The sequence below is a fragment of the Aeromonas sp. Y318-3 genome, assembly GCF_027706185.1.
Classification (GTDB): domain Bacteria; phylum Pseudomonadota; class Gammaproteobacteria; order Enterobacterales; family Aeromonadaceae; genus Aeromonas; species Aeromonas veronii.
Genome location: NZ_JAPDCN010000007.1, coordinates 218,589 through 266,896, shown reverse-complemented (window position 1 = coordinate 266,896; position 48,308 = coordinate 218,589). Strand labels below are relative to the sequence as shown.

The following is a 48,308-nucleotide window of genomic DNA, read 5'->3' as shown; positions in this document are numbered from 1 at the left end:
CAAGCTGGCTTTCTGCCTTCATTACTTACGGGAACTATTGGTGGACAGAAAACCAGCATTTTGAGAACACAGCCTAGCTCCATTCAAGCCACATCGATTTGGTCAACGCCCCTAGCCACCTAAGGCTAGGGGAATCCATTATCTCAGTTGCGGACCAATATCAGCCAATCGTTTCTTAGCCTTCACGTACTGGAACAGCCTACGGCTAGTACGGAACGCCTCCGGGTATCGCAGCGGATAGCTTTTGATGGCAGGTAGGAGAGCAGGAATAGCCAAGACAACCCGCTGACCCAGGAGCATTTTTTCTCTGCGAGTCGCCTTGCGGTCTTTGAGTGAGTAGGCATAGAACCGGCGTTTCACAACAACACGCTGTAGGTCAAAACCAAAGACAGCCTGTAGCGCAAGTTCCAGCGCTCGGCGATAGGCTCGTAAGTCAATCTGGTCACGGTGCGAAGCACTGACCAGTTCGTTGATTTGATAGTTACGGAAGTGAGGCATGATGAGTCCTTATTCATCGGATTAGGGTTACAGGGCATAAAGAATTGCCCCCTATATATACTGTTGTGAGAAAAATCCCCTTCATCTGACAGGCCTTTTTCAAAACCACCGTTCACCCGCTATCAATTGCTGCTCATTCTGATTGCCTGCTCTCCCCTTCCCGTAAAAGCCCAATCCTCAAACATATATGAATCCCTGGATAACCCATGACCATTCCGGTCCGGGATCATCCAAGGAGAACATCCATGTCTGAACTTTCATTGTTTGATGCCATTGGCGAGGGCAAAAACGCGACTCAGGATTATCTGGATACCCTGTCGCGGGCTTTGCTGCGCCATCATCAACTGGTCAAAGCCATCCGCATCCACGGTCGTTATGTACCGGAATCCCTGCCAATGCCCGGTCTGCCGGTATTGGTTGCCATCTTCAGTCACACCGACATCTACACCTTGCACCAACTGCCCTCGACTCAGATAGGGCAGTTGGTGCTGTCGATTGCTCGCTTCTCCGGTCAGGCAACCCACGACCTGGACAACGGTATCTTCGAAGAGGTGTGGGACATGGGGGACAGCAGCTTCACCACGGACAGCGCCGAGCAGGCCGTCTACTGGTTGCCGTTACCTGAGCGCTGGATCGCTCTGGAGGGCACACAAGTGACGCTGCATGATAAAGACCATCCGGTGTTCAAGTTGCTCAACGTCACCGCCCGGAACGCGGGTCCGGTCCTGGATATCTGCGATGGTGTGGTCAGTCTGGCGCTGGCGTCATACTGGGATGGGGAGTGGGCCGCATGACCGAGATCAACCGCTCCTCGCTACTCGCCAAGCTAAAACACATCAAGGGCATGAAGCTGCTGGTTGAGCAGGCCGTCTTGCTCTACCTGTTGATGGCCGACGAGCAGACGCCTTTGTGGGTCAAGACCATCGTGGTCAGCGCCCTCGCCTATCTGCTCTGTCCGGTCGATGCCGTACCGGACTTCATTCCCGGCGTCGGACTCACCGATGACCTGGGGGTCATTAGCGGCGCCATTGCCTCGTTAGGCAGTCATATCCATCAAGGTCATCGCAGCAAAGCGGCTGACTTCTTCAAGTAATCCCTTCAGAAGGAATTTCATCATGGCTAAAGCCACACAACCGGCAGCCTCGGCTGCTCCGGTCTGGACTGTTATTAAATCTGCCAAGGCCCCGAAGATAAGCGCTCGGGCCAGTGGTTTGCTGCACTACGACGTGGGCAAGAACGATGAAGGTCGCTATGCCCTTCGCATTACCGCCAACGACACGGGCGGCCTGTTCAGCAAGCACTGGTTATCGCTCGATGACATCCTGGCACTGCTGGACATCCTCAAGGATGCGCCATTCAAATCGGTGGCGCTCAAGGCGCTGTTTGTTAGGGGCAGTGCCAATAACCACGGCTTCCTCGCCGCCATCCTGCGGGCTGAAAAGTTACTGGCCGCCGCCGAGCCCAACTCGCCGTTCCACCGGGTCGGCCTATCCCTCAGCGACTGGTCTACTCAGCTGGATGAACCGGCCAATATGGATAAACAGGTTCGCAAGGGAAAAGCCAAGGGGCAGAAGGAGCAAGATGACACGATCGATGAGATAACCATCGAGAAAGGCAATGAGCCCCCGTTTTTGGAAACAGCCAACGACCAGGCCGGTTTGTCAGACAAGATGGATGAGGCCGGGGCCGAAACGGGATCCGAGACCGGCGACGAGGTAGCCGGGCAGGAGACCCAACAATGAGCAACCGTGACATAGCACTGAACTGGCAGGGACTCCCCCTGCCGGTTTCATCCCGGCTCGCCGTATGTCTGACCGACCTGCTGAACAGACACCATCCCAGATGGCAACAAGCCCGAGCTGTCACGATGAACTTTCGTGATCCGGGTTATGGCCCGGAAACCGGCGGCTTTCATCCGGTGGAGATCCGTCTACAACGACGAGGAAATCTATGGTCCTTGGTCTATATCACGGACTTTTCCTATGTCGGCATGGGCGATTATGCCGAATTGGCGAAGGAGGTCGATTTTGACTTCTCAAGCCAGGAAGGGCTGATTGCCTATGCGCATGTGGTGCCGTTGTCTGAGCTGGGTGAGTTCTATGAATTATGGGAGGGCAATTTCCTCACCTATCTGTCGCTGGGTATCTATGCGATCACGGTAGCCAGTGAATAATTCCCCCCTGTTACTGCGCAAATTTCACGGGGTTACGGGGTTGGCGTCGATTTACCCAATCTCTCCAAGGGAAAAACGCGCCCCGTTTCCCTCCATTCGTGCGGGGCGGGCACGGGGCTCGCCGTGACATTGCGGGGCAACCCGACCTATTCATTAACTCACCCATTATTTCCGCAAATTTCGCGGGTTTACGGGGTTGAGATGAAAAAGCTCAATCCCTCAAAGGGAAAAACCAGCCCCGCCCCCCCCCCGTTCGTGCGGGGCGGACACGGGGCTCGGTAGCATTTTTACGGGATCGGACCGGGTAGCGACCGGGGCGGCCATCTGCTCACTCACCTTTCCCGCGTTGTCATCGTGCCGGGCCAGTCAGGCCAAGGCGCGATGAGCAACGACCATTTTGATCGCCAAGCCAGAGACGGGGATTAGACCTCCTTTCCACTGTGAAGGGAGCCTATACCCTGTTGCACCAGCTCACATGTTGAGGAGCGAACCATGAACGAAACACCTACCCGATTTAAATTCACCAATCGACGGATTGCCGATCTGCCCCCTAACCCCGATGACGCTCGCAGTACCGAAGCGGAGTATTCAGATACCGATGTGACCGGTCTGCGCTGTCTGGTGGGAAAAGGGGAGGGGCGTCGCAAGTTCCTGCTGCGCTATCAAATACATGGGCGCAAACGGGCGATTGCGCTGGGGCACTATCCCACATTGGATGTCAGCGCGGCTCGCAAGCTAGCGCTCGACTACAAACGCAAGATCGCCGAAGGCGTTGACCCGCAACAGGCCAAGGAGGAGAAGCGCAACCAGAAGACCCTGAGCAATTTGTTTCAGGAAGACTATCTGCCCTATCTGCAATCTCGAAATCGCAGTTGGAAGACGGATGAACATCGCTTCCGTAATCACCTACGGCCCATCTTCGGCAATCTGATCCCGGAAGAGATCACCCTCACCCGCATCCAGAACATGCAACAGATGTTACTCAAGCGCCTCACCCCGGCCACCTGCAATCGCGTATTAGCATTGCTCAAGGCCATCATGACCTGGGCCGCCCGTGCCGGGCTGATTAAAGAGAATCCCGCAGCCTTGGTGTCATTGCTGCGAGAAAACAATCGACGCGAACGCTACTTCACCCCAGATGAAATCCGTCGCCTGTTTCGGGCTGCTGATCAGCATGAAAGTTTCTATACCGGTCAGTACGTCAAGATGTTGCTGCTCACCGGCTTGCGCCGGGCCGAGCTGGCAAGGGCCAAATGGCAGCACTACAACAAGGAGGACAAGACCCTATACATTCCCCACACCAAGAACGGCCATAGCCGTGTGTTGCACCTGAACCATATGGCGGTGGAGCTGTTGAACTACTTACCGGTGACAGAGGGAAATCCCTACCTGTTTCCAGGCAAGCGGCAAGGGCAGCCATTGCAAAACCCCACCAAGGGTTTTCAGCGGATGTTGGCGCGAGCTGGTATAGATAAGGAGGGGGTGTGCCTGCACACCTGTCGCCATTCGGTAGCCGCGCTGATTGTCTCCAACGGCGGCACCCTGTTTGATGTGCAATCCCAACTAGGCCACCGGAGCAGTCAGACATCACTGCGTTATGCACACCTGCATAACACTCGGATGCAGCAGACCAGCCAGAAAATAGCCAACTGCATCCATGATGCGCTGACCAGTTCAGTACCATCCAAGCCGCTGCCGCTTCCCGAAGAGGGCGAGTGGGTTCAGGCCAGTTAACAACAACCGGTATCTCGCCTAGGTGTGAGATACCGGTTGTTGTCACTTGCGGACATCAGATGCCGTAATTTGGTTAAAAGAAGAACAAACCTACTTGTTTGGAGCTTTCTTAATGTATTCCGCCACTCCCATCATGGCGGCCCCAGCCAATGCCCCCAAACCAATGAGTGACATTTTTGATATCAGCGAGCTACTGGTCAGCCATTCTTCCTGACGTTCCTTTATTTCTGACTCTGATGGCAACTCGTAAACGACCTTAAAGCCCTGCTCCTCAAGACTTTTAACCCTGTCTTCAACGACTTTTAATAACTGCCAAAGCTCAAAGTGAAATGCTTTAGAAGCCTTTGCTAGATTTTCCAATGTACATGCCCGGCCAAGCTCCATTCGTCCCCATGTTGACTGGGTCAATCCAGCCACATTGGCGGCCATCAGTTGGCTTACGTTCCTCCTCTCCCTTTCTTCTGAAAGAACAGCACCAACTACAGCTGCATAGCTTACTTTTTTCTCTTCCATTCGATGCGTCACACTCTAAGTTTATGAAGTAAAAGGTTTTATACGAAATCTCGACTCACATACTACCCATGATTGGACTGCATTGTCAAAAAAAGCGTAACAACCCACTTTACGGGTTGCAACTCACTTGCTAGTATCTCTTCGTGAGCTAGCGGACAAGACGCGATGCCCAAAAACAGCAGGTTCAAATCAAGCAACTTCTGGTGTGACTTTCGCCTCACTCAACATTAGGCAGTGAGCACGCAGCGCATCCAACAGGGAGATATCGTATGGAAAAAATCTTGGCTAAATGTGAGCACGCAGACCTTGAGTACCTGTCCGGCGTGTTGGATAGCTATGTATCTTTTACTGATGATGCTGCCCGCAAAGAATTACTTCAAAAAAGTCATCACGCGTCTTCAGCCAAAACGGAACTGTGCGCACTAATGGACAAACAGATCAGGTATTACGGATCTTCTGATGTCGCTTATGCAGTTCGCTCAGTGTTTTCATCGAGTCGTGATGGTGGAATCTCATCCCTTGAGTTGATTGAGGATGTCTGCGAAAAGCTCAAAGTCAGAGTCAAACGCGGGGGCTCAGTGGAAAGCCGATTGGAACGGTTAGTGTCTGCTGTTGTTGAGACAGAACTGCTATCAAAAACACCAACTGAACTTGCCGATGCGTTCAAGAAAATGGGTGTAGGTAATGAAGACGCTAATTTAATAAAGGAGCATCTCGCCAAAAACGGTAAGGTGGCCATTCTCCCCTTTATCATCCAGATCCTTGGCCCCAAGGTTGCTCTCGGCCTAATAGAGACCATTATCATTAGCTTAATTACCCAGATCGTCGGGCGTGAAGCCGCCAAAGCTTTGGTCAAGGAAGTCAGTAAGCGAAACCCGATGCTAAATGCGCTCGGCCCTGTGATGTGGGTCCTGTCTGGAGCCTGGCTTATTTATGACTTACAAGGTCCAGCTTTCAGAAAGACGGTCCCGATCTGCCTCTATTTGGGAGTGGTTGCCTTACGGGATGGAGCTGAAGACGCACTTGCAGCGGCATAGTTCTGGAGTCAGCCCCTCCTCAGTTATCAAGGTGAGCAGCAACCCGGTATCTCCCTCAGCGGTGAGATACCGCTATCGCAGTTAAGCGGCTCAATAGCATCAACTCAGCCCCATCTCTGGGCAAGCCGCAACAACCTCACCGAACCGGCCTTCCTGGCCAGCTCAACCGCTTCTCGCCGGTTGATAACAAAACCCCTCCACTGATGACAAAAGCCCATCGCCGATGATGGGTTTTGCGAAAAACTGCCTGCCAGCCAATTCGTCACGCCGTGTCGCGGCCTGTTTGGATAATCCGCGACACGGTTATTCCCCTTCTGTGATGGTATGCACGAACACGACAAGATTGCGCAGCGCCTCGGTATGCTCCTCACCCGCCTGTACAGCGGTGAGAAGCTACACCTGAGTGATCTGGCCACCGAGTACAACGTCACCGTGCGCACCCTGCAGCGGGATTTCAATCAACGCCTCAGCTATCTACCGATAGAGCACCGCAGCCAGCAGTACTGGCTGGATCCTGGGTTCCTCAATCACAAGAACGACGGAAAAGTGCGAAAACTGGCCGACCAGTTGGGTATCACCGACCTATTCCCCCGCGCCAGTGAACATCGTCTGGGTCAGCTGCTGGACAGAGACACCCCAAGCCTCTTCGCCATCAAGGGATTCGATGCCCAGTCCACCGACTCACTGAGTCACCAGCTACCGGTATTAGAGCAGGCAATGACCCAGCATCTGCAATGCTGGCTCATCACCAAAGACCAGCGCAAGCAACTGTTTAGCCCCTATCAGCTTGTCAACTACAAGGGCACCTGGCACTTGGTCGGCGTCAGCGAGGGGAGGTTGCAAGCCTATCCGTTGAGCTCCATCGCGCTGGTTGAGCTATCGCAACAGACCTTTACCCGCGATGCGCTTATTCAGCGGCAAATCGATACCGATCCGACGCTCTGGCGCTCCGGCATGATCGAGGTGCTCCTCAAGGCCAGTGCCGCCATCGCCATCAACTTTCAGCACCGCCCGTTGCTGCCCGAGCAGGAGATTGTCAAAACCTTGGATGACGGTGCGCTGTTATTGAGCAGTCGTGTGCTCGATGCCAATCAAATTCTGCCCGTCATCAAATCCTGGATGCCGGGACTGACGGTGATCTCGCCCGGTTTTATCCATGAGCAAATCGTCCGTGATTTACGCCATTTATTGACCCTGATGAGTCAGGCTCCGCCCTGACCCATTTGTGACAAAGATCCCAGTTTATACATCTGGCGACAGCGCCTGACATGCCACGACACCACCTGTCGCCGCTGTTCTGCATTGTCGTCAACCATCAAGCAGTAGCAATCCAAGGAGTAATACATGAGTAAAATGATCCAGATGAAAGAGTCCACGGCAAAGCGCGAGGTGAAGCAGGAATACGGCCTGACCGAAACCGATGGTCAGACGTTCTGGGATCGGGTTAACCGGGTGATCGGTGAATCCCGAGAGGAAATTGATGAAGGGGACCGCGTTCCCGCTGGATATGAAGTATATTAATCCAGCGAAATAAACTAACTCCTGTTTTATGAAGATGGATTTCTGAGCGATATCTGCCACGAAAGCTCGGAAGTGAAGAGGTCAGGGCCAGTCGGTTCTGGCCTCTTTTTTAACCGTTTGACAATACCTGCTGATGCAGGAGGACTGCTTGGGATCTCGTCACTGAACTGCACCGGTATCTCCCCCCACGGTGAGACACCCGTATCGCGGTTTAGCGACCCAATGAGCTGCTTTGGCCTCACGGCTCTCCAAACCTCCGCAACAAGATCATCCTGGCCTTCTCGGCCTGCTGAAACACTCCTCCCCCTTTTGCCTGCTGCATCGGTCAACCACCCCATAATTGACAAGTATTCGCAGCCCTGAGTAACCGTGTAGAGACCACGGTAATTTGCCACCGGATCCCACAAAGCAAGGGGGCCAGTTCGCACTGGCCCCCCTTCATCTTTTAGAATTTTTCGACATCTGCCGGTATCTCTGACATGTCTGGTGAGGACTCAACCATCACACCCCCCGTCTCGCTCGTCGCGCGGCGGGTGAAACTCGGAGCGGAGGATGGAGACTCTCGGGATGCCCCCTCGTAACCATCTATCTCTTCGATACCACCGGTAAAGCCCATCACCTTGTCGTGATCCAGCGCATAGTAATTACCAGCTCTATACTTGGTATCCCGGCTGGTGTTGCGCAACCGGATGTATTTTTTATCTGGCCCAGGCCGCAGATAACCATGCTTCTCAAGCCATTCAATCACCTGTTTGCCATATTGCGGAACCAACTCATCGAACCATGACAAACGCACCAAGAAATTAGGACCTTGAGTGAACCCCATGTGTTTACTCTCTTTCACCGAGTCAATGTCTGGAAACATCTGGCGGTTTCGGATTAGGGTATTGAGGAGTCCATGCGCGGCCAGAGATACATCATCAGGCTTCTCCCTTAATGAGGATGCCCATCGATTAGCCCCTTCGACTACTGCATCCAAAACCTCACTCTCAGTGAAGGGCAACACACCCAGCTCGATACCATACAAGCCGGTAGCCAGCGTCATGGCAAAGAAATCCAGACCTCTACGAATAAGCGGTGACTCGGTAGCACCATTGACCAAAGACTCCAAACGCCCGGCGCACTCATTAACCCGATCACGAGTCAACTGCTGCAACACCTCAAAGGAAGTGGCCTCCGGCAAGTTCAACAGCCCTTGCGCCAGAGCCGGGAGCGCTGTGCCGTAGTAAGTCCCACAAGCCGCCTTGAGTTGGTCAATCCGGGCTTTGGCTTGGGCCAGTGTTTCACCCGGCAGCCTGGCATCATCCTGCAGGATCTCGATATTAAGCATCCGGACACGAGCGCCTGAGTTTACAGAGTCACGCAATTTGCGCAAAAAATCATCAGAGCTCATCTCGCCCGTCGAGAAAATGCAGAGCGCCGCTGTGTTTTTGGCTTCAATCAGAAGGCTATCTTTGTCACAACGCCCTTTGCTCTGCCCGTTTGTCATCGCATACATGAGCGAGCTGAAATTCCTCCCGGTGAATGAACCCAACTCGTCAAGTACCAACCCCATCCCATGGTGCATTTCAATGAGTGATATCAATGCATTGAAAGTATTGTGCCATTTTCTAATAGCAGACGTGCCATCCTCACTAGGGTCGGTAGCCCGTCCTACTGTACTCTGAGCCAGCATCGCTAGAGTCGTCTTCCCCACGGAGCTCAGGCCATAAACATGAACGATCGTTGAGGGCTTTTGTAGCAGGTTTATCAACACATTGGTCAGCATCGCCAATATCGAAAACACCATTATCGGGAACTGCCGTACTGGCTCCGCGACACTCCGCCTCCAGGCTTCCAGTGAATCCCTTGAGCTCAGTTGCCCAAGCTGCTTGCGAAGTCGATATCGGTACCGCTTTGCTGAGTGACCATCTTCGCGGCTCAGGGTAGCTTCATGAGTCACATAGACCCGTTTTTCAGGCACAAAACCTGCCTGTTCCACTAAGCAAATGGACTTTATCAGCTCCATCTTTGCACAGCCAAGCATAAAGCGTATCAGTTGGTTCTCTGTTCCTTGGTAGTAAGAGAGTCGGTAAGAGCTCAGCGTTGTCTTGACTTTTTTCAGGTCGTTATGAATGTCCTTCAGAGATAACTGGAAGGTAACTACACTGCCATCAGGAGCAAGGCAAGCCAGCTCCACGGCTTCAAGCCGACCGTCTTTGTCCAGGTATGTGGCTATTGGCAATGTGACCCCCGCAAAGACCTCGGAGGGGGGTTTACCAGCCATGAACATGACTTTGCCATCAGGAGTGATCTTGAAATTTTCAGGGATAAATGGTGAGCCCTGCCACTCTGTCAGCTCCTTGATGCAGTGAGGCGACAAGGAGCCATCCCGCAAAACTAGACACTCATCTGGCTCTTTACCCTTATTGAGGGCTTGCCCCTCGTCAGAAGCATAAAAGGCGGCATGCATATGCCTAACACGGAATGCCTCCAGCTCTTGAGCTACCTGCGCTCTTGTACAGTAATCATCATGAGGTTGCTCATCATGCGTTGCCGACACCAGTAATGGCTGCGATCTAGGGGCGACCGTAGGGATCGATTCTGGCGCGGATGCTTCCTGATCCGAGTCAGGTACCGAGTCTGTCGGCGGTACAACCTGATTAGCAATATCGAGGGAACCTAGTGAGCCCCTTCTTTGATGCGTCCTATCAGTAATGAAACGATTCAGTTTACCGTTATTATCTTTTTTGGAACGATGCATAATCATTAATGGGGGAGTCTCCCTCCCCCATCTCCTAAAGTTTGTTAGCAGGTGAGGTTGGGCAGGTCCCATACGGTGTGAAGTACGTCGACGGCCTTGACCAGCGTCTTATCGTGGTGCCTAGCGTACCTTTCAGTCATCCGAGGAGAGCTGTGGCCTAGGACTTTCTGCAATACATCGAGCGAACAGCCCTTGTTCAGCAGTGAGGTCGCGACTGAATGCCTCGCATCATGTATGCGTACCCCCGATAATCCGCAATCATTACAGACGTGGTACCAGTAACGGCGGGGCTCCGATATCGGAGAGACACCATCTTGGCCTCGAAAAAGCAGGCCGGTCGTGCCATGGCGCTGGCGCTGAAGTTGAACCAATTCAAGGGCGAACTGATTAAGCGGTATAAGCCTTTCTCGGCCAGACTTACTCGTCGGTAGAAAAGCGATCTGAGTGGTGAGGTTACAATCCTGCAGCTTTAGAGCTCTGGCCTCTCCCATCCGGGAGCCCGTTGCGAACAGGAACAGCAACAGACGAGCCTTTTCCTCGTCAATGTCTTCCATCAAGCGAGCGACCAGCTTATTGACTGCCTCATCGGGTAAGCCTTTGGGAGGCAGGACAGGCTCGTATTTGGCGGGGATATCTGCTGCGGGAGACGATTTGAGTATGCCGCGCTCCACTGCGAAGGTCGCAATAGCCTTGATCTGCGCTAGGTAGCGATTCACCGTAGCAACAGATTTGGTTTTTGCTTGCTCCGCTTGAAAGCGCTCGATGTCATCACGGTTGACACGGTTCAGTGGCTTGTGCCCTAAGGCTGCCACGATTGGCTTTATACGGGACTTTATAGTCCTGATAGAACGATGAGTTTCCTGCACTGCGGGTAGGTAATCATCATAAATGAAGCGCTCTACCGATAAACTAGCGCGATAGGCTTGCTTGAATCCCTCAGGATCTGTGATGAGCTCCGCCATCAGTTTACGTGCTTTATCGCGTATCACTTTGAGGCTAGCCTCACTGGTGCTCGCGATCTTAAACCGATAACGCTGATTGTTTCTGTGCACATTGAAGTAGCCGACCCTGGCACCAGATGTATATGTGACCCATGCGAGCCAAGGGACGTACTCGTCTTTTACCTCTTTTTGTTTGGAGACGTATTCTCCACACGACTCCTGCCTGCTTTTAGCAGTTGGCGTTGACACTTCGCTGCTCACAACTACCTCTCTAACCATAACCGCCGGATGGCGGTGCTTGCAGAAATTTTGCATACCCCCCCTCAAATCACAACAGCACCAAACGCAGTCATATTATTGATATTTAATGAATTTGTTTGTAGTTGAGGACCCTAAAGGCAGCCATATGAAGGCGATTCGGAGGCGAACATCAGATCGCCTTCTGGAGAGCGACTTTGTGCTTCTAACGACAAATGCTCCTTATCTTCAGGGGGATCTGTGTACGCCCACAAAGCAAAGATCGTCATTTGAGGCTCAAAAAGAGGTGTAATCGAGATTGAATTTTTGTGATTTTCGTCACAATAAATTTGAGTTCCCCCGCCGAAACACCATCACTTCTCTTCTTCACAGGGACGCTGAGGAGCCGACGACCGGAGGTCCTTCGGTATCGACGCACCAAACCCTGTCTGGTCAATTTCTGGTAACTTTTCAGCGCACAAAAAACATGCAGGTTAGTTCATCCGTTTTTTGACAGAAAATGGGCTGACTTGTTGGAGGAACCGAATGCGTGAGAGAGCGAAAAGGTAATTCTATAAAGGGAAAAAACCTCGATAGAAGCACCTGCCGACAACCGGATCCCGGTGTGGAGTCAGGGACTCCTTGCACACTATCTCGCCACTTGGTTCACCCTATGCAAAAACATGCCAGAAACTGGGGCTGCAAGGTTGACACCCCAGTCCAGAAAGGGTTTAATGCGCGCCGTTGCCCAGATAGCTCAGTCGGTAGAGCAGGGGATTGAAAATCCCCGTGTCGGCGGTTCGATTCCGTCTCTGGGCACCAATTACAATTCCTCCTTAGTTCAGTCGGTAGAACGGCGGACTGTTAATCCGTATGTCACTGGTTCAAGTCCAGTAGGAGGAGCCAAATTCGAAAAGCCCGCTCAATCGAGCGGGCTTTTTCATTTCTAGTTGCTGTTGCATGCGGCCAAAAAGAGCGTCGCGCCACAGGTGGCACTGAACAGCAGCATTCCGGTTTGCAACATGCTGGCAGGGCATGGCTTCTTCTCTCTTTTTCTGGCCCTGATCCACTTCGGTTTCATCACATTCCCTTATCCATTTTGTCGGCCTGAATGGCTGCACTCCTGTGCAGGCGAGCCATCTTTGTTGAATGGCGCCATGGCGTCAATCTCCCCTGCAAAACAATTAATTCAGCACCGTTGAAGAGCGGCTTGTCTGGTGATGTTTCGGCCTTTAAGCCATTGTTAACATTTTGGAAAACTGGAGTGACCCTGTGGCTGGGCGGGGCTATGATGGGGTCAATGATGTTCCCATCCTGACGGAGAGATCCCAGATGAACAGCCCCTTGAGCTATGTACTGGACGGCATTCATTGCGAGCCGCACTTTTTTACCGTTCCCCTCGATCATGATGAGCCGGATGGTGACAGCATTACCCTGTTTGCCCGCACTCTCTGCCGCAAAGACAAACTCGATGACAAGCTCCCCTGGCTGCTCTTTTTGCAGGGCGGTCCCGGTTTCGGCGCGCCGCGCCCGACAGCCAACAGTGGCTGGCTCAAGCGGGCGTTGCAGGAGTTCCGAGTGCTGCTGCTGGATCAGCGTGGCACCGGGATGTCGAGCCCCATTCACGGGCAGATTCTGGCCAAAATGACCCCGGCCGAGCAGGCGGAGTATCTCAGCCATTTTCGCGCCGACAGCATAGTGCAAGATGCCGAGTTCATCAGGTTGGAGCTCAGCCCCAAGCATCGCTGGAGCCTGCTGGGGCAAAGCTTTGGTGGCTTTTGCTGCCTGACCTATCTCTCGCTCTTCCCTGATAGCCTGCGGGAGGTCTATATCACCGGCGGTATCGCGCCGATTGGCCGCAGCGCCGAGGAGGTTTACCGCGCCACCTACCAGCGGGTGGCTGACAAGAACCGAGCCTTCTTCGCCCGCTTCCCCCACGTTCAGGGGATTGCCAACCGGCTGGCCAACCATCTGCACCAGCATGATGTGCGACTGCCCAACGGCCAGCGCCTGACGGTGGAGCAGTTCCAGCAGCAAGGGCTGGATCTTGGTGCCACGGGTGCCTTCGAGGAGCTTTATTACCTGCTGGAAGAGGCCTTTATCGGTGACAAGCTGAGCCCGGCCTTTCTCTATCAGGTGCAGAGCATGCAGCCATTCAATACCAACCCGCTGTTTGCCATTCTGCACGAGGCTATCTACGCCGAAGGGGAGGCGACTCGCTGGGCGGCGGATCGGGTCAGAGGGGAGTTTCCTGCGGTGAACTGGGCACTCGGAAAGGATTTCGCCTTCACCGGCGAGATGGTTTACCCCTGGATGTTCGAGCAGTACCGCGAGTTGCTGCCCCTGAAAGAGGCGGCCCATCTGCTGGCCAACAAGGCGGACTGGGGGGCGCTCTATGACCCGGCACAACTGGCCCGCAACCAGGTGCCGGTGGCCTGCGCCGTTTATGCCGAGGATATGTATGTGGAGTTTGACTACAGTCGCGAAACTCTGCGTGGTCTTGGCAACAGTCGCGCCTGGATCTCCAATGAATATGAGCACAACGGTTTGCGCGCCGATGGTGAGGCGATTCTTGATCGTCTGATCGCGTTGAATCGCGACCGTTAATTGCCGTTATCGGCAACTATCGCGGGAGCCCGGACTCCCGCGATGGTTGTGATGGATAGTTGTTATGAAAGCGTGACTCCCTGAACCTTGCCCCGCGCCTGCCAGACGATGAGTGGATAGCTGGCTGATTAATTTCCCCCTCTTTCACTGTCTCTGTCGATCCCTCACCATATACTTTCCAAACGACTCTGTATTGAGCCGCGGTCAAACCGATTGACCAACCCGTGCTCGTTACCATTAGAAAGTCGCTCAGATGCTCTGTATCCCGCGTATCTGATATGCCATCTCTGCATGCCCCGCTATCCGGGGGAGGGGATGGTCGTGCTTTTCAATCAAGATAAGGATGTATGATGAGAAAGTCTCTGTTGGCCTGCTCCCTGTTGCTGTGCCCTGTCGTGTTTGCTGCCACCCCCCATTGGGAATATAGCGGTGAGGCGGGGCCTGCCCACTGGGCCAAGCTGACCCCTGAGTTTGGTCAGTGTGCGGGCAGCAATCAGTCGCCGGTTGACCTGAGCGGATTGGTCGAGGCCAAACTGGCCCCGCTGGTACTCCACTATCAGGCGGGTGGCAACACAGTGGTCAACAACGGTCATACCGTGCAGGTCGGTTATGCCCCGGGCAGCACCTTGCAACTCGATGGCACCAGGTTTGAATTAAAGCAGTTTCACTTCCACGCCCCGAGTGAGAACCTCATCGAGGGCAAATCCTATCCGCTGGAAGGGCATCTGGTGCATGTCAGTGACAAGGGAGAGATCGCCGTGGTGGCGGTGATGTTCGAGGCTGGCAAGGCCAATCCGGTGCTGGCGGCAGCCTGGGGTGAACTACCGGCTAAGGTGGGGGAGATCCACACCCTCAAGACGTCGCTCTCTGCTGAGCAACTGCTGCCCGAAAGCCATGACTACTATCGCTTCAGCGGTTCCCTTACTACGCCCCCCTGCTCGGAAGGAGTGCGCTGGCTGGTGATGAAGCAGCCGGTTGAGGTCAGTCAGGCCCAGATCGACGCCTTCAAGGCGGTGATGCACCACCCCAACAACCGGCCGGTGCAACCGCTCAATGGGCGCGTGGTGCTGCAATAACACAGCGTTGCAATAGCGCTGCAGATAGCAAACACAACAAGAGGGCCGTCAGGCCCTCTTTTACATGGCGAGGTATCGGCGTGCGATCAGAGGCTGGAGGCGATGCGGGCACCGAGGGCCGCGTTGTTCAGTACCAGCTGTATATTGGCCGCCAGCGAGTTGCCGCCAGTCAGCTCGCAGACGCGGGCCAGCAGGAAGGGGGTTGACGCCTTGCCCTTGATCCCCTGCTCGTCCGCTTCATGGAGCGCCTGGGCAATGGCTGCGTCGATATCGGCTTTCGGCATGGCGTGTGCGCTCGGGATGGGGTTGGCCACCACGGCGCCGCCCGCCAGTCCCAGCTCCCACTTGAGGCGCAGCGCCTCGGCGATGGCTGCCGGGGTATCGAGGCGATAATCGACCTTGAAGCCGCTCTCGCGGGTGTAGAAGGCGGGCAGCTCCTCGGTTTGATAGCCGATCACCGGCACGCCCTGGGTCTCCAGATACTCCAAGGTCAGCCCGATATCGAGGATCGACTTGGCACCGGCACAGACTACGGCCACCGGCGTTTGGGCCAGCTCCTGCAGGTCGGCCGAGATATCGAAGGTCTCCTGCGCGCCGCGATGTACCCCGCCGATACCACCGGTGGCAAAGACCCGGATCCCCGCCATGGCGGCGATGATCATGGTGGAGGCGACCGTGGTGGCCCCCATCCCCTTGCGCGCCAGCACGAACGGAATGTCGCGGCGGCTGCACTTGGTCACGTCGTGGCCTGCCCGGCCGAGCGCTTCCAGCGCACTCGCATCGAGACCCACCTTGAGGCGCCCATCGAGGATGGCGATGGTGGCCGGAATGGCGCCGTTATCGCGCACCACCTGCTCCACCTGACGGGCCGTCTCCACGTTCTGTGGATAGGGCATGCCGTGGGAAATGATGGTGGATTCGAGGGCGACGACCGGTTTGCCGGCAGCCAGCGCGGCAGCCACTTCCGGTTGGATATCGAGGTAAGCGTTCAGCATGAGTACTCCTCCAGTATGCGGTCAACGGCGGTCTTGCTCAGACCGGAAAAAACGGTATCGGAACAATTGACGGTGAGTGCGGCGCAGCCCAGGGCAAAGCGGGTGGTTTGGGCAATGTCGAGCTGTTGCAGCCAAGCGTGGGCAAGGCCAGCCATAAAGGCATCCCCGCCGCCGGTGACGTTGAGTACCGGACTACCCAGTACCGGCAGGTGACCCTGCTGCTCGCCATCGCTGTAGAAGATCCCCAGTTCACCCAGACTGAGGAACAGTCGCTTGACCCCGGCGCGGTGGAACCAGGCGGCTACCATGGGCCAGGTTTCGGGCCCGGCGATGGTCATACCGCACAGCTGCTCGGCTTCACTGCGATTGGGTTTGAGGGTGTGGATCTTGCCGAGCCAGGGGCGGATCTTCTCCACCTTGGCCACCGAAACGGTATCGACAAAGATGGCGTGCTCCCCCTGTCGCTCGAACAGCCAGTCGAGGGTGTGGATGGCCAGATTGGTATCGAGCACCCAAAGCCGGGCACCGCCGAGAAAGCCTGCGAGGGGGGTCAGGCGGGCAGGGGTGAGCTGCTCTATGATGGCCATGTCATTGATAGCGCAGCTCATTTCGCCGCTGCCATCATGCAGGCTGAGATAGCAGGAGGTGGCGTGACCATCGAGCACCAGAGTCTGGCGCACATCGACGCCGGCCCGCTGGCTCACCTCCAATAGATGGTGGCCATACTGGTCGTTGCCGACCGCGGTTAGCAGCCGGGTGTCGCTGCCGAGCCGCGCCAGATTCTCGGCGATATTGCGGCCAACACCACCGGCCGAGGTGCGCACCTTGCCCGGGTTGGAGTCGCCGAGCAGCAGGTTGTCGTGGCTGGTGCCGCAAATATCCATATTGGCACCGCCGATCACCACCACGTAGGGGCCCTCTCGCAGTACATAACCTCTGCCTTGCACATATCCCTGCCGGATCAGGCTGGAGATGTGGCTGGCCAGCGCGGAGCGGCTGATGCCAAGGCGATCGGCCAGCTCCTGCTGGGCAATCATGGGATCCTGACGCAGCAGGGCTAGGATCTCTTGTTCACGCTCAGTCATAGACAAATATCCATTTACAAACGTTTGTCTATTATTGCTGGGAAACGTTTGCTGGCTATCGGCTTGTACAAAATTTGTCGGCTTGCGCACAAAAAATCGACATTCAAAGCTGGGTTGGCAAGCGGTTTAGCCGGGGAGGGGACTTTTAATGGGTCGGTGGCCCTGCAACGGCTTATAATGGCCGCCGCAAGATGAGGAGAGATGATGGAAAAGAGTGCATTCTGCTGCGTGGGGTTGGTCAATCCCAAGTCTCCGGAAAATGTCGGCTCAGTGATGCGGGCTGCGGGCTGCTACGGGGTGGATGAGGTCTACTACACCGGCAACCGCTTCGAGCTGGCGCGCCGCTTTGCCACTGATACCAAGCAGATGGTGGAGAAGATCCCGCTGCTCGGGGTGGATGATCTGATGGCGTTTATCCCGCAGGGATGCGTGCCCGTGGTGGTCGATCTGATCGACGGCGCTACGCCGCTCCCCGACTATGTCCACCCTGAGCGCGCCTTTTATATCTTCGGGCCGGAGGATGGCACGCTCGATCCTGCCCTCTATGGCGCGGTGAAAGATGTGGTTTATGTGCCGACTCAGGGCTGCATGAATCTGGCTGCCTCGGTCAATGTGATCCTCTATGACCGATTGGCGAAGGGGTTCCGGCAACCCTGAGTTGTGGCGCGGCTACGGTGACTCAAACCACAATGGAAAGGTATTGCTCATGGGCAGGTTGCTGGCGGTGGCCGCTGTTGACGGGGCTGCGGCATCCTTCTCTTTCCCCTATGGTGGGATCAGTTTTCGCCGGCCTTGACCGCCTGCTCCTCGAGAAAGTCGCGGTAGTAGTCATAGAGGTGATAATTGCGATATATCTCGGCCTGCGTGCCGCGACGGATCAGATTCATCATCTCCTGATCCCACAACTGCAGTAGCCGCTCGCCCTGCTCGGTATCGGCAAAAATGGGGTAAGTCGGTATCCAGCGCAAAATGGTGCGGTACATATTGGCCGGGGTCTCATCGGCTGCATGGAGCACGCCAGCGGTCAGGTAATAGCGATAGCGCCCCTTGCCAATCAGCTGCAGTGCCATCTCATGGTTGTCGATTTCGTGCCACCGCATGGTGACCGGAAGATATTTATCCAGCACCCATCCTCGCCGCCAGAGTACGGTCTCTCCCTCCAGGCTGCGCTCTCCCCGCCATTGTGGCTGCCACTGCTTGAGCATGAAGACAGTCACATCATCGGCGGAGGCTGGCTGACGGGGCTGTTTGACCCCCTTGATCTCGTCCCGATAGACACTCATCGCCATATCCCCCTCTTGCCTGGCTACCATGGCGACGGCGCGTTTGTAGGGCACGATATGGGGCACGATCTGATAGCCGTGGGGTTGGTAGATGGTTCGCACCAGATCGAGATAGATACCGTGGCCATCCGGTTGGCAGAAACCGGGCCAGCCATCGCAATAGACGTGAATATCGGCTGTGCGAGCGTGGGCGATCGCACACAGAGAGCAAAGCAGCAAACAACCGATGCGCAGCATGGTCAGCATTATCCTCGCAGAGGTGAGGAGAGCACGTATCACCTGATTTATACCATGCATTGATCGCGGCAGGCGGAGAAAACATCTCGCATCTCCATTTTGCGACAGGGTCGAGGGTTATTTACGGTCGGATCGTTATGATCGAGTAAAGATTCAATAGCACCCCAATCAGTAGAGGAGACTGCATTATGCCATCGATCAAGACTCTGCTCTGTCCAGTCGATTTTTCCCAAATGTCTCGCGCGGTACTCGACTATGCCGTTTTTATGGCACAGAGCCATCAGGCCCAGCTCAAGCTGATCCACGTGGTTGATCAACTGCACGGTTTTGACAGTTACAAGATCCTTCATATGACGGCCATCGAGATCACCCACGAGATGGAGCGTCAGGCCAGAACCCAGCTCAAAGAGCTGGTTGCCACCCTGCCGATCCCGGCCACCTTTGATATTCGCTTTGGCCGCGCCGCCGATGAAATTGTCATTCAGGCCAAGGAGGATGAGGTTGAGCTGATCGTGATGGGCAGCCACGGTCGCTCCGGTATCAGCCATCTGCTGGTAGGCAGTGTCGCCGAGTCTGTGGTGCGTCATGCACCCTGTCCGGTACTGGTGGTGCGCCAATAACGCGCCACGTTTAGAGTGAAAAGCGTAACAAACAAGGCCAGCGATTGCTGGCCTTGCGTTTTCTGGTGTTGTGCCCGCTAGCCGTGGGCGTAGATGACACTCCCTCCCTTGATGGTATCTATGATGGCTCTGGCCTGCTCTTTGGGCAGGGCGGGGCAACCCCAGCTGCGCCCCAGCTTGTCATATTTGCGCAGATGAGTCGGGCTGGCATAGGCGGCGCCATGTACTACGATGGCACGCTTGCGGGCATTGCTGTTCTTGCCGGGGCTGAGTCCGTCCAGCCGCAGGGAGTAGCCATGCTTGCCCAGATAGGTTTCTGCGGTGCGATAGACGCCGAGGGAACTTTGGCGGGAGTTGAGCTGGTTGGAAAAGTGTTTTGCTGCCAGTTCACCTGAGTTGCGGCCATGACTGACCCAAGTGTGATAGAGCAGCTTGTGGCGTTTCATATCGATGACAAACAGCCTGCGCTGGGTGGATGGCTTGCTGTAATCGATGATGGTGAGAATGGGTTTTCGTTTGTGGCGCACAGTTTGATAACTGTTGAGTGCCTGACGAAAGGTCTGTTTATCCAGCTTGCCGGCCAGACCCAGTTGACGATAGAGGCTCTGATCCCAGCTGGCATCTGCCGTGCTGCTCCAGATGAGCGATATCAACAGCAGTGGCAACAGCAGCCACCCGCGTTGCCAGTCTATGTTCCCGCGCGCTTGTCTCATCCGTGAATATCTCCTTGTCACTCCCTGTCAACGACGCGGATATTGCCATCAATCCGCTCGATAGTTATATGCAAGGTGCTGAAAAGGCGCAATAAAAAACCGGCCGCAGAGCGGCCGGAAGTAATTCAAACAGTAGACATTGGTATCACAGGGTATAACTGACTTCCAATTACTTAGAAGTTGTACTGCAGGGCAACTGCGACTACGTCGTCGGTATTTTTGCCCAGAGAGTTGGTGGACTTGCCATCTACGGAGTCCAGCAGGTTCAGCTTGTAATCAACGTAGGCGTTGAAGTTCTCGGTGAAGTTGTACCAGGCACCGATAGATACGTACTCGGTGTAGGTATCATCGATACCGTGAGCGGAGTCTTTCACGTCAGTGCGCAGGTAGGCCAGAGAAGGCTTGAACTTGCCGATGGTGTACTGGGCAACGGCTTCGTAGCCATCCATCTTCTCGGCGTAGCCGTTGTTGACGAACAGGTGGTCTTCACCGTGGGAGTAGGTTGCAGCCAGGTAGAGGTCGCCAGTTGCATATTTGGCGCCGAAGCCCATCAGCTTGGCATCCTTGTCGCCACCGAAGGCGGCGTAGCGAGCTTGCTCGTCAGTCTTGCCAGCCTGGTTATAGGCAGCACCCAGGCTCAGGCCCATATCGAAATCGTAGTTGGCAGATACTGCGAAGCCTTCTTTGGAACCTTTCTTGTTCCAAGTAGTTTGGCCATTTACATCTTTGAAGTTGGAACGATCTGCATTCTGCGGATCATTGTTACCAGTGAACTGGGCACCCAGAGTCAGACCCTGGTAGTTATAGATGTACTGGGCCAGACCGTTGGTACGGCCGGTACCGAATACTTCAGTATCTTTGCCCAGGCCGTCACCGCCCCACTCAGGCAGAACGTCGGTATAGTTGTTGACGGCCTTGGTGAACAGGCCATCCTGACGACCATAGCTGAATGCGCCGAAACGGTCGTGCTTGATGCCGGCATACGCATAACGCAGCTCGTCGTTGTCAGAACCGGAAGTCGGCAGGTTGTACTCGGCAAAGCCGAACGCCTTCATCTCGGGAGCAATCTTGGTCTCGCCAGCAACGTGCAGACGGAAGTAGCTCTGGTCACCTTCGGAACCGTTGTCGTCAGTACCGTAGTAAGCACCTTGTGCACGGCCGCCGATTTCCAGCTTGGTATCGTTCTGGTTGTAAACGGTAGCAGCATGGGCGCCGCTCGCCAGCAGCAGGCTGGAGATGGCAATAGTCAGTGCAGACTTCTTCATATGCGTTATTCCTCTGATGTAAACACTTCCGAACTTGTTGTCGGTTCTGTGAAATCGGAAATGGTCCGATAGCCACACGGTAGGCGCCCCAACCTTGACTGGGCCTGAATCCATCATTGTTTAATTGAGGTGACGAGGTCGTTATCAAGACTGGGTGTGACGGTTTTTGACAAGATAAAAAGAGATTAAATTCAATGAATTATTTTCTAGTGACTTTTTTGACATCAAGGCTGTTCTGAGCAACAAGGTCGATGGCTCAAGTTGTGAGCTATATCACACAGGGGAGAATGGGGCGGGGCGGGAAAAACGGGGGGGAGCCTTGCAAGGCTCCCCCCAGTGATCAGAGGGGCTTTTGCCACAGGGTCAGCAGCAGATCCTGTTCCAGTTCATTCGGGCCCTGTTGCGCGAAAGCGTGACGCTGCTCACCGGTTGCCCGCCAGCCAAGACGGCTGGTCTCCAGAATAAAGCTGCGCATGGCCTGATCCATGGTGAGGCTGAACTGGCAGCGCTGTTGAGCCATCGGATTGAGGCCGCCGAGGGTTGGCCAGCTGAGAGGGTGTTCCATGCTCACCGGATTGAGGCTGACCCGCAGTTGCCACTGATGGCGCGGGCCCGGCTGCAGATAGAGCAGATAGCCACCGGGGGCCAGCCAGCTGACCAGCTGCTCGGTCTTGACCTTGAGATCGTTGACCAGCAGCACCTGAGCAGAGCCCGGTTGCAACGGCGCGCGAGCGGGATCGGCAATGACAAACTGGCCGTCCGGCTGCGCTTTTTTGGCGGCAAAGATGGTGTTCTTGGCGATATCAACCCCAGCAAACTGCCAGCCGGGCAGGCGCTCTGCCAGCGCGCGGCAGTAGTAGCCTTCACCGCACCCAAGATGGATCAGCTCTTGTGGGGCCAGCGGAGCGAGCAGGCCGGCCATGGCCTCAACCAGCGGCAGTTGGTGGCCGGCTTCCAGGAAATGGTGCTTGGCGCGCATCAGGGCACGGCTGTCGCTGTCTTTGGGGTTTTTCTTGCCGGGGATGAGATCCAGATAACCTTCCGGTGCCGGATCGAAGTGATGCTTGTTGTCGCAATAGCGCCCCTGGGAGGCTTCATGAAGATGGAGCGGACTGCGGCAACGGGGACATTGAAGATGCATAGTAACTCTCTGGGCGAATGCCGGAACAGTGAAGGGCGTTCGGGATTATAGGGGAGAGGATCAAAAAAGGCTGCCGTAGCAGCCTTTTTTATCCCAAGGCCTCAGTCAGGCCTGCGGACGGGTCATCAGCGAGTGCCAAATACCACAATGGTCTTGCCGTGAGCAGAGATGAGCTCCTGCTCTTCCAGCATCTTCAGGATGCGGCCCACGGTTTCACGAGAGCAGCCGACGATTTGGCCGATCTCCTGACGGGTGATCTTGATCTGCATGCCATCCGGGTGGGTCATGGCATCCGGCTGTTTGGCCAGGTTGAGCAGGGTCTGGGCGATCCGGCCGGTCACATCCAGGAAGGCGAGGTTACCCACTTTCTGGCTGGTGTGTTGCAGGCGCTTGGCCATCTGGCCAGAGAGGCGCATCAGAATGTCCGGGTTGACCTGGATCAGCTGGCGGAACTTCTTGTAGGAGATCTCTGCCACTTCGCAAGAGCCTTTGGCGCGAACCCAGGCGGAGCGCTCGGGGTTCTCGTTCTCCTCGAACATCCCCATCTCGCCCAGGAAATCGCCCTGGTTCAGATAGGAGAGGATCATCTCTTTGCCCTCATCGTCCTTGATCAAGACGGCCACAGTGCCCTTGACGATGTAGTAGAGGGTCTCCGCTTTTTCACCCGCATGGATCAGGGTGCTCTTGGCGGGATACTTATGAATGTGGCAGTGCGACAAGAACCATTCCAGGGTGGGATCGCTTTGCGGTTTGCCAATGACCATGAGAATTCCTCTGTAGTGTCTTTTTATGGACTTGTGCGTCCGGGCAAGCTGCCAATCTTGCCATTCCTTGTATTGGTCGCAGTAGGATAAGAGCCTTTGCCTGTGCTGACAAGGCTTTGCGGGCTTTTGACAGAGCCCTTTGAGTAATGCCTGCTGCGCCGCTTCGGCCATTCTAGGGAAGATAGAGGTCGGAGATGTTGATTTTGATCTATTTCCATCCCAACTCCCCCTGTTCGGCAGAGATAAGCGACTGGGTTATGCTAGGGATCCATCATCATGATTAACAGGAGAGAGTGCGAGATGAAAGCCAAGGTCAGCTGGGTGGAAGGGATGAAGTTTGTGGGTGAGAGTGAATCCGGTCACAAGGTGATCCTGGATGGTGCCAACCCCGGTGAGGGGGCCAGCCCGATGGAGATGATCCTGCTGGCGGTCGGTGGCTGCAGCTCCATTGATGTGGTTTCCATCCTCGAAAAAGCGCGCCAGTCGGTGACCGCATGCCATGTCGATGTCAGTGGCGAACGGGTCGATAGCGTGCCCCGGGTTTTCGAGAAGATTAATCTGCACTTCGTGGTGACGGGCAAGGGATTGGCAGAGAAACAGGTGGCCAGAGCGGTCGATCTGTCGATGAAAAAATACTGTTCTGTTTCCCTGATGTTGGAAAAAGCGGTACAAATTACCCATAGTTATCAAATTGTTGAAGCTTGATAACGATAGTTTCGTTGGTACCCTAGCATAAGGCCGTTACGTAAGGCCACTGCACAAGGCCATGACATAAAGCCATTACATAAGGAAAGTGCAATGAAAAAATTGATCGCTCTGCTTCCCCTTTTGGGCCTGGCGGCGTGCAGCAGCCCGCAACCTACCCAGTATCAATACAGCCAATACCAGTGTGGCGAAGAGATGCTGGCCGTTACCTATGATGCTCAGGCTGACATGGTGCAGTTCCCCTATGCCGGGGTTTACCACAAGCTGGCGCGTGTGGAGTCAGAGTCTGGCGCCAAATATTCTGACGGCCTGACCACCTTCTGGAATCAAGAGAAACAAGCTCTCCTCACCCAGAAAGGGGTGACGCTGCTGACCTGTACGCTTAAATAAGTGACCACAGATAGCTGAAGGTGTGCGGCTTTGTGCCCGAGTCTGGCCTAGGCCGGATTGGGTCAAGAGGTTGAGACCACAAAAAACGGCTTGCCGGGAGGCAAGCCGTTTTTCTATCCATCCGTTATCACTAAACAAGCGCTAGTTGGTGGGGACGCGATGGAGCAGCTCGGCCGCGAGCTGCTGGCTGAGAGCCTGGCGCTGGCTATCTGCAATGCTCACGTCGCTGGTCAGCTGGATGATGCTGCTCCAGACCGCTTTCTGGGTTTTGCGATCGAGCAGCACGATGGCCAGCGACCCTTTGCGCTGGTTGGCCGAGGCATATACCCCGGGCGTCATGCCAAGACGGGCGAAAATCTCGCCGTCACTCATATCCTTACCGCCCGCGACGCCGATGGCGACCCACAGATCCGCCTCGTCGAGCGGTGCACTCTGCCACCCCTTGCCATTGAGCTCCCGGCTTACCGCCTGCTGCATTGGCTCCAGCCACCCTTCCGCCAACTCACCGGCAAATTGATACTGTTCGGCCAGGGCGTAGCGCGGGGTTGCACCATAGGTCCAGTTGCCCATCGGGCGAACCAGCATGGTGCCGGACTCCAGCGTGGGGGCCGCCGGCCCGCTGCTGCAACCGCCAAGCAGGGCGAGCAGTGCCACAGAGAGATAAGCAAGCCGCATCGTGAACTCCTTTGAATCAGGTTATTTTGCCGGTTTCGATCAATTGCTGGATGAGCGGGCGCAGGATCAGCTCCATCGCAAAGCCCATCTTGCCACCCGGCACCACTATGGTGTTCATCCGCGACATGAATGAGCCATCGATCATCGACAGCAGGTAGGGGAAATCCACCTGCTTGATACCGCGAAACCGGATCACCAGCATACTCTCGTCCAGACTCGGGATCACCTTGGCGCTGAAGGGGTTGGAGGTATCCACCGTCGGCACCCGTTGGAAGTTGATATGGGTGCGCGAGAACTGCGGGGTGATGAAGTTGATGTAGTCATCCATGGAGCGAACGATGGAGTCGGTCACCGCCTCTCGGGAATGCCCGCGCTCCGAAGTATCGCGAATGAGCTTCTGGATCCACTCCAGGTTGACGATGGGCACTACGCCTATCAGAAAATCCACGTGGCGGGCTACGTTGTGATCCTCAGTGACCACACCACCGTGCAGCCCTTCATAAAACAGCAGGTCTGTGTCGCTCGGCAGATGCTGCCAGGGGGTAAAGGTGCCGGGCATCTGGTTGAAGGGCACCGCCTCATCAAAGCTGTGCAGGTAGCGGCGATACTGGCCATTGCCATCCTGCCCATAGCCTTGGAAAAAGCTCTCCAGCAGCCCGAAGTCATTGGCCTCAGGGCCAAAATAGCTGATATGACGCCCCTGTTCGCGCGCCTTGCGGATCGCTACATCCATTTCCGGTCGGGTGTAGCGGTGAAAACTGTCACCTTCCACCACAGCCGCGGTATATCCCAGTTGATGGAACATGGAGCGAAAGGCGTTGGTGGAGGTGGAGGTGCCGGCACCGGACGAACCGGTAACAGCAATAATGGGGTGCTTGGCCGACATGGGATTCTCTCTTCCTTGGGAATTCCGTTATAAGGTCCGGATTGCGGTTGGGTCAAGACTGCTCGATGAAGCGGTCTTTCATCACGATATTCACCGATTCGTGCAGCTCGCTATAGACGATGACAGCTTTGCCTTGCTGTAATTGTTCTCTCACTGCATCGACTTTGACGCCAAGCGGTACATCCTGCTCTCCATATTCGGTTCCTTCCTGCAACACAAAGTGTTCGATCAGGTTGGTCAGGGTGTCGCCGTCCAGTTCTTGCCAGGGAATGATCATTTAAAGGTCTCACAGCAAAAGAGGTGATCGTCAGGCTATTGTTGTGTTGAATCCCGCGAATGCAATCACTTTTTACCTTTTCACCGGAGTCTGAGAGATGTTGTCTGAAGCGCAGCGCAGCGCGCCGTTAACCCTGACTGAGCATCTGGACAGCGCACGTCGAGAGGCGATTGCCCGAGGCATGGTGTGGTTCTGGTTGTTGAACTGGCTGGTGGTGTTGTTTCTTTCGATACGCTACGAGGTTTACAGTCAGGTCGGGCTCGCCAGTGATGACAGCTTGCCCTGGCGCTTTCAGAGTGAGCTGGCCCTGGTCATGGTGGTGCTATTACTGCTACCTGTTGTCAGCCTGTTTTGTGACCATCTGCAGGATCGCCTCTGGTTACGGATGGCTGCACTGGTGATGGTGCTATGGGGCGGACTCTGGACGCTGCACATCTACACGATTGGTCAGGTAGAGCTGCGGGGAGGGGTCAGCTATGCCAACGGGATCATGCGGCTCAACCTGCTGGCTGCGCTCATCGCGTTTTATCCCGACCGCAAGGTGTTGTATGGCTATCTCTTGGGCCCGATGACGGTGGGTGTAGGGTTGGAGCTCTTTTTGCGCGTCGATTTTCTCCAGATTTACCTGCTTGGCGTGTTGTTTGGCGTGATTGCGCTGGAGGTCGGCCGCCGCATGCTGCACCGCTGGTTTGAGCTTGCGATCATGCGAGAGCATGAAAATCTGATGCTGCTGCGCCAACTTGATCAGCTCGCCAAGCAAGATCCTCTGACCGGTGTCGCCAACCGGCGGCATTTCAATATCGAGTTGGAGCGCGCGTTGGCCCATAGCCAGGAGAGCGGCGCTCCGCTATCGCTCATTCTGATCGATGTGGACTATTTCAAGCGCTTCAACGACCACTACGGCCATCAGGTGGGAGATATGTGCCTCAAAGAGGTGGCACAAGCGCTCAACCGTGCGGTACGCACGCCATCTGATCTGGTTGCCCGCTATGGCGGGGAAGAGTTTGTGCTGCTGCTGCCCAATACCGACCGTCAGGCTGCGGCCAGCGTGGCGCAGCGGCTGCAAGATGGCTTGGCCAGCCTGCAGCTGGAGCATCTGGCGTCCGATGTTGCCCCCTGGGTGACGGTGAGTCAGGGGATTGCCAGCACAGTGTCCGGCGAAGGGGCGAGCCAGCTGCTGGAGCGGGCCGATCAGGCGCTCTATCGGGCCAAGGAGTCGGGACGCAATCAGTTCTGTGTTGCAGAGTGACTCTGTTCGGCAATCCAGCGACTGATCCGTTCATCCAGCCAAAACCGTGGCCGCCAGGGCGTGCCGTGCAGAAAGCCGACATGGCCGCCGCGCTGGCTCAACTCATAGCGCACCGTGGGCGAGAGTTGCTCCGGCCGGGGAATGACCGCGTGTGACATAAAGGGATCGTCGGCGGCGTGCAGGATAAGGGTAGGGATGGGGATTTGAGCCAGCAGCGGTAGCCCCGAGCAGCTCTGGTAGTAGTGGCTGGCGCTGTGAAAGCCGTGCAGCGGCGCGGTGACCAGCTCGTCAAAATCGCGCAGGGTGGCAATCTGCTCCACTTGTCGAGGTTGCCAGCGCTCACTCGCTTTCTGCTGCTGGCTGATCTTGTTGAGCAAATTGCGGCGCATGGTGCGCAGCAGATAGTTCTGATAGACCTTCGAGAAGCCCTGATTGACCCGCTCGGCGCAACTCGCAAGTTGCAGCGGGGCCGAGACCACCACCGCCGCCTTCAGCGCCGCAGGGCAGGCCCGCGCCAGCAGATTGACCAGCATATTGCCACCCAGTGAAAAGCCGATGGCGATCAGCGGTTTGCCCGGGAAGCGCTGGCTCAGCTCGGCAATCAGCTCCTGCGCGTCACCGATGGCGCCGGAGTGATAGGCCTGCAGGTGGCGATTGGGCTCGCCACTGCAACCGCGAAAGTGCATCAGCACGGCCTCTCTGCCCTCTTGCTGCAGATGGGCGAACAATCCCTTGGCATAGTGGGAGTGAATGCTCCCCTCCAGCCCGTGAAACACCACTATCAGCGGCCGTTCATCAAGGCTGACTTCCCCGCTCCAGGCGAGGTCGACAAAGTCCCCATCCTGCAGTTCAAACCGCTCCGCCACAAAACGGGCTGGGGTGCGGCGCAGCCATTTGGGCAATATGGTCTGCAGATGAGGATTGCGTGCCCACCAGGGGGCGTGGAAGTGGCTCTCGGTCAGCATGGGGTCAGTCGGTCTGGGTCGAAGATAAGGAGGACGGGAGGTGTGTTCCTCCCGCCAGTCATTGGCTTATTTCAGCAGGCGATCGTGATGTTCGGCGCCGCGCAGCATGGCCTGGATCAGCTCATTGGCTTCGAACTTGGTCAGCGCCTCATGGGCTCCCACCTGATGGGCCCGCTCCACACTGATCTCGCTGGAGAGGGATGTGTACAGGATGATGTAGGCCCCCGCCAGTTTGCTGTCGCTCTGCACCTCGAAGGCCAGCTCGTAGCCATCAAGCCCGGGCATCTCGATATCGCTCACCAGAATGTCGATCGGGGTCTTCTGGCTCGCCCGCGTCTGCATCAGGGTCAGTGCATCCTTGCCATTGGTGCAGACCTCATAGGGGATATTGATGTAGTCGAGCGCGGCCATCAGCTGACGGCGAGCGACCGAGGAGTCATCGACCAGCAAGATCCGCATCGGCTTGATCCGCTCCCGCTGCACATCGGTCAGCACTGGATAGAGGTGGCTCGGATCGTCCGGATAGACCCGGGAGAGGATCAGCTCCACATCCAGCAGCTGGATCAGCTGGTCATTGACCCGGGTCACGCCGGTTACGAACACATTGTGACCGAGAGAGGCGGGGGGCGATTCGATATCGCGCCAGTTGCACTCGGTGATCTTGTCGATGCCCCGCACCAGAAAGCCCACCAGGGTGCGGCGGCAGTCGGTAATGATGATGAAGCAGTGGGGCATCTCCTCCTTGCTGATGGGGCGATAGCCCACCGCCATCGCCATGTCGATCACCGGAATGGTGGAGCCGCGCATATTGGCGGCCCCCAACACGGTCGGGTGCGAGTGCGGCATTGCCGTCAGCTGGGTGTAGGGCACTATCTCCTTCACCTTGAGGGTACCGATAGCAAAAGATTGCTTGGCAGAGAGATGAAACAGCAACATGCCCTGTGATTGATTGGCTTTGCTCGTCATGGCAGATGTCCTGTTGGTCGAAATGTTGGCAGTCACTTCAGGCCTCTAGCATAAAGGATTACGGGGGGAATGGCCCTTCCTTGTTAACGACCATCTGGCAAAAAACTGGACTCATTCAGCCAATTTCGTTGGCACACTCACATCGGCGTCCGGTTATTGATCGCCATCCTCGCCAACGCCCCACTGCTGGCAGGCCGCTTGCAACGCGGCCTCATCGGCATAACCCAGCTTGCTGGCAACCTGCGCGGGCTTGCTGCCGCCCTTGAGCAATCTGAGCGCCTGCAGCAGTTGCCACTGTTGTTGCAATTCACTCCCTTCCACCGGCGCATCGGCTTGTTGTGCCCACAGTTGCAGAGACTCCGGTTGGCCATTGACCAGCGCTTGCCAGCAGGCTTGCAGCTCACCGTGACCCTGCTGGCTGATGGCGCACTGTTGCAGCTCATCCAGGATCACCTGCAGTCGCTGACCGTAGGCCCCTTGCCACTCTTTCGGACGTTGCCACCGTGCCAGAGAGTCGAGCAGGGCATCGAGCAGCGGGGTGGTCTGCAGCCAGCCTGCCTGCTGCGGCTGAGCCACGCGCAAAGAGACATTCAGCTGATCGTACTCGCAACCGCTGAGGGGGCTGAAGGCCGCGAGGGCATCGGCGCAGAGCCAGAAGCTGCTGCCTGCCGGCAGCAACAGCTCATGTTGGCCCAGTCTCAGCAGCGCGGCGCCCCGGGTGATCCGCAACAGCTGCCCGACCGGAGTTCGTTTGCGGTTGCCAGCGTGCAGGCCCTGGCAGGAAAAATGGTGATACTCGATGGCGTGATGCATGTAAAAACCCTGATATGATGCTGCCTGGAGGTAACAAATATGGAAACCAGACGTAAAAAACGCTTCATTGCCGGTGCTGTCTGTCCGGCGTGCGGCAAGTTGGACAACATGATGCTGTATCTGGAGCATGGAGTCGAGAAGGTGACCTGTGTCGCCTGTGGCGATACCCAGGTACAAACGCCTGCCGAGGTCGACAAGCAGACTCGCGAGGCGGAAGAGGTGATCGGGGTGTTTCGCCCCTGATAAGGGAACGGCGGGTGGAATGCGGGTCTCCTCGCTGACGCTGTTGCCGTTTTTTTCGTCACTCCGAGGCACGGCACGGCATATGCGCGGCCCGCTTTTTAGGGTATTCTGAGCCCGTTTTTTTCTATCCGCAGGATCCTGACATGAAAGTAGCTCCTCTGAGCGTGGTTACGCTGGAATACACAGTCACCGACGAGCACGGTGAAGTCATCGACAGCACTGTCGGCAAAGAGCCGCTGGTCTATCTGCACGGCACCCGTTATCTGGTCTCAGGCCTGGAAGCCGAGTTGGAAGGTCGCGCGGTAGGTGAAGCCTTCGAAGTGACTCTGGCACCGAGCCAGGCCTACGGCGAATATGATGAGACCCTGGTACAAGAAGTGCCGGGCGAGCTGTTCGACGGCATGGAAGTCTCCGAAGGGGATACTTTTGTGGCTGAAACCGACGATGGCCACCGTCCGGTGACCGTGGTTGAAGTGTCCGAAGAGTTCGTCAAGGTAGATGGCAACCATCCGCTGGCTGGTGTGACTCTGGGCTTCAAGGTCGAGATCAAGGACGTGCGTGCTGCCACTGCCGAAGAGCTGGCTCACGGCCACGTTCACGGTGCCGGTGGTTGCGGTCACGATCACGGTCATGACCACGATCACGGCGGCTGCTGTGGCGGTCATGGTCACGACCATGATGAGGAGCACGGCCAGGGCAGTTGCTGCGGCGGTGCTGGCCACGGTCACGGTCACGATCATGGCCACGACCACGGTGACGACCATGGTCACGGCGGCTGCTGCGGTGGCGGCGGTTGTGGTGGCAAGGGCCATCACCACTGATCACGGCCATGCCGATGATAAGAAATCTGCCGTAGGAGTCATACCGAGCAATTAATGCTCATTAATTGCTCCTCCTTGGATGATGAAATCCGAAGCCGGTTGTTCTGGCTTCGGATTTTTTATGTCTGTCAAATAGGCTCGCGGCTTTTCCCAAGCTAACAGGGGCGCTTATTTTTGGTTAATGCTCAACATTATTTCCTTCTCGATTCCGCGATGTATTTTTGGCTCGGTGCGTAAACGGGGTACTAAATCAGTGTCTTCATAAGCACAATATGACCAAGTTACTTCATGTCCCAACAGCTATAACGAGCCAGTGTCAGTCTCTATTTGGTCTCGTTGTGCCCTATAAAAAAAGCCAGTCAGGCTTAACTGACTGGCTATTGTCTAGTGACTAACTGATTAGCGTGAAGCCTTACAGCTGCTCGATACCGACGATATGCCAGGGGGCATTGTTCTTGGCCAGATCGCGTTCGAGGTGCCACACCTCTTTGATGTCTTCTTCGACCTGCTCCTGACGGTCCATGTAGCGGCCGCTGAAGCGCACGCTCACCTGGGCCCAGTCGCTGCCATAGTCAGCACGTACCAGCTGGGTATCGACGTACATCACTTCGGTATGCTGGTCGCCAGTCAGTTCGGCGCGCTCGGCTTTGAGCTGCTCAAACAGCTCGGGGCTGACGTACTCGCGCACCTTTTCCAGATCGTTCTTGTTCCATGCCTCTTGCAGGGTGCGATAGTGATCACGGGCACCGGCCAGGAAGCTGTTCATGTCAAAGCCTGGCGGCAGGCGGAACGGGACGTCGCTGTCGGCAAAGCCAGTGGCTTGCGGTGCGCTGTTGCTCTGCTCAAACTGTTGCGGGGCAGCGGATTGCGGTGGCTGATAGCCCGCATAGGCCGCCTGTTGTGGCTGTGGCGTCGCGACCTTGCCCTTGCGCAGGGTACGGATCAGGAAGACGGCACCCAGCGCCAGCAGGGCGATCAGCAGGAAGTCCATTCCTTGCAGACCTTCAAAGGCACCGCTGCCCAGCAGGTAGGCAAACAGGCCGCCGGCCAGCAGGCCGCCCAGCAGGCCACCCATCATGCCGCTCTTTTTCGGCGGAGTCTGGGCATTCAGTGTCGGATTCTTGTTGTCGACCGGTTTGGCCGCAGGCTGGGCCGGCGCAGTTTTGTAACTTTTACCAAAGGATTTGCCGCCGCCAAATTTCTTGGCTTCGGCGTGAGGTGCCCCCAGGCCAATGGCCAGGATCACGGCAAACAGGGTCAGCATCTTTTTCATTTTGACTCTTTTCACTCTCGTCTGTGGGTGGGGCATGCTCCGCTTTGGCAAGCTCAGCAAGGCGCATGGCAGGCTGCCTGTCCCTAATTGTGTCGCAGCTTGTATTCATCAATATCACCTCTGGCATGAATTATTCATGAACGAGGTTGCCGCGATGCGGCGTCAAACAAGAGGAGTAAACCGGATGAAAAGCAGAAGATTGAGTCGCAAGGAGCGCAAAATGCGAAGCAAAATCAAAATGGTCAAGGTAGAGCAGACTCTGGTTTGGCCCTTTATGATGGTATGAGCCGCCAGATAGGGCTCGCCGTAGTTGGCTTTCTTTTGTAAAATTCCCGTCCCCTTCCCGCTGCGGTTTTTATGTGTATGGCAGAGCAAGTGACGGCGAAAAAAGACGCCAAGACACAACAGCTGAAAGTTCCTCCCCACTCTTTTGAGGCCGAACAGTCCGTACTGGGCGGCCTGATGCTGGATAACGATGCCTGGGATCGGGTTGCCGAACGGGTGATCGATCAGGATTTCTACAGCCGTCCGCACCGGTTGATCTTCCAGGCCATGACCCGCCTCTCCAACGCGGGCAACCCCATCGACCTCATCACCCTGCAGGAGGAGCTGGAACGCTCCGAACAGCTGGAAGAGGCGGGTGGCTTCGCCTATCTGGTGGAGATCGCCAAGAACACCCCGAGTGCCGCCAACATCAACGCCTACGCCGAAATCGTGCGCGAGCGAGCGGTGGTGCGGGAGATGATCTCGGTCGCCAACGAGATCGTCGAAGCGGGTTACGAGCCACAGGGCCGTACCTCTGGCGATCTGCTGGATCTTGCCGAGAGCAAGGTATTCAAGATTGCCGAGCAGCGCACCAGCGCCAACGAGGGGCCCCAGCCCCTGAAGCTCATCCTCGAGCAGACCGTCGACAAGATTGAAGAGCTGTTCAAGACCCCGCACAACGGGGTGACTGGGGTATCGAGCGGTTACAACGATCTCGACAAGATGACCGCCGGTTTGCAGCGTTCGGACTTGATCATCGTGGCGGCCCGCCCCTCCATGGGCAAGACCACCTTTGCCATGAACCTGTGCGAGCATGCGGCCCTCACCGCCGACAAGCCGGTGCTTATCTTCTCGCTGGAGATGCCCTCCGAGCAGATCATCATGCGTATGCTTGCCTCTGTGGGGCGTATCGATCAGACCAAGGTGCGTACCGGTCAGCTCGACGACGAGGATTGGGCGCGCCTCTCCTCCACCATGGGATTGCTGCTGGAGAAGGGCAAGATGTATATCGATGACGCCTCCGGCCTCACTCCGACCGATGTACGCTCCCGTGCCCGTCGGGTGGCACGCGAGCATGGTGGCCTATCCATGATCATGGTGGACTACCTGCAGCTGATGCGGGTGCCGGCGCTCTCTGACAACCGTACCCTGGAGATCGGCGAGATCTCCCGCTCCCTCAAGGCCTTGGCGAAAGAGCTGCAGTGCCCTGTGGTGGCGCTCTCCCAGCTGAACCGAAGTCTGGAACAGCGGGCCGACAAGCGCCCGGTCAACTCGGATCTTCGTGAATCGGGCTCCATCGAGCAGGATGCGGATTTGATCATGTTTATCTATCGTGATGAGGTTTATCACGATGACAGCCCGGACAAGGGGATTGCCGAGATCATCATCGGCAAGCAGCGTAACGGCCCTATCGGAAGAGTGCGCCTCACCTTCCAGGGTCAGTTCTCCCGGTTCGACAACTATGCCGGTCCGGCGTTTGACGACGATTATTGATAAGTAACAATCATGGCAATCCTAGGGTCAGGATTGCCATCACCGCTCTGACCCGCTTGCCATTCACTGCAAGGCAGCCCGTCAGAGCCTGTTTTCCCGGTTCGACAATTATGCCGGTCCGGCCTTCGACGACGATAAGTGAGTGGCGGTCTTCTGCCCGATGAGGGGGAGACCATTTGTGCCCTCGTAAGGGAAAACCATGAAAGCGGCTACTGCCCAAATCAACACTGCGGCCTTGCGCCACAACCTCGCCGTGGTCAAGCGCCACGCTCCCGCTTGCAAGATCATCGCTGTGGTCAAGGCCAACGCCTATGGCCACGGACTGCTGCCGGTCGCCCGCACCCTGGTGGATGCGGATGCCTACGCGGTGGCCCGTATCGAAGAGGCGCTGATGCTGCGCTCCTGCGCCGTGGTCAAGCCCATCGTGCTGCTGGAGGGCTTCTTCTCCGCCGACGATCTGCCGGTGCTGGCGGCCAACAACCTGCAGACGGCGGTTCACACCTGGGAGCAGCTCGAAGCGCTGGAGCAGGTCGAGCTGCCAGCCCCCGTGGTGGCCTGGCTCAAGCTCGACACCGGCATGCACCGCCTCGGGGTGCGTGCCGACGAGATGCCCGCCTTTATCGAACGACTCGGCAAGTGCAAGAACGTGGTGCAGCCGTTCAACATCATGACCCACTTCAGCCGCTCCGATGAGCTGGAGCAGCCCACTACCCGCGAGCAGATCGACTTGTTCAGCAAGTTGACCGCACCGCTGGCGGGCGAGCGGGCCATGGCCAACTCGGCGGGCATTCTGGCCTGGCCAGACTCCCACTGCGACTGGGTTCGCCCCGGTGTCATCCTCTATGGCGTGTCGCCATTCCCCAACACGGTGGCGGCCGATTACGACCTGCAGCCGGTGATGACCTTGAAGACCCAGCTGATTGCGGTGCGGGATCACAAGGCGGGCGAGCCGGTGGGCTATGGCGCCAACTGGGTGTCAGAGCGCGATACCCGGCTCGGGGTGATCGCCATCGGCTACGGTGACGGTTATCCGCGCATGGCGCCCAATGGCACTTCCGTGCTGATCAACGGCCGCATCGTGCCGCTGGTGGGGCGTGTCTCCATGGATATGAGCACGGTAGATCTTGGGCCCGGCGCAACCGACAAGGCCGGTGACGAGGCGGTACTGTGGGGCGAGGGGTTGCCGGTGGAGCGGGTGGCCGATGAGATTGGCACCATCCCCTACGAGCTCATCACCAAGCTCACCTCCCGCGTCTTTATGGAGTACGTCTGATGTGGCAGCAGTGCCTGCTGACGTTGAAGCCCCGTTCGCGGGGCTTTCATCTGGTGACGGACGAGCTGGTGGCCAAACTGCCGATGCTGGCGGATTACCGGATTGGCATGGCGCACCTGCTGCTGCAACACACCTCCGCCTCGCTCACCCTCAACGAGAATTGCGACCCCAGCGTGCGCAGCGATATGGAGGCCCATCTGCACCGGCTGGCGCCGGAAGATGCCCCCTACTATCGCCACACCTATGAGGGGCCGGATGACATGCCTGCCCACATCAAATCCTCCCTGCTCGGGGTGAGCCTGCTACTGCCGATCCGTGACGGTCAGCTGGCACTTGGCACCTGGCAGGGGATCTGGCTTGGCGAACATCGCGTCGATGGTGGCGCCCGTAAGGTGCTGGTGACCCTGCAGGGTGAGTAATCAGACTGCAACCAGCTGAAAGATGAAGATAAAAAAGAGGGATGGCGCCGAGCCATCCCTCTTTTGTTTCTACGTTGCTGTGAGCCATCTGCCTGCAAGTGGTTCGGCGCTCTTCGTGGCTCAGCCGACCTTGAAGGGGGTCAGCTCGGCCAGCGGGGCGGCGTCCATAAAGGCTTGCGGCTCCTGACCCTGTTTGAAGATCTTGAAATCCTGCTCGCGGGCGCTCCAGTACTCAACGGTATCGCCGCTGATCTGCAGCAGGCTCGCTTCGCGCAGGGCCACCACATATTCGCTCGGGTTGATGGCGCAGAACTCGGCCAGACGCTCGTCGCGGGTCTCGCCCATGTGGCCGCTGATGCTGGCGTCCAGATAGTGCGGGTTGATCTGCAGCGGGAACAGGCCCAGCGCGGGCAGCACGGCTGCGTTGCAGACCGGCATGTCGTTGGTGGTGCGGATGCTCGGGGTCGCCACGTTGCAACCGGCGCTCCAGCCCACATAGGGGACGCCCCGTTCGCGCACGGCACGCTGGATCGGCACGATCAGGCCATTTTCATGCAGCAGCTGATTCAGGCGCCAGGTGTTGCCGCCACTGATAAAGATGGCGTCGGCCTGATTGACGGCCGCGACCGGATCATCGAAGTGATGAATGCTGATGGTCTCGATCCCGAGGCTCTCGGTAAGTTCGTTGGCGCGGGCATCCCAGTCGCTGCGGATCACCGCGTAGGGGATGAGCAGGATGCGCTTGACCTGTTTGCGCGCGAGCAGGCTTTGAACCCGATCGCGGGCCCAGCCGAGCAGACCCGGAAATTCGTTGGCTTTACCGTTGCTAAGCAGAAGCAGTTCCATCAAATCGTTCCTCAAAAAGTGAAAGCGGAGGAGGGAGGGCCACCGGATCCGCCGTGCGGCCGGATGGCAAGAGCGGGCATGCTACCACCATTGGCGCGGTGGTTCTGTGATCGCGAGGCCCATTCAACGGCTATGGATGAGTTATGGATTGATAACTCACTGCCAACTGGTGGATTAATAAGCAGCGCTCCGCTCGCTGCCATCGCCAATAAAAGACCCCGCCGCAGCGGGGTCATGGCAGAGTTAGTCGAGTTTGAGATCGACCCACACCATGCGGTGATCCGAACTGACTCCCTTGGCGATGCCGAGTTTTGCATCATAGACCAGGTGATAACCGGCCTCGAAGCTGGCAGGCCAGAAGACGCCGCTCTTGACCGCGTTGAGGTTGGCGGAGGGGATGAGGTGATCCAGCTGCAGCACGCTGGAGTTGGTGATCCGTTCCGGGTTGGGGCGATTGAGGTTGCGTTTGCAGTCGGCCCCTTTGCTGACACACTCCGGTCCCCCTTCGCTGACCGGGATCAGGGTGCCATTGGTGATGGCCTGATTCATCAGCGGGTTGTTTAGCAAATCCTGAATGGCGGTCAGGTCGCCGTCACCGGTGAGCGGATCGGCGTTGAGATCCCCGGCGATGACGAACTTGGCGTTTTTGGCCAGCCCACCCTTGGTGCCCTTGTCATCGGTCATGTAGTTGAGACCCTTGACGTAGTCGTTCCAGAAGGCGATCTCGGCGCGGTTGTGCTTGACGGTGTGACGCGCCGCGTTGGCAAAGATCGGCGGGGTCGGGTGGGAGATCAGGAAGTGGATCACCTCTTCACCCTTCTCGGTCTTGATCCGTACTGGCACATCGGCGTGGTTCTTGGAGGAGAGCGGGTAATGCTGCCAGGCTGCGTCTGAATACCAGGCATCGCCACACTGGCGGCTGGCCGGGATCTTGACCTTGGGATTGTTGCAGTCATCGATGATGGGATTCTGCTCGCCCGGCATATCCTTCCACTTGAAGTTCTGGAAGGTGCGGATCTGCTTGGTGTCGATGGGGTATTTGGACATTACCGCAAAGGCGTACTGGCCGTGGTAGTTGCCAAAGCCCCAGGCATCGTCGGGGCCGCTGTTGACCTTGCCATCCAGATTGAGGTCATAACCGCTCATCAGGCCGGTGTTGGTGGCGAAATTCTGCATCACCGGATAGCTGATGGCCGTCACCTCTGCGTGCTGGGCGTGGGCCAGATAGTTGTCGTTGAAGGCTTTCAGATCGGCGGTGCTCTCGCCTTTGCCGTCGTTGTCGAACTCGTTGAGCAGGAACACATCCGGGCGGGTTCGCTGGATGATCTCCGCCACGTTGCGGATCTGCTGCACGTTCTTGGCTTTGGTTTCCGTGGCGCCGCTCAGGCTCCCTTCGGCGAGGCGGGCCAGCAGGGCATCCTGCTCGGTGCGGGTCAGTGCCAGCTCACCGGTCAGCATACCGGCGGCAGTGCGGTCAAAAGAGAGGTTGAAGGTGGCAAAACGAACCATGGGATCAGCTGCCTTTGAGTCGTTGTCGCTGTTGCAACCAGCCAGCATCCCGAGGGAGATGGCGGCAGCCAGTAGGGTCTTGTTGATATTCTTCATTGTAATTATTCCGTAGCATCAATGAGTTATGCCTTCTGTGAGGCGGCGTCATTATAAGTAGACGGTGATGCTGCGGGGATTTTGCCTGAGCAAAGTGTGAGGATATTCACACCACATATCTGGCGATGATGAATGTTAGCAGGGCGATATGGGGTGTGAAAAACCGGTTTATATGCTGCAGTTTCCGGGATGAATGGCGCGCTTCCTGCCGTTACCGCACTCTGAGTTTGTCACACCACCATCGGCAGGCCGCTCTCGGGGTGGTGGATCACCTGTGCCGGATAATCATAGAGACGGGCGATGAGCTCAGGGGTGAGCACTTCGGCAGGCGTGCCATCGGCCATCAGCTTGCCCCGCTCCAGCATCACCAGCCGATCGGCATAGCGCGCCGCCAGATTGAGGTCGTGCAGCACCACCAGCACCGCAGTATTGCGGCTGGCGAGGGCGCGCGCCATGGTGAGCAGCTGATGCTGGTATTTCAGATCCAGCGCCGAGGTAGGCTCGTCGAGCAGCAGCAAGCGGGGTTGCTCGGTCGGGGAGGGGGCCTGCCAAATCTGCGCCAGCACCCGGGCAAACTGCACCCGCTGCCGCTCGCCGCCAGAGAGCCCGGGATAGAGCCGCTTGGCCAGATGCTCGACCCCGGCATGGGTCATGGCCGCCGCCACAATCTCGTCACGCCGCGCCGCCGGTTCACTGTGTGGCAGGCGCCCCATGGCGACCACTTCCTCGCAGAGAAAGGGGAAGTTGAGGGAGGAGCTTTGCGGCAATACCCCGAGTCGGTGGGCCAGCTGGCTGCTGTCCCACTGCTGGCGATCCGCGCCAAACAGGGTGATGGAACCCTCATATTCCAGCTCGCCGGTCAGACACTTGAGCAGCGAGCTCTTGCCCGCCCCGTTGGGGCCGAGCAGAGCGGTCAGGGTGCCGCTCTCGAGGTCGAGATCGAGCCCATCCAGGATCTGGCGCTGGCCACGGCGCAGGCTGAGTCGGGTGCAGCTCAACAGGGGGTAGGAGAGTGAGGATGAGAGTGGTTGCATAACAGTCCGTATCACAGAGCGCGGCGGCCTTTTACCAGCAGCCAGATGAAGAAGGGGGCGCCGAGCAGGGCGGTGATGATGCCCACCGGCAGCTCGGCCGGGGCCAGCAGGGTGCGTGCCAGCATATCGGCTGCCAGCAGCAGGGCGGCACCCAGCAGGGCCGAGAGTGGCAGCAACCTGACATGGTTGGGGCCTGCCAGCAGGCGCACCAGATGGGGCACTACCAGTCCGACGAAGCCGATCATCCCCGATACCGCCACCGCCACCCCGACGCCCGCTGCGGTGAGCAGAATCAGGCGGCGCTTGAGGGATTGCACATTGACTCCCAGATGACGAGCCTCTCCTTCCCCCAGCAGCAGGGCGTTGAGGGGATTAGCATCGCGCATAAAGAGCCACAGCAGGGCCGCCAGGGTGAGCAGGGCCAGCGCCACATCGGCCGGTTTGCCTGCCGCCAGCGTTCCCATCTGCCACAGGCTCAGGTTGCGGAGCATCTGATCGTCCGCCAGATAGGTGAGCAGGCCGATCACTGCACCGGAGAGCGCAGTGATGGCGACCCCGGCCAGCAGCATGACGGTGACCGAGGTGCCCCCTTCACGGGTGCCGAGCAGATAGACCAGGGTAGTGGTGAGCGCGCCGCCGAGAAAGGCGAGCAGCGGCAGCAGGCCAACCCCGATGGTGGCTTGCAACTGCTGGCCATATTGTGGGGCAAGAGGGGCCAGCAGCACGATGGCGAGCGCCGCGCCCAGCGCCGCACCGCCGGAGACACCTATGATGCCTGGGTCAGCCAGGGGGTTGCGAAACAGTCCCTGCATCACTGCGCCACAGAGCCCGAGGATCCCCCCCACTGCGATGCAGAGCAGGGTGCGCGGCAGGCGAATTTCCTGAACGATCAGCAGCTTGTGTGACTCAATCCCGCTCTCCTGCCCGGCAAACAGCGCCCGCAGACTCTCACCCAGGGTGAGGGTCATGGGGCCGGTTGCCAGCGAACCGAGCAGCAACAGCGCCAGTGCGGCCGTGGTGAAGGCCAGCAGCCAGGAGAGGGGCAAGCGCATCATGACCCCTGCTTGATCCACTGGGCGATCTGGTTCGCCTGTTGCAGGGAGTTGAGGCTCAGGCCCCCTTGCAGGGCGTGACCGTCTATGGCGTGAATGGCATTGCGCTTGCCAGCCGGGGTAGCGGCCAGGGCGGGTACTTCTGCCAGCACCTTGGCCGGATCGGCATATTGCTGCCAGTCACGACCGCTGACCAGCACCAGATCGGGCTGCATCTCGATGAGGGCTTCGGCGGATACCGGCTTGTAGTTGCGCAACTCGGCGACCGGATTGATGCCGCCTGCCAGCGAGATCAGCGCGCTGGCTGTGGTGTCCCCCCCGGCGATGCTGGTGGGTTGCCCCTTGTGCAGCAGCAGGAAGGCGACCTTGAGCGGTTTGTTCTGTTTGGCTTGCGCCGCCAGCTGATCGGTCTGAGCCTGGATCTCTGCCTTCAGGCGATCGCCAGCGGCTTTATCGCCCAGCAGGCTGGAGAGGGTGTCGATACGCTGGTTGAGGTTGGCGAGAGTCGGCGCGGTATCCAGCACCTCCACCTTGACCCCGGCACGGCGCAGCTGATCCAGGGTCGGGGCCGGGCCCATCTCGTCGCTGCCCACCAGTCGGGTGGGGGAGAGGCTCAGGATACCTTCGGCGGCCAGTGCCCGGTGATAACCCACCTTGGGCAACCCTTTGGGCAAGGGGCTGCTGACATCGGTGGCGATCAGGCTCGATTCACCGCCAAGGGCCAGAATGAGTTCTGTGGTGGCGGGGCCGATACTGACGATACGCTCTTTCTGTCCGTCGGCAGCAACGGCAGAGAAGGGAGAGAGTGAACTGCAGAGCAGGGTGATGGCGAGGGCAAGACGACGGCCCATGCTAACCTCCGAAGGGGTGAATGAAACGGGTGTGCCGCCGAGAATATCAAGGCTTTGGAAAAAATGCACTGATAATGATAGCAATTATCAATTGCATTGGTTTCGGTGCTTTATTAGAGTAGCCGCCATGATAAACAGCGGGACAATATGGTCCCGCAGAGGGAGAAAACATGAGCATTGCACAACGCATTCACGCGCTGCTGGAGCAGGATCCCGGCGCTCATCCGTCCACCCTGGCGGCCCAGCTTGCCATCAGCGAATGGGAGGTGGTTCGCCATCTGCCCGCCGAGCTGGTGACCCTGTTGCCCGCCGATCGCGCACAAGGTCTGCTGGAAGATCTGGCCGACTGGGGCCCGGTGACCACCATCGTCGAATCAGAAGGTTCCATCTTCGAGGTAAAAGCTCCCTTCCCGAAAGGCAAGGACGCTCGCGGCTACTACAACCTGATGGGCCGCGACGGTGAGCTGCATGGTCACCTCAAGCTCGACAACGTGGCGGGGATTGCGCTGGTCAGCAAGCTGTTCATGGGCAAGGAGGGGCACTCCTTCCAGTTCTTCGGTCACTCCGGCCGCTGCATTTTCAAGGTCTATCTGGGTCGCGACGAGAAACGCCAGCTGCTGGCCGATCAGGTCACCCGTTTTATGGCGCTGCGCCACAACTCTCAAGAGGAAGTCAAAGCATGAGTGAACGTCAGGAGCGTCTGCAAAACCGCCTGCAACCGGAGATCCGCGAGTTTCGTGACAGCTGCCGCACCCTGCAGCTCGCCACCGTCGATGGCGAAGGCAATCCCAACGCCAGCTATGCCCCGTTCGTGCTACAGGAAGATGGCTACTATGTGCTGATCTCCGAGATCGCCCGCCACGCCCGCAACCTGCAACAGGTGCCCCGGGTATCCCTGATGCTGATCGAGGATGAGAGCGGTGCCCGCGAGCTGTTTGCCCGCAAGCGCTTGACCTTCGATGCGGTGGCTGAAGTCGTTGCCCGTGACGACGCCCGCTGGAGCAAGGCGGTGGCGGCACTGGAAGGTCGTTTTGGCGAGATCATCAAGGGTCTCTCCAACCTCAAGGATTTCAAACTGTTCCGCCTCAAGCCGGAGCAGGGGCTGTTCGTCAAGGGCTTCGGCCAGGCGTTCGCGGTCTCCGGTGACGAACTGGTGGATTTCGTCCATCTGGTGGAAGGGCACAAGCGCATCGACAACGGTGCCGAGCTCACCAGCCCGGCCGATGCGCCGGTCTGATAATCCCTGTCGACCACGACAGCCGTTATAACAAAACGGGCAGCCACTGGGCTGCCCGTTTTTATTGCGTTATCTCATCCGGCCTGTTCAATCCTGCCAGCTGGCCTTGTTGGGAAAAGCGCGACGATCGGCGTCGGTGGCCGTTTCGTTGCACTCCCCCCGCACCTTCCAGGAGGTCTGGCTCAGCACTATGTAGCCCTGGCGGCAATACTGCTTGGTCGCCAGGGTCTCGGTCAGCAGGTTCTCCTGCAACGCCTCTCGCTGTTCTAGCAGCCGCTGGCTCTGGGCCGCCGAGAGGCCGCGCGGCAAGGTGTCGTTGGGCGCGGCTTCAAAGGTGAAGCGCTTGCTCCCCTCCTCGTTGATGTGGGTCAGAAACAGAGGTTCCGGCCCGTCATACTTCTGTCCGGGCAAGCTGGAGCAGGCCGACAGCAGGGGAACAATCAACAACAGGGTGGCAGACAACAGGCGCACGACAGACTCCAGTGAGAAACGAAGCGAGGCTCGCAGATTAGCACGGCTGCAGGGCGGGTGTTACTGCCAGCAGTTCGTTGGTGGTGAGCAGGGTGACACTGCGCCCCTCCGGCAGGCTAAGGTGGCGCCACATCCAGTGATGGTGCTCGGTGATCTGGGCCGCGCTCAGATGGGGGCGATCAGCGGTGGTGTGACCATCGCTTAATACCAGCACCTCGTACCCATGGGAGGCGGCACTGCGCACCGTGGTATCGACGCAAAAATCGGTGGCGCAGCCACAGAGAATGAGTCGATCGACCGGCTGCTCGGCCAGCAGGAAGGCAAGTTCGGTATCGAGAAAGCTGTCACATGCTGTCTTGCGTACCCGGCTATCTCCTTTGGCCGGTTGCAGCGCACTGTGCAACTGCCAACCCGGGGTGCCCGGTTCCAGTTCGGTACCGGGGGGCGAGTCATGCTGGATATAGATGACCCGTCCCTGTTGCTGTCTGACATGGGCCGCAGCCCGATTGATATTGGCCAGCACCTGCTCCTGGCGGTAACGGGGCTCGTTGAACAAGCCTTGCTGCACATCGATGATCAGTAACACATCCATATTTTACCCGCCGTTTCCTGGAAGATTAGGGTTGCAGCCACTGGCTGCAGTCACGACTGCGGGATTGATGCAGCGCGCCCATATCTTGCTTCATCTCGTCACTGTTTTGCCAGCGCTTAGGCAGCGGCATGATGGTTACCTGCACATCGGCTGCGGGATCTGCAACAGAGGTCTCATCTGTGCGGGGCACGACCAGCGCCACCTTGAGGACAGGATTGCGGCTGGCGATGCGACTGGCGAGCCCAAGCCCCCCCTCGACGTGGAAATTGCCGGCGATATGCATGATCTGCTGGCCCGGGTGCTTGGCGAGATAATCCACCATGCTCTCGGCCATGGTGTCATCCCAGCTGGTTTGGGCGGCGAAGCGGCGGGCGTTGCTGTCGGCGTCGCCGTGGTGCATGGAGGCCATAAATTTTTGGCGATAGGGGTCATCCCCCAGCGTCAGTTGGCGGGCCAGCTGGCTGCGGCGCGACGCGGGCAGTTTGTCGAGCCACTCAGCCCCCTCCTGACCGACACAGCTCACCAGCGGCTTGGGGGCGTTGGCGGCGATCACCGGCATCCGGTGAGTCTTGGCAAACTCCACCAGCGGGCGATAGTCGCTCGGATAGTTGGGCCAGGCGTTGCCTTCGCGGATCAAGGCCGCTTCACCAATCTGGTTCGCCAGATAGGCATCCAGCGTCTTCTGATCGGCGCGGCTGAACTGCTCCATGGAGAGGGCCAATGGCCGACCGTGCTGCTGACCTGCGGTGTAGAGCCCGCTCAACAGGCGCGATTGCAACAGATGCACGGCGGGATGGCTGTGCAGCTCACCCACCAGAATGATGTCGGCGTCGGCAATGCGCGCGATTGCCTGCTCCAGCGTCAGGTCTGCGTCTCCCTCGCCGCTTAGCCGGTAGTCATAGAGCGTCTGCAACTGTGATGACTGGGTCGGTTGGGTGGGGGTGGCACAGGCTGCCAGTAGCAGCGGTAGGGCGAGCAGGGGAAGTCGTCTAATCATGGGATCTCACGGCTGATATGCCCGGATGCCGGTGCATCTCGGGGGCTAATAGAGAATAAGGGCAACACAGGGCGACAGTGTAAAACCAATTTGGTTCAAAACAAATGAGAATGATTTCGTTTCTTGTTGATCTTTGTCGAGAGCCGGGTAATATGCGGCCTGTTTGATAACAGTTCTCAATAAGGATTCGCTGTGACCCATCATAACGCACTCTCTCTGGTTGCCCTCGCCGTGGCGGCCGGTCTCTCCTCCCAGGTCTTTGCTGCCACCCAGAAGGCGGATGAAGTCGTGGTCGTCAGCGGCTCACGGATGGAGCAAAAACTGGAAGATGTCTCCGGTCCCATCTCGGTGATCACCGCCAAGCAGATTGAAGAGCAGGTCGTCACTAATGTCGCCGACCTGTTCCGCTACGAACCCGGTGTGACTGTGCTCGGCGGTCAGGGTGATGCGCAGACCTTCATCATCCGCGGCATGGGTGAAAACCGGGTCAAGGTGGTGCGCGACGGTGTGCGCCAGAATGATGCCTACAGCAAGGGCGGTGTTGGCCAGAGCTACTTCGATACCGACATGATCAAGCAGGTAGAAGTGGCCAAGGGGCCCGCTTCTGCGGCCTACGGCTCCGATGCGCTGGGTGGCGTGATTGCCATCACCACCAAGGATGCCAGCGATTTCCTCAAGGGCAAGGATAGTTATCTGGACGTGACCAGCGGTTACGCCTCAAGCAGCCACCAGAAGATGGCGGGCTTTACCGGCGCCCTGCGCACCGGCGAAGTGGAGAACCTGCTGCGCTACACCTGGCGCGATGGCGGTGTGACCCAGAATTTCGACTCCACCAAGAACGACTTCGATATCGGTACCCACGCCCTGCTGCTCAAGAGCAAGTGGAACCTCTCCGATGAGCAGTTCCTCAAGCTGACCGTTGACTACCTGACCGATGGCGAGGAGCCGGATGCGGTCAAGCTCAACAAGGTCGGTACCGGTACTGCCCGTGTCTTTGATCAGCCCATCACCGACAAGCAGACCGACAACCTATCTGTGGTGCTGGATCACGGCATCGCGCTGAACCAAGGCTGGGCCGATCGGATGGATAGCAAGGTCTACTTCGCCCGCACCAAGCAGACACTGGATCAGTACGCCTCATCCAAGTATCCGGTCAGCCCCGGCAACCCCTATGTGACCAAAAACTCGCTGGATCACAACGTGTTCGATCAGAAGAACATCGGCGCCCAGCTGCAGTTCCACAAGGCGGTCGCCAACCACCGCCTGGCCTGGGGTGCTGAATACGAACACACCGACAACGAACGTACCCGTTACAAGGGGCCGACGACTCCCGGTGATTTTGTCGGCTACAACGAGCTGAGTTTCCCGGCTACCACCAGCGAGCGCAGCGCCCTGTGGGCCTTTGACGAGATCAAGTTTGGCGAGCGCTGGGTACTGACCCCGGGTGCCCGTTATGACTACTACCGGATGACCCCGGACAACGATCCGGCCTACACAGGCGACAAGCTGCACAAGTTCTCCGAAGGGGAGTTGTCACCCAAGCTGGGTCTGGTGTTCAAGGCCCACGAGGCGGCCAACCTGTTCGCCCAGTACAGCCACGGTTTCAAGGCCCCCATGTATGACAGCGCCTTCTCCACCCTGAACCATCAGGCGTACGGCTATCGCATCGAGCCCAACCCGAACCTCAATCCGGAGAGCAGCGACGGCATCGATCTCGGCGTACGTGGCAGCAGCAATGGCTTCAGCTATGAAGTAGCCAGCTTCTACAACAAGTTTGAAGACTTCATCGAGATGGTTGAAGTGGGCAAAGAGGGGAGAACCGCTGTCTACCAGTACCAGAACCTGAGCAAGGCGACCACCAAAGGGGTCGAAGCCAAGGCGGATTACTGGCTCAACGACATCGTCAATGTATGGGGCAACCTCGCCTACATCGAAGGTAAGGATGGGGATGGCAACTACATCAACAGCCTGAGCCCGCTCAATGGCTCGATCGGTGTGCGTCTGGAACAGTCCCAATGGAACTTCAACACCGCGCTGCGCTTTGCTGACGACATGGACAAAGTCCGTAAAGACAGCAAAGGCAACGATTATGTGAAGAGCGCCGGTTGGGGTGTGGTGGATATGTACGCCCAGTTCAACCCGATGACCGACCTGCAGCTCAACGTCGGGGTCTTCAACCTGTTTGACAAGGAGTACACCAGCTACGAGCGCATCGCCGGTCGTGCCGAGGGCTCCGATAACAGCATGATGACCGAACCGGGCCGCAACCTGAGTGCACGGGTCAAATACGTATTCTAAAGAGCAAACAACAGACGCAGATGATCAAAGGGGCTTCGGCCCCTTTTTTGTCGCCGCCATGTTGTGACGATGGAGCAGAGCAAATGTTTGCCTAAAAAAGAAACCCGCCATGGGCGGGTGGAAGGATTGCAACACTAACCAGGAGGAGGTGTTACCAAGTAGACTTCGCATCTTCGGTAATAGTTCAATTTTATTGAAGTTTTTTAGTTTTCTGCGCAGGGTTTCCATCGGGATCTGCGGGGGAGGATGGGTTATCATTCTGCTCCCGTCATCCGGTTGCAGAGGATCTATGCCCGCGTTTTCCTGGTTAGCGCTCTTTTTCGGCGCCTTCTATTTTGTCTACGGTGCTTACTTGCCGTTCTGGTCGCTCTGGCTGGAGGGGGTGGGCGTCAGCGCCGAGATGATTGGTCTCCTGCTGGGGGCGGGGATGGCGATCCGCTTTGCCGGCAACCTGATGGTGATGGGGCAGATCAAGGGGGCGGGCCATCTGCTGCCGGTTACCCGCTTGCTCTCCCTGCTCAGTCTGCTGGCCTTTCTCGGCTTCTATCTCAGTCATAACCTCTGGTGGCTGGTGGGCTTGACCCTGCTGGCGAACTTTATCTATCCGACCCTGATGCCGGTGGGAGAGGCGCTGGCGACCCGCATGGTGGTGCAGGCGCACCTCGATTACGGCAAGGTGCGGCTGTGCGGCTCCTTTGCCTTTATCGTTGCCTCTACCCTGGTGGGGGCGCTGGTGGGCAACTTCGGTAGCGACTGGATTTTGCACACCATGGTGGCGGGGCTGGTGCTGATGCTGCTGCTCAGCTGGCTGCCGCTCTATCCGGCGCCACAGGATAGTCAGGGCGAGCGCGCCAAGGCGTCCTTGCTGGCAACCCTGCGCAGCGCGCCGGTGCGTCGCTTCCTGCTGCTGACCGCTCTGCTGCAGGGGAGCCACGCCGCCTATTACGGTTTCAGCGCCATCTACTGGAAGGCACAAGGGTATAGCGGCACCATCATCGGCTATCTCTGGGCGCTCGGGGTAGTGGCGGAGATCTGCATGTTCGCCGCCGACAAGCGTTTCCTGCAACGCTTTGGCGCCCAGAGTCTCTTTATCGCCGGTGCCATCGGTTGTGTGGTGCGTTGGGTATTGCTGGGGGCCTCGACCGAGTTGTGGGTACTGGTGCTGGGGCAGTTGCTCCACTCGGTCACCTTTGGCATGAGTCATCTCGGGGCTGTGCGTTTCATGACTCGCCAGCTGCCCGCCGAGCAGTTGATCCCGACTCAGGCGCTCTATGCGGCCCTTGGCCTCGGCATGACGGTGGCGGCCCTGATGGCGCTCTGCGGCGTGCTGTTCGAGCCTCTCGGCGGTGGCATCTTCTTCCTGATGGTGCTGGTGGTCTTGCCGGTCTTCTTCCTGCGGCTGCGCCCCTTTGCGCCGTCTGCGCAGGAG

At 57.6% G+C, this 48,308-nt stretch carries 51 protein-coding genes and 2 tRNA genes (1 of these 53 only partly in view); 27 read left to right on the top strand and 26 right to left on the bottom strand.

From position 1 onward, the window contains the following. Nucleotides 1-138: 138 nt before the first annotated feature. Nucleotides 139-498, bottom strand: coding sequence for a hypothetical protein (locus OKB77_RS12330; protein ID WP_227342022.1), 360 nt, complete (start codon nt 496-498; stop codon nt 139-141). Nucleotides 499-743: 245 nt separating this feature from the next. Here OKB77_RS12330 and OKB77_RS12325 point away from each other — a divergent pair, with 245 nt between their 5' ends. The 5 genes from OKB77_RS12325 to OKB77_RS12305 all read left to right on the top strand — a co-directional run bounded on the left by OKB77_RS12325 (nt 744) and on the right by OKB77_RS12305 (nt 4,405). Then, nucleotides 744-1,292 carry a hypothetical protein gene (locus OKB77_RS12325; RefSeq protein WP_227342023.1) on the top strand — a complete coding sequence of 183 codons (549 nt, stop codon included), beginning with the start codon at nt 744-746 and terminating at the stop codon, nt 1,290-1,292. Then, nucleotides 1,289-1,591: a YkvA family protein gene (locus tag OKB77_RS12320; protein ID WP_227342024.1), complete on the top strand. Its 303-nt coding sequence runs from the start codon at nt 1,289-1,291 to the stop codon at nt 1,589-1,591. Before OKB77_RS12325 ends, OKB77_RS12320 begins: the two co-directional genes overlap by 4 nt. Before the next feature lie 22 nt (nt 1,592-1,613). Further along, nucleotides 1,614-2,240 (top strand): hypothetical protein, encoded by a 627-nt coding sequence (locus tag OKB77_RS12315; protein WP_227342025.1) that lies wholly within the window; start codon nt 1,614-1,616, stop codon nt 2,238-2,240. Beyond that, complete coding sequence (locus OKB77_RS12310) at nt 2,237-2,671, top strand: DUF2787 family protein (protein ID WP_227342026.1); 435 nt, start codon at nt 2,237-2,239, stop codon at nt 2,669-2,671. The genes OKB77_RS12315 and OKB77_RS12310 overlap by 4 nt, the downstream gene beginning before the upstream one ends. A 492-nt stretch (nt 2,672-3,163) precedes the next feature. Further along, a complete protein-coding gene (locus tag OKB77_RS12305) occupies nt 3,164-4,405 on the top strand; it encodes a tyrosine-type recombinase/integrase (protein ID WP_227342027.1) in 1,242 nt (413 codons plus the stop codon). A gap of 90 nt (nt 4,406-4,495) precedes the next feature. Here the strand turns inward: OKB77_RS12305 and OKB77_RS12300 are convergent, their stop codons facing one another. Next, on the bottom strand, nt 4,496-4,918 hold the full coding sequence (locus tag OKB77_RS12300; protein WP_124244789.1) for a helix-turn-helix domain-containing protein: 423 nt from the start codon (nt 4,916-4,918) through the stop codon (nt 4,496-4,498). A gap of 269 nt (nt 4,919-5,187) precedes the next feature. Between OKB77_RS12300 and OKB77_RS12295 the strand changes: the two genes are divergently transcribed. The 3 genes from OKB77_RS12295 to OKB77_RS12285 all read left to right on the top strand — a co-directional run bounded on the left by OKB77_RS12295 (nt 5,188) and on the right by OKB77_RS12285 (nt 7,476). Continuing rightward, a complete protein-coding gene (locus OKB77_RS12295) occupies nt 5,188-5,955 on the top strand; it encodes a hypothetical protein (protein ID WP_049049176.1) in 768 nt (255 codons plus the stop codon). Between the two features lie 324 nt (nt 5,956-6,279). Further along, nucleotides 6,280-7,173: a helix-turn-helix transcriptional regulator gene (locus tag OKB77_RS12290; protein WP_049049173.1), complete on the top strand. Its 894-nt coding sequence runs from the start codon at nt 6,280-6,282 to the stop codon at nt 7,171-7,173. Nucleotides 7,174-7,299: 126 nt separating this feature from the next. After that, nucleotides 7,300-7,476, top strand: coding sequence for a hypothetical protein (locus OKB77_RS12285; protein WP_005348328.1), 177 nt, complete (start codon nt 7,300-7,302; stop codon nt 7,474-7,476). Nucleotides 7,477-7,921: 445 nt separating this feature from the next. Here the strand turns inward: OKB77_RS12285 and OKB77_RS12280 are convergent, their stop codons facing one another. Continuing rightward, nucleotides 7,922-10,225: a DUF927 domain-containing protein gene (locus tag OKB77_RS12280; RefSeq protein ID WP_175429519.1), complete on the bottom strand. Its 2,304-nt coding sequence runs from the start codon at nt 10,223-10,225 to the stop codon at nt 7,922-7,924. 38 nt (nt 10,226-10,263) lie between these two features. Then, nucleotides 10,264-11,421, bottom strand: a complete 1,158-nt coding sequence (locus tag OKB77_RS12275; RefSeq protein ID WP_175429520.1) for a tyrosine-type recombinase/integrase — start codon at nt 11,419-11,421, stop codon at nt 10,264-10,266. A gap of 722 nt (nt 11,422-12,143) precedes the next feature. On the opposite strand from OKB77_RS12275, the gene OKB77_RS12270 reads away from it, so the two are divergent. From OKB77_RS12270 to OKB77_RS12250, 5 genes are all read left to right on the top strand, one after another. Continuing rightward, nucleotides 12,144-12,219 (top strand) — tRNA-Phe (locus tag OKB77_RS12270). 8 nt (nt 12,220-12,227) lie between these two features. After that, nucleotides 12,228-12,303, top strand: a tRNA-Asn gene (locus tag OKB77_RS12265). Nucleotides 12,304-12,386: 83 nt separating this feature from the next. Beyond that, on the top strand, nt 12,387-12,599 hold the full coding sequence (locus OKB77_RS12260) for a hypothetical protein (protein WP_164461683.1): 213 nt from the start codon (nt 12,387-12,389) through the stop codon (nt 12,597-12,599). 130 nt (nt 12,600-12,729) lie between these two features. After that, nucleotides 12,730-14,004: an alpha/beta fold hydrolase gene (locus OKB77_RS12255; protein WP_123172450.1), complete on the top strand. Its 1,275-nt coding sequence runs from the start codon at nt 12,730-12,732 to the stop codon at nt 14,002-14,004. 350 nt (nt 14,005-14,354) lie between these two features. Next, nucleotides 14,355-15,080, top strand: a complete 726-nt coding sequence (locus OKB77_RS12250) for a carbonic anhydrase (RefSeq protein WP_123172451.1) — start codon at nt 14,355-14,357, stop codon at nt 15,078-15,080. A gap of 86 nt (nt 15,081-15,166) precedes the next feature. Here OKB77_RS12250 and OKB77_RS12245 read toward each other — a convergent pair whose 3' ends face one another. Continuing rightward, nucleotides 15,167-16,075: a pseudouridine-5'-phosphate glycosidase gene (locus OKB77_RS12245; RefSeq protein WP_123172452.1), complete on the bottom strand. Its 909-nt coding sequence runs from the start codon at nt 16,073-16,075 to the stop codon at nt 15,167-15,169. Continuing rightward, nucleotides 16,069-17,160 carry a PfkB family carbohydrate kinase gene (locus tag OKB77_RS12240; protein WP_123172453.1) on the bottom strand — a complete coding sequence of 364 codons (1,092 nt, stop codon included), beginning with the start codon at nt 17,158-17,160 and terminating at the stop codon, nt 16,069-16,071. The genes OKB77_RS12245 and OKB77_RS12240 overlap by 7 nt, the downstream gene beginning before the upstream one ends. Before the next feature lie 204 nt (nt 17,161-17,364). Between OKB77_RS12240 and OKB77_RS12235 the strand changes: the two genes are divergently transcribed. Further along, nucleotides 17,365-17,817, top strand: a complete 453-nt coding sequence (locus tag OKB77_RS12235; RefSeq protein WP_005335311.1) for an RNA methyltransferase — start codon at nt 17,365-17,367, stop codon at nt 17,815-17,817. A gap of 119 nt (nt 17,818-17,936) precedes the next feature. On the opposite strand, the gene OKB77_RS12230 is transcribed toward OKB77_RS12235, so the two are convergent. Continuing rightward, nucleotides 17,937-18,680: a hypothetical protein gene (locus OKB77_RS12230; RefSeq protein WP_270817719.1), complete on the bottom strand. Its 744-nt coding sequence runs from the start codon at nt 18,678-18,680 to the stop codon at nt 17,937-17,939. Between the two features lie 188 nt (nt 18,681-18,868). On the opposite strand from OKB77_RS12230, the gene OKB77_RS12225 reads away from it, so the two are divergent. Further along, a complete protein-coding gene (locus OKB77_RS12225) occupies nt 18,869-19,300 on the top strand; it encodes a universal stress protein (RefSeq protein WP_005335309.1) in 432 nt (143 codons plus the stop codon). A 77-nt stretch (nt 19,301-19,377) separates the two neighbouring features. Here OKB77_RS12225 and OKB77_RS12220 read toward each other — a convergent pair whose 3' ends face one another. From OKB77_RS12220 to crp, 4 genes are all read right to left on the bottom strand, one after another. Next, nucleotides 19,378-20,013, bottom strand: coding sequence for a murein L,D-transpeptidase catalytic domain family protein (locus tag OKB77_RS12220; protein WP_005354246.1), 636 nt, complete (start codon nt 20,011-20,013; stop codon nt 19,378-19,380). Nucleotides 20,014-20,186: 173 nt separating this feature from the next. Next, nucleotides 20,187-21,278 (bottom strand): porin, encoded by a 1,092-nt coding sequence (locus tag OKB77_RS12215; protein ID WP_150389549.1) that lies wholly within the window; start codon nt 21,276-21,278, stop codon nt 20,187-20,189. Between the two features lie 340 nt (nt 21,279-21,618). After that, nucleotides 21,619-22,419, bottom strand: coding sequence for a putative RNA methyltransferase (locus OKB77_RS12210; RefSeq protein ID WP_120415518.1), 801 nt, complete (start codon nt 22,417-22,419; stop codon nt 21,619-21,621). Nucleotides 22,420-22,544: 125 nt separating this feature from the next. Next, nucleotides 22,545-23,183 (bottom strand): cAMP-activated global transcriptional regulator CRP, encoded by a 639-nt coding sequence (crp, locus tag OKB77_RS12205; RefSeq protein WP_005335304.1) that lies wholly within the window; start codon nt 23,181-23,183, stop codon nt 22,545-22,547. A gap of 300 nt (nt 23,184-23,483) precedes the next feature. On the opposite strand from crp, the gene OKB77_RS12200 reads away from it, so the two are divergent. Both OKB77_RS12200 and OKB77_RS12195 read left to right on the top strand, forming a co-directional pair. Beyond that, on the top strand, nt 23,484-23,888 hold the full coding sequence (locus OKB77_RS12200) for an OsmC family protein (RefSeq protein WP_270817718.1): 405 nt from the start codon (nt 23,484-23,486) through the stop codon (nt 23,886-23,888). 93 nt (nt 23,889-23,981) lie between these two features. Beyond that, nucleotides 23,982-24,278: an MliC family protein gene (locus OKB77_RS12195; protein WP_005348285.1), complete on the top strand. Its 297-nt coding sequence runs from the start codon at nt 23,982-23,984 to the stop codon at nt 24,276-24,278. 141 nt (nt 24,279-24,419) lie between these two features. Here OKB77_RS12195 and OKB77_RS12190 read toward each other — a convergent pair whose 3' ends face one another. From OKB77_RS12190 to OKB77_RS12180, 3 genes are read right to left on the bottom strand one after another with little or no spacing between them, the layout of a single operon-like run. Continuing rightward, nucleotides 24,420-24,953, bottom strand: a complete 534-nt coding sequence (locus OKB77_RS12190; RefSeq protein WP_123172456.1) for a DUF4136 domain-containing protein — start codon at nt 24,951-24,953, stop codon at nt 24,420-24,422. A 16-nt stretch (nt 24,954-24,969) separates the two neighbouring features. Continuing rightward, nucleotides 24,970-25,839, bottom strand: coding sequence for a phosphoribulokinase (locus tag OKB77_RS12185; protein ID WP_123172457.1), 870 nt, complete (start codon nt 25,837-25,839; stop codon nt 24,970-24,972). A gap of 52 nt (nt 25,840-25,891) precedes the next feature. Further along, on the bottom strand, nt 25,892-26,116 hold the full coding sequence (locus tag OKB77_RS12180; protein WP_005335298.1) for a YheU family protein: 225 nt from the start codon (nt 26,114-26,116) through the stop codon (nt 25,892-25,894). Between the two features lie 97 nt (nt 26,117-26,213). Between OKB77_RS12180 and OKB77_RS12175 the strand changes: the two genes are divergently transcribed. Next, a complete protein-coding gene (locus OKB77_RS12175) occupies nt 26,214-27,365 on the top strand; it encodes a GGDEF domain-containing protein (RefSeq protein ID WP_123172458.1) in 1,152 nt (383 codons plus the stop codon). Here OKB77_RS12175 and OKB77_RS12170 read toward each other — a convergent pair. The 3 genes from OKB77_RS12170 to OKB77_RS12160 form a co-directional block, all read right to left on the bottom strand. Next, nucleotides 27,344-28,330, bottom strand: coding sequence for a hydrolase (locus OKB77_RS12170; protein ID WP_123172459.1), 987 nt, complete (start codon nt 28,328-28,330; stop codon nt 27,344-27,346). The genes OKB77_RS12175 and OKB77_RS12170 overlap by 22 nt on opposite strands. A 66-nt stretch (nt 28,331-28,396) precedes the next feature. After that, a complete protein-coding gene (locus OKB77_RS12165; RefSeq protein ID WP_270817715.1) occupies nt 28,397-29,296 on the bottom strand; it encodes a chemotaxis protein in 900 nt (299 codons plus the stop codon). Nucleotides 29,297-29,449: 153 nt separating this feature from the next. Continuing rightward, nucleotides 29,450-30,109: a hypothetical protein gene (locus OKB77_RS12160; protein ID WP_123172460.1), complete on the bottom strand. Its 660-nt coding sequence runs from the start codon at nt 30,107-30,109 to the stop codon at nt 29,450-29,452. A 39-nt stretch (nt 30,110-30,148) separates the two neighbouring features. On the opposite strand from OKB77_RS12160, the gene OKB77_RS12155 reads away from it, so the two are divergent. Together OKB77_RS12155 and slyD are read left to right on the top strand one after the other, a co-directional pair. Next, nucleotides 30,149-30,352, top strand: a complete 204-nt coding sequence (locus tag OKB77_RS12155; RefSeq protein WP_005335287.1) for a YheV family putative zinc ribbon protein — start codon at nt 30,149-30,151, stop codon at nt 30,350-30,352. Between the two features lie 143 nt (nt 30,353-30,495). Continuing rightward, a complete protein-coding gene (gene slyD, locus OKB77_RS12150; RefSeq protein ID WP_123172461.1) occupies nt 30,496-31,173 on the top strand; it encodes a peptidylprolyl isomerase in 678 nt (225 codons plus the stop codon). Nucleotides 31,174-31,585: 412 nt separating this feature from the next. Here slyD and OKB77_RS12145 read toward each other — a convergent pair whose 3' ends face one another. Beyond that, complete coding sequence (locus OKB77_RS12145) at nt 31,586-32,446, bottom strand: Tim44 domain-containing protein (protein ID WP_005335275.1); 861 nt, start codon at nt 32,444-32,446, stop codon at nt 31,586-31,588. A 363-nt stretch (nt 32,447-32,809) separates the two neighbouring features. On the opposite strand from OKB77_RS12145, the gene dnaB reads away from it, so the two are divergent. From dnaB to OKB77_RS12130, 3 genes are all read left to right on the top strand, one after another. Next, nucleotides 32,810-34,204, top strand: coding sequence for a replicative DNA helicase (gene dnaB / locus OKB77_RS12140; RefSeq protein ID WP_026035132.1), 1,395 nt, complete (start codon nt 32,810-32,812; stop codon nt 34,202-34,204). Between the two features lie 199 nt (nt 34,205-34,403). Next, complete coding sequence (alr, locus tag OKB77_RS12135; protein ID WP_033114623.1) at nt 34,404-35,477, top strand: alanine racemase; 1,074 nt, start codon at nt 34,404-34,406, stop codon at nt 35,475-35,477. Continuing rightward, on the top strand, nt 35,477-35,896 hold the full coding sequence (locus OKB77_RS12130; RefSeq protein ID WP_005362528.1) for a secondary thiamine-phosphate synthase enzyme YjbQ: 420 nt from the start codon (nt 35,477-35,479) through the stop codon (nt 35,894-35,896). The genes alr and OKB77_RS12130 overlap by 1 nt, the downstream gene beginning before the upstream one ends. Nucleotides 35,897-36,016: 120 nt before the next feature. Here OKB77_RS12130 and pepE read toward each other — a convergent pair whose 3' ends face one another. The 5 genes from pepE to OKB77_RS12105 form a co-directional block, all read right to left on the bottom strand. After that, nucleotides 36,017-36,742 carry a dipeptidase PepE gene (gene pepE, locus OKB77_RS12125; protein ID WP_123172462.1) on the bottom strand — a complete coding sequence of 242 codons (726 nt, stop codon included), beginning with the start codon at nt 36,740-36,742 and terminating at the stop codon, nt 36,017-36,019. Between the two features lie 243 nt (nt 36,743-36,985). Then, complete coding sequence (locus OKB77_RS12120) at nt 36,986-38,347, bottom strand: endonuclease/exonuclease/phosphatase family protein (RefSeq protein ID WP_270817714.1); 1,362 nt, start codon at nt 38,345-38,347, stop codon at nt 36,986-36,988. Between the two features lie 230 nt (nt 38,348-38,577). After that, a complete protein-coding gene (locus tag OKB77_RS12115) occupies nt 38,578-39,381 on the bottom strand; it encodes a heme ABC transporter ATP-binding protein (RefSeq protein ID WP_123172464.1) in 804 nt (267 codons plus the stop codon). Between the two features lie 11 nt (nt 39,382-39,392). Further along, nucleotides 39,393-40,436 (bottom strand): FecCD family ABC transporter permease, encoded by a 1,044-nt coding sequence (locus OKB77_RS12110; RefSeq protein WP_042021724.1) that lies wholly within the window; start codon nt 40,434-40,436, stop codon nt 39,393-39,395. After that, nucleotides 40,433-41,284 (bottom strand): heme/hemin ABC transporter substrate-binding protein, encoded by an 852-nt coding sequence (locus tag OKB77_RS12105; protein WP_058058227.1) that lies wholly within the window; start codon nt 41,282-41,284, stop codon nt 40,433-40,435. The genes OKB77_RS12110 and OKB77_RS12105 overlap by 4 nt, the downstream gene beginning before the upstream one ends. A gap of 170 nt (nt 41,285-41,454) precedes the next feature. Here OKB77_RS12105 and hutX point away from each other — a divergent pair, with 170 nt between their 5' ends. After that, nucleotides 41,455-41,967 (top strand): heme utilization cystosolic carrier protein HutX, encoded by a 513-nt coding sequence (hutX, locus tag OKB77_RS12100; protein WP_005362516.1) that lies wholly within the window; start codon nt 41,455-41,457, stop codon nt 41,965-41,967. Further along, on the top strand, nt 41,964-42,521 hold the full coding sequence (gene hutZ, locus OKB77_RS12095; RefSeq protein WP_005335257.1) for a heme utilization protein HutZ: 558 nt from the start codon (nt 41,964-41,966) through the stop codon (nt 42,519-42,521). The genes hutX and hutZ overlap by 4 nt, the downstream gene beginning before the upstream one ends. Before the next feature lie 87 nt (nt 42,522-42,608). Here the strand turns inward: hutZ and OKB77_RS12090 are convergent, their stop codons facing one another. From OKB77_RS12090 to OKB77_RS12080, 3 genes are read right to left on the bottom strand one after another with little or no spacing between them, the layout of a single operon-like run. Then, on the bottom strand, nt 42,609-42,992 hold the full coding sequence (locus OKB77_RS12090; RefSeq protein WP_005335256.1) for a hypothetical protein: 384 nt from the start codon (nt 42,990-42,992) through the stop codon (nt 42,609-42,611). A gap of 37 nt (nt 42,993-43,029) precedes the next feature. Continuing rightward, nucleotides 43,030-43,584 (bottom strand): cysteine hydrolase family protein, encoded by a 555-nt coding sequence (locus OKB77_RS12085; RefSeq protein ID WP_270817713.1) that lies wholly within the window; start codon nt 43,582-43,584, stop codon nt 43,030-43,032. 25 nt (nt 43,585-43,609) lie between these two features. Beyond that, the gene (locus OKB77_RS12080) at nt 43,610-44,581 is read right to left on the bottom strand and encodes a ChaN family lipoprotein (RefSeq protein ID WP_270817712.1); all 972 of its coding nucleotides are present in this window, start codon (nt 44,579-44,581) and stop codon (nt 43,610-43,612) included. A gap of 192 nt (nt 44,582-44,773) precedes the next feature. Here OKB77_RS12080 and OKB77_RS12075 point away from each other — a divergent pair, with 192 nt between their 5' ends. Together OKB77_RS12075 and OKB77_RS12070 are read left to right on the top strand one after the other, a co-directional pair. Further along, nucleotides 44,774-46,879 (top strand): TonB-dependent hemoglobin/transferrin/lactoferrin family receptor, encoded by a 2,106-nt coding sequence (locus OKB77_RS12075; RefSeq protein WP_005354204.1) that lies wholly within the window; start codon nt 44,774-44,776, stop codon nt 46,877-46,879. Between the two features lie 289 nt (nt 46,880-47,168). Beyond that, a protein-coding gene (locus tag OKB77_RS12070) for a 3-phenylpropionate MFS transporter (RefSeq protein WP_005348183.1) crosses the window boundary here: on the top strand, nt 47,169-48,308 show its 5' portion. It continues 15 nt past the right edge of the window; the window shows 1,140 of its 1,155 coding nt (coding positions 1-1,140); its start codon is at nt 47,169-47,171; its stop codon lies off the right edge, out of view.

Excerpts from the sequence above, each read along its gene's own strand:
- OKB77_RS12085 (WP_270817713.1), bottom strand. The coding sequence starts at position 43,584 with ATGGATGTGTTACTGATCATCGATGTGCAGCAAGGCTTGTTCAACGAG.
- OKB77_RS12160 (WP_123172460.1), bottom strand. The coding sequence starts at position 30,109 with ATGCATCACGCCATCGAGTATCACCATTTTTCCTGCCAGGGCCTGCAC.
- OKB77_RS12280 (WP_175429519.1), bottom strand. The coding sequence starts at position 10,225 with ATGATTATGCATCGTTCCAAAAAAGATAATAACGGTAAACTGAATCGT.
- OKB77_RS12175 (WP_123172458.1), top strand. The coding sequence starts at position 26,214 with ATGTTGTCTGAAGCGCAGCGCAGCGCGCCGTTAACCCTGACTGAGCAT.
- OKB77_RS12170 (WP_123172459.1), bottom strand. The coding sequence starts at position 28,330 with ATGCTGACCGAGAGCCACTTCCACGCCCCCTGGTGGGCACGCAATCCT.
- crp (WP_005335304.1), bottom strand. The coding sequence starts at position 23,183 with ATGGTCATTGGCAAACCGCAAAGCGATCCCACCCTGGAATGGTTCTTG.
- OKB77_RS12310 (WP_227342026.1), top strand. The coding sequence starts at position 2,237 with ATGAGCAACCGTGACATAGCACTGAACTGGCAGGGACTCCCCCTGCCG.
- OKB77_RS12315 (WP_227342025.1), top strand. The coding sequence starts at position 1,614 with ATGGCTAAAGCCACACAACCGGCAGCCTCGGCTGCTCCGGTCTGGACT.
- OKB77_RS12200 (WP_270817718.1), top strand. The coding sequence starts at position 23,484 with ATGAAAGCCAAGGTCAGCTGGGTGGAAGGGATGAAGTTTGTGGGTGAG.
- OKB77_RS12105 (WP_058058227.1), bottom strand. The coding sequence starts at position 41,284 with ATGGGCCGTCGTCTTGCCCTCGCCATCACCCTGCTCTGCAGTTCACTC.
- OKB77_RS12120 (WP_270817714.1), bottom strand. The coding sequence starts at position 38,347 with ATGAAGAATATCAACAAGACCCTACTGGCTGCCGCCATCTCCCTCGGG.
- OKB77_RS12320 (WP_227342024.1), top strand. The coding sequence starts at position 1,289 with ATGACCGAGATCAACCGCTCCTCGCTACTCGCCAAGCTAAAACACATC.
- OKB77_RS12110 (WP_042021724.1), bottom strand. The coding sequence starts at position 40,436 with ATGATGCGCTTGCCCCTCTCCTGGCTGCTGGCCTTCACCACGGCCGCA.
- OKB77_RS12210 (WP_120415518.1), bottom strand. The coding sequence starts at position 22,419 with ATGCATCTTCAATGTCCCCGTTGCCGCAGTCCGCTCCATCTTCATGAA.
- OKB77_RS12250 (WP_123172451.1), top strand. The coding sequence starts at position 14,355 with ATGAGAAAGTCTCTGTTGGCCTGCTCCCTGTTGCTGTGCCCTGTCGTG.
- OKB77_RS12080 (WP_270817712.1), bottom strand. The coding sequence starts at position 44,581 with ATGATTAGACGACTTCCCCTGCTCGCCCTACCGCTGCTACTGGCAGCC.
- OKB77_RS12190 (WP_123172456.1), bottom strand. The coding sequence starts at position 24,953 with ATGCGGCTTGCTTATCTCTCTGTGGCACTGCTCGCCCTGCTTGGCGGT.
- slyD (WP_123172461.1), top strand. The coding sequence starts at position 30,496 with ATGAAAGTAGCTCCTCTGAGCGTGGTTACGCTGGAATACACAGTCACC.
- OKB77_RS12230 (WP_270817719.1), bottom strand. The coding sequence starts at position 18,680 with ATGCTGCGCATCGGTTGTTTGCTGCTTTGCTCTCTGTGTGCGATCGCC.
- OKB77_RS12295 (WP_049049176.1), top strand. The coding sequence starts at position 5,188 with ATGGAAAAAATCTTGGCTAAATGTGAGCACGCAGACCTTGAGTACCTG.
- OKB77_RS12215 (WP_150389549.1), bottom strand. The coding sequence starts at position 21,278 with ATGAAGAAGTCTGCACTGACTATTGCCATCTCCAGCCTGCTGCTGGCG.
- hutX (WP_005362516.1), top strand. The coding sequence starts at position 41,455 with ATGAGCATTGCACAACGCATTCACGCGCTGCTGGAGCAGGATCCCGGC.
- OKB77_RS12145 (WP_005335275.1), bottom strand. The coding sequence starts at position 32,446 with ATGAAAAAGATGCTGACCCTGTTTGCCGTGATCCTGGCCATTGGCCTG.
- OKB77_RS12300 (WP_124244789.1), bottom strand. The coding sequence starts at position 4,918 with ATGGAAGAGAAAAAAGTAAGCTATGCAGCTGTAGTTGGTGCTGTTCTT.
- dnaB (WP_026035132.1), top strand. The coding sequence starts at position 32,810 with ATGGCAGAGCAAGTGACGGCGAAAAAAGACGCCAAGACACAACAGCTG.
- OKB77_RS12165 (WP_270817715.1), bottom strand. The coding sequence starts at position 29,296 with ATGACGAGCAAAGCCAATCAATCACAGGGCATGTTGCTGTTTCATCTC.
- OKB77_RS12115 (WP_123172464.1), bottom strand. The coding sequence starts at position 39,381 with ATGCAACCACTCTCATCCTCACTCTCCTACCCCCTGTTGAGCTGCACC.
- OKB77_RS12245 (WP_123172452.1), bottom strand. The coding sequence starts at position 16,075 with ATGCTGAACGCTTACCTCGATATCCAACCGGAAGTGGCTGCCGCGCTG.
- OKB77_RS12180 (WP_005335298.1), bottom strand. The coding sequence starts at position 26,116 with ATGATCATTCCCTGGCAAGAACTGGACGGCGACACCCTGACCAACCTG.
- OKB77_RS12305 (WP_227342027.1), top strand. The coding sequence starts at position 3,164 with ATGAACGAAACACCTACCCGATTTAAATTCACCAATCGACGGATTGCC.
- OKB77_RS12195 (WP_005348285.1), top strand. The coding sequence starts at position 23,982 with ATGAAAAAATTGATCGCTCTGCTTCCCCTTTTGGGCCTGGCGGCGTGC.
- OKB77_RS12330 (WP_227342022.1), bottom strand. The coding sequence starts at position 498 with ATGCCTCACTTCCGTAACTATCAAATCAACGAACTGGTCAGTGCTTCG.
- OKB77_RS12290 (WP_049049173.1), top strand. The coding sequence starts at position 6,280 with ATGCACGAACACGACAAGATTGCGCAGCGCCTCGGTATGCTCCTCACC.
- pepE (WP_123172462.1), bottom strand. The coding sequence starts at position 36,742 with ATGGAACTGCTTCTGCTTAGCAACGGTAAAGCCAACGAATTTCCGGGT.
- OKB77_RS12325 (WP_227342023.1), top strand. The coding sequence starts at position 744 with ATGTCTGAACTTTCATTGTTTGATGCCATTGGCGAGGGCAAAAACGCG.
- OKB77_RS12185 (WP_123172457.1), bottom strand. The coding sequence starts at position 25,839 with ATGTCGGCCAAGCACCCCATTATTGCTGTTACCGGTTCGTCCGGTGCC.
- OKB77_RS12255 (WP_123172450.1), top strand. The coding sequence starts at position 12,730 with ATGAACAGCCCCTTGAGCTATGTACTGGACGGCATTCATTGCGAGCCG.
- alr (WP_033114623.1), top strand. The coding sequence starts at position 34,404 with ATGAAAGCGGCTACTGCCCAAATCAACACTGCGGCCTTGCGCCACAAC.
- OKB77_RS12155 (WP_005335287.1), top strand. The coding sequence starts at position 30,149 with ATGGAAACCAGACGTAAAAAACGCTTCATTGCCGGTGCTGTCTGTCCG.
- OKB77_RS12130 (WP_005362528.1), top strand. The coding sequence starts at position 35,477 with ATGTGGCAGCAGTGCCTGCTGACGTTGAAGCCCCGTTCGCGGGGCTTT.
- hutZ (WP_005335257.1), top strand. The coding sequence starts at position 41,964 with ATGAGTGAACGTCAGGAGCGTCTGCAAAACCGCCTGCAACCGGAGATC.
- OKB77_RS12240 (WP_123172453.1), bottom strand. The coding sequence starts at position 17,160 with ATGACTGAGCGTGAACAAGAGATCCTAGCCCTGCTGCGTCAGGATCCC.
- OKB77_RS12220 (WP_005354246.1), bottom strand. The coding sequence starts at position 20,013 with ATGAGACAAGCGCGCGGGAACATAGACTGGCAACGCGGGTGGCTGCTG.
- OKB77_RS12285 (WP_005348328.1), top strand. The coding sequence starts at position 7,300 with ATGAGTAAAATGATCCAGATGAAAGAGTCCACGGCAAAGCGCGAGGTG.
- OKB77_RS12225 (WP_005335309.1), top strand. The coding sequence starts at position 18,869 with ATGCCATCGATCAAGACTCTGCTCTGTCCAGTCGATTTTTCCCAAATG.
- OKB77_RS12235 (WP_005335311.1), top strand. The coding sequence starts at position 17,365 with ATGGAAAAGAGTGCATTCTGCTGCGTGGGGTTGGTCAATCCCAAGTCT.